Here is a 49,464-nt window from a genome sequence, read left to right as displayed (position 1 = left end):
CGGGGAGCTGCGCGGCCTGCCACCGGGGGCCGGCGGGGAACAGGCGGCCGGATGCGGAACGGCGGTCAGCCCTGACCCGCGGGGAGCTGCGCGGCCTGCCACCGGGGGCCGGCGGGGAACAGGCGGCCGGATGCGGAACGGCGGTCAGCCCTGACCCGCGGGGAGCTGCGCGGCCAGCCACCGTGAACCCGCGGGGAACACGCGGCCGGAAGCGGAACGGCGGTCAGCCCGCGGCGGTGATCAGCGCCGCCATCACGCGCGGGTCCTCGCCCATCTCCGGATGCCACTGCACGCCCAGCGCCCACCCCCGCTCCGCAGGCAGTTCGACGGCCTCCACCGTGCCGTCCGCCGCATAGGCCGACGGGACGAGGCCCTCGCCGAGCCGTTCCACCGCCTGGTGGTGGTACGTCGGCACCGTCAGCTCCTCCGGCACGATGCCGGCGTACAACGTCCCCGGCACCGGCTTCACCGGGTGCTCGCCGAAGGCGCCCACCACCTCCGCGTGCCCGTCCAGGTGCTGGACGAGCGTGCCGCCGAGGGCCACGTTCAGCAGCTGCATGCCCCGGCACACCCCGAGCAGCGGCACGCCCGCCGCCAGCGCCGCGTCGATCAGCGCCAGCTCCCAGGCGTCCCGCTCCGGCGCGGGCGGCCCCGTGCGCGGCGAGCGCTCGGCGCCGTACCGGGCCGGGTCGACGTCCGGGCCGCCCGCGATGACCAGCCCGTCGAGCCGGGCCACCGCCGCCCCGGCGTGTCCGGGCGCGTCCGGCGGCAGCAGCGCGGCCAGTCCGCCGGCCCGCTGCACCAGCCGCGGATAGCCGGCCGGCAGCAGCACCGCGTCCAACTCCCACACCCCCCAGCGCGCGCCGGACTCCAGATACGTGCTCACGCCGATCAGCGGCCGTACGGTCATGCTGCCCTCCTCGACATCAAAGGTTCATCCGATTACCTTTGCGGAGCGCTCACCCCAGAAATCCCCGCAACAGCGCCGCCGTACCCGCGCAGTGCTCGCGCGTCATCTCCCGCGCCCCGTCCGCGTCCCCGTCCAGCACCGCTTCCACCAGCGCCGCGTGCTGGCGCTGGGAGTGCTCCAGGTTGCGCACCAGCAGCGGGATGCAGTCCAGCAGGTCGTTGACCGTGGCCCGGACCGCCGCGTACTGCGCGGTCAGCGACGGCGAACCGCACAGCTCGGCCAGCGTCAGGTGCAGCAGCGTGTCCGCCCGCCGGTAGTCCGTCAGCGGGGCCTCGTGCGTGCGGTCCAGTGCCTCCCGCAGCCGCCCCGCCTGCTCCGCCGTCAGCCCGTGCGCCGCGCACAGCCCGGCCGCGCCCACCTCCAGCACCTCGCGGAAGCGCAGCACGTCCTCGATGTCGACCTCGGCGATCCGGCGCCGCAGTTCGTCCTCGCCGCCGGCGTCCGGGCGCGGCAGCACAAACGTTCCGCCGTACCGCCCGCGCCGCGCCTCCACCAGGCCCTGGTCCTGGAGCACCTTCAGCACCTCACGCAGCGTCACCCGGCTGATGCCGAGCCGCTCCGCCAGCTCCCGCTCGGCCGGCAGCCGCTCGCCCGCCGGCACCAGACCGAGCCGTACGACCTGGAGGACCTGCTCCAGCGCCTCCTCGAAGCCGTTGCCCGCCCGCACCGGCCGCAGCACCGGAGCGAGCCGGTCCGCCACCGTCCGCGCATCCGTCTCCCGCGACATCCGGGCCCACCCCCTTCCCAAGCATTGGTTCGCGGCAATACCTTATGGCTCCCGGCCCGGCCGAAGAAGCGCGATGGCGCCGAAGGAGGCTCTCCGTGGCAGACCGCACACCCCCGCTCGGCGTCGAGGAACTGCACGCCCTGGTCGCGAGCGGTGAGATCGACACTGTCGTCCTGGCCTTCCCCGACATGCAAGGGCGCCTCCAGGGCAAGCGGTTCGCCGCCCGCTTCTTCCTCGACGAGGTCCTGCACCACGGCACCGAGGGCTGCAACTACCTGCTCGCCGTGGACACCGAGATGAACACCGTCGACGGCTACGCGATGTCCTCCTGGGAGCGCGGCTACGGCGACTTCGCGATGCACCCGGACGTGTCCACCCTGCGCCGCGTCCCCTGGCACCCCGGCACCGCGCTGCTCATCGCCGACCTCGCCTGGAACGACGGCTCCCCGGTCGTCGCCGCCCCCCGCCAGATCCTGCGCCGCCAGCTCGGCCGGCTCGCCGAGCACGGCTACACCGCCCAGGTCGGCACCGAGCTGGAGTTCATCGTCTTCAAGGACAGCTACGAGCAGGCGTGGGACGCGAACTACCGGGGCCTGACCCCCGCCAACCAGTACAACATCGACTACTCCATCCTCGGCACCGGCCGCATCGAGCCCCTGCTGCGCCGCCTGCGCAACGACATGGCCGGCGCCGGCCTCACCGTCGAGTCCGCCAAGGGCGAGTGCAACCCCGGCCAGCACGAGATCGCCTTCCGCTACGACGAGGCCCTGCGCACCTGCGACCAGCACGCCCTCTACAAGACCGGCGCCAAGGAGATCGCCGCCCAGGAGGGCGTCTCGCTCACCTTCATGGCCAAGTACAACGAGCGCGAGGGCAACTCCTGCCACATCCACCTCTCGCTCGCCGACGCCGACAGCGCCAACGCGATGGCCGGACCCGACGGCATGTCCGAGGTGATGCGGCACTTCCTCGCCGGACAGCTCGCCGCGCTGCGCGACTTCTCCCTGCTCTACGCCCCCAACATCAACTCCTACAAGCGGTTCCAGCCCGGCTCCTTCGCCCCCACCGCCGTCGCCTGGGGCCACGACAACCGCACCTGCGCCCTGCGCGTCGTCGGCCACGGCCGCTCCCTGCGCTTCGAGAACCGCCTCCCCGGCGGGGACGTGAACCCCCACCTGGCCGTCGCGGGGCTCGTCGCGGCCGGTCTGTACGGCATCGAGCACAGGCTGGAGCTGCCCGAGCCCTGCCCCGGCAACGCCTACACCGCCGACTACGCGCAGGTGCCGACCACTCTGCGCGAGGCCGCCGAGCTGTGGGGGAACAGCCCGATCGCCCAGGCGGCGTTCGGGGACGAGGTCGTCGCCCACTACCGCAACATGGCGCGCGTCGAGCTGGAGGCCTTCGACGCCGCGGTCACCGACTGGGAGCTGCGCCGCTCCTTCGAACGCCTGTGAGAGGTCACCACGTGTCCGACCCGAACGAGCTGACGGTCCTCGACCCCGCCACCGAGGAGGTCGTCGCCACCGTCCCCGCCGCCACCGCCGAGGACGTCGACGCCGCCGTCGTACGCGCCGCCCGCGCCCAGACCCGGTGGGCCGCCCTGGCCCCCGCCGACCGGGCCCGGCTGCTGCGCCGCTTCGCCGACGTCGTCGACGCCCACACCGAGGAACTCGCCCAGCTGGAGGTCCGCGAGGCCGGCCACACCGTCGGCAACGCCCGCTGGGAGGCCGGCAACGCCCGCGACCTGCTCCTCTACGCGGCCGGCGGCGCCGAGCGCCTGGTCGGCAGACAGATCCCGGTCCCCGGCGGCTGGGACGTCACCTTCCAGGAACCGCTGGGCGTCATCGGCGTCATCGCCCCCTGGAACTTCCCCCTGCCGATCGCCGCCTGGGGCTCCTTCCCGGCGCTCGCGGCCGGGAACGCCGTCCTCCTCAAGCCCGCCGAGACCACCCCGCTCACCGCGCTCCGCCTGGCCGGGCTGGCGCTGGAGGCCGGCCTGCCCGAGCACCTCTTCCAGGTGCTGCCCGGCTACGGCGCCATCGCCGGACGCGCCCTGGTCGACCACCCGGACGTCGCCAAGATCGTGTTCACCGGCTCCACCCGCACCGGCCGCGAGGTCATGGAGCGCTGCGCCCGCCTGGTCAAACCGGTCACCCTCGAACTCGGCGGCAAGAGCCCCAACATCGTCTTCGCCGACGCCGACCTCAAGGCCGCCCTCGACCCCTTCTCCTTCCTGGACAACGCCGGCCAGGACTGCTGCGCCCGCACCCGCGTCCTGGTCCAGGAGACGGTGCTGGACGAGGCCCGCGCCCTGCTCGCCGACGCGCTGGCCGCCGTGGTCGTGGGTGATCCGGCCGACGAGAAGACCCAGATGGGCCCGCTCATCTCCGGCCGGCAGCTGGAGCGCGTACGGTCCTACGTCCCCGACGACGCCCCGGCCCTGCGCGGCACGGCCCCCGACGGCCCCGGCTTCTGGTTCCCGCCGACCGTGCTCACCGGCGAGCGGCACGACAGCCCGGCGGCCCGCGAGGAGATCTTCGGCCCGGTCGCCGTCCTGCTGCCCTTCACCGACGAGCAGGACGCGATCCGCCTCGCCAACGACACCCCCTACGGTCTGTCCGGCTCCATCTGGACCCGGGACGTGGGCCGCGCCCTGCGCGTGTCCCAGTCCGTCCGCGCGGGCAACCTGTCCGTCAACTCCCACTCCAGCGTCCGCTACTGGACCCCGTTCGGCGGCTACAAGCAGTCCGGCCTCGGCCGGGAACTCGGCCCCGACGCCCTGACCGCCTTCACCGAGACCAAGAACGTCTTCCTCAGCACGGAGGTCCCCGCACCGTGACCGACAACAGCGTGACCGACAACAGTGTCTGCCGCCGCCTGGTCGGCCGTACCGCCGTCGTGACCGGAGCCGGCAGCGGCATCGGACTCGCCGGCGCCCGCCGGCTCGCCTCCGAAGGCGCCCACGTCGTCTGCGCGGACGTCGACGAGACGCGCGGCAAGGCCGCCGCCGACGAGGTCGGCGGGCTCTTCGTGAGGACCGACGTCACCGACCCCGAGCAGGTCGAGGCGCTGTTCCGGGCCGCGTACGACACCTACGGCAGTGTCGACGTCGCCTTCAACAACGCCGGTATCTCCCCGCCCGACGACGACTCCATCCTGGAGACCGGGCTGGAGGCGTGGAAGCGCGTCCAGGAGGTCAACCTCACCTCCGTCTACCTGTGCTGCAAGGCCGCCCTCCCCTACATGCGCCGCCAGGGCAAGGGCTCCATCATCAACACCGCGTCCTTCGTGGCGCGGATGGGCGCGGCCACGTCCCAGATCTCCTACACGGCCTCCAAGGGCGGCGTCCTCGCCATGTCCCGCGAGCTGGGCGTGCAGTTCGCCCGGGAGGGCATCAGGGTCAACGCGCTGTGCCCCGGCCCGGTCAACACCCCGCTGCTCCAGGAGCTGTTCGCCAAGGACCCGGAGCGGGCCGCGCGCCGGCTCGTCCACATCCCGGTCGGGCGGTTCGCCGAGGCGGAGGAGATCGCCGCCGCCGTCGCCTTCCTGGCCAGCGACGACTCCTCCTTCGTCAACGCCACCGACTTCCTGGTGGACGGCGGGATCGCCGGCGCCTACGTCACGCCGCTGTAGGGCGGCCCAGCGGACTCAGAGGAACGTACGCCCCTCACCCCGGTAGGTGGGCACGGCGGCCGTCACCGTGTCCCCCTCGATCAGGTGCAGGGTGTCGAACCGCTCGCACAGCTCGCCCGCCTTCGCGTGGCGGAACCACACCTTGTCGCCGATGAGCAGATCGTCGGCGGGCGAGCCGAGCAGCGGGGTCTGCACCTCGCCGGGGCCCTCCTGCGGGTCGTACCTCAAGCCCTCCGGCAGGTAGGGCACCGGCAGCCGGTCGGGGCCGGCCGCGCCGGAGGCCGGGTAGCCGCCGCCGAGCACGGTGACGACGCCCACCCCGGGCCGCCGGACCACCGGCTGGGCGAAGAGGGCGGCCGGACGGCCCGTGAAGGACGTGTAGTTGTCGAACAGACGCGGCACGTACAGCCCCGAGCCGGCCGCGATCTCGGTCACCGCGTCCTCGGCGGCGGTGTGCTGCACACTGCCGGTGCCGCCGCCGTTGACGAACTCCAGGTCCGGGGCGACCGCCCGGACCGCCCGGACGACCGCGGCCCGCCGCTCGGCCAGCTCCCGCCGGGCGGTGGCCTGCATCAGCCGGACCGCCCGCGAGCGCAGGGGCCGCCCGGCGACCGCGTCCCCGACTCCGGCGATGTGCCCCTCGTACGCCATGATCCCCACCAGCCGGAAGCCCGGCCGCCGGGCCACGGACCGTGCCAGGTCGGCGAGTTGGGCGGGGGAGTGCAGCGGCGAACGCCGTGCCCCGACCCGGACCCGGCCGCCGAGCAGCTTCAGCGAGGTGTCCAACTCCAGGCAGACCCGCACGACTTCACGTCCGCCGTCGCGGGCCGCGTCGATGAGGTCCAGCTGCGCCGGATCGTCGATCATCACCGTGACGGCACCGGCCGGCTTCGGATCGGCGGCCAGTTCCGCGAACCCGGCCCGGTCCGCCGACGGATAGGCCAGCAGGATGTCCTCGAACCCCGAACGCGCGAGCCAGAGCGACTCGTCCAGGGTGAACGACATGATGCCCTGGAAGCCGTCCCTGGCCAGGACGCGTTCCAGCAGGGCCCGGCAGCGGACCGACTTGCTGGCGACCCGCACGGGCTTGTCCCCGGCGCGGCGGACCAGGTCGTCCGCGTTGGCGTCGAAGGCGTCCAGGTCCACGATCGCGAGAGGGGCGTCGAGATGGGCGGTGGCCCGGTCGTAACGGGCCCGGTCGGCGGCGCGCGCAGTCATGACGGAAGCCTGCCAGACAGGATTACCGCAGGGTAGGGGGACGTTCCGGGCAGATGCCGCCCGGCGCGTGGACTGGTTCTCCCTCTCTCCCGGACAACCCGTAGAGTGACGCGCACGTACGGCGGAACCCGCCCGGCCACCACATGAACCGGGATGCCGGTCCGGCCGTACGGGTATGCGTGCCCGGAAGGAGTTTCCGCACCGGGCGCGGCCGAGCAGCGACAGCGGCCCGCGTACGAGGAGACGGCCCGGGCACGAGGAAACGGGGGGTGCATGAGCACGGGAGCCCGCCACGCCCCGGTCCCGCGTCGCCCGTCGACCCCCCCGGGGCCCCCGGCCCAGCGCCCGCCCACGCCGTCCACGCCGCCACGACCGGACGACGACCCCGACGAGGAGCCGTCGGTCTTCACCCCGCGTGGTGCACGGCCCGCACCCGACGCGGTCCCGCGCGCCCACCGCCCGCGCCCGTCGGCCGTACCCGAGGCCCCCGCGGCCGTGAGCCCGCCCCCGCCGCCCGCCTCGGCCCGGTTCCCCGACGCCCCGCCGAGCACGGGCTCCATCGGCGCACCGGCCCGGACGCCTTCGGCGACCCCCGCTGGGCCGGCCGCGGAGACCGGCACGTCCCGGCTCCGCCCGGGCAGGGAGCCCGGGGGACAGGGCACCTTCGCCGAAAACCCGTCGGAGACGACGGCACGACTGCGTCCGATCCGCCCGTCGACCTCGCCTGCGCCGACGTCCCCGACTCCGCCGGTGTCCTCGCGTACGCCGGATTCCCCCCGCTCTCCGGCACCCGCTCCCCGACACCCCGACTCGGTACCCACCGGCCCCGCTTCGGCCGCTTCCCCGGGAGCCCCGACGGGCCGCCGCACCGGTGACGCACCGGCGTCCGGGCAGCCGGCGAATCACCGTGCGGGTGGGGTGTCCGCGTCCGGGCAGCCGGCGAATCACCGTGCGGGTGGAGTGTCCGCGTCCGGGCCGGCAGCGAATCACCGTGCGGGTGGTGTGTCCGCGTCCGGGCCGGCAGCGGATCCCGGTACGGGTGGCGTGCCGCTGCCGGGCCAGATGGGAAACCCCCGCTTGGGTGGCGTGTCCGCGCCTGGCCAGGCAGGCAGTCCCCGTGCCGGTGACGCGTCCGCGTCCGGGCGGGCAGAGGCTTCTCGCATGGGTGGGGTGTCCGCGTCCGGGCGGGCAGAGGCTCCTCGCATGGGTGGGGTGTCCGCGTCCGGGCAGGCAGCGGAACCCCGTGGGGGTGTCGTCCCGCCGCCTGGGCCGGTGAGCGATCAGGCCGTGGCCGGGGCCTGGTCCCCCATGGCTCCCGCTCACCCCGTGCGCCCCGCGCCCGACCCCGCCCACTCCTGGGGGGCCGGAACCGACGGGCGGCCGCGCGTGTCGTTCGGGGAGCCCGAGGGGTTCGGGGGGTCCGGGAGGCGGGCGCGTCCCCGGGTCGGGGCGCGCACCGTCGCCGCCGCTGCCTGTCTGGTGCTCGGGCTCGGGCTCATCGGCGGTGCAGCGACCGGCACCTGGCTCACCGGCGACGGCGGGGCGGACGGCGCCGGGAACGCCTTCGGCACGGCCCGGACCCTCTGGCACAGCGTGCCCGTGGACGAACTGTTCCCGCCCACCGTCGAGGGCACGGGCGCCGGCCCGGGCGGCGCCGACCGCACCTGGACCAGGATCGCCGTCGCCCGGGACAGCGGCTGCGCCCACGCCTTCGACCCGCTGCTGCACAAGGCCCTCGCCCCGGTCGGCTGCCAGCGGCTGCTGCGCGCCACCTACACCGACGCCACCCAGACCTACGTCACCACCGTCGGCCTGCTGTTCACCAAGGCCGACCCCGCCGCCATGTCCGCGCTCGCCGCCCGCTTCCGCGAAGAACACCTAGACAGCCGCGCCGACCTGATGCCCCGGCCGTACGCCGCCGCCGGCACGGCCGCCGCCGGCTTCGGCGACCGGCAGCGGGCCTCGTGGACCGTCTCCGTCCTCACCGACGCCCCCGTCGTCGCCTACGCCGTCTCCGGCTGGGCCGACGGCCGTACCGTCGACACCCCCCAACCCGCCGCCGACGCCGTCCGCTCCGGTGCCACCACGGCACCGGCCCAGGCCGGCCTCGGCAACGAGGCCCAGGGCCTGGCCGACCGCATCGAACGGCGCCTGCGCAAGACCGTCGGCACGGCCACGGAGAAGCCTTCATGAAGCACCCGGCCCAGCACGCCGCCAAGGCGGCGGTGAGCCTGCTGCTCGCCGTCCCCCTCGCCCTGCTGCCGTCCGCCGCCGCCCACGCCGACGGCATCCGCGCCCAGCAGTGGGGCCTCACCGCCCTGCACCTGGACGATGCCTGGCGGACCACCAAGGGCCGGGGCGTCACCGTCGCCGTCCTCGACACCGGCGTCGAGGCCGGCCATCCGGACCTCGACGGCAACGTCCTGCCCGACAAGGACATGATCGGCTTCGGCGCCGGACCCGGCGACCGCACCTGGGCCCGGCACGGCACCGCCATGGCCGGCATCATCGCCGGGCACGGCCACGGTCCCGGCGGCACCGACGGCGTCATGGGCGTCGCCCCCGAGGCGAAGATCCTGCCGGTCCGGGTGATCCTGGAGGACGGCGACCCCGCCCGCGCCAAGGCCCGCACCACCCGCGGCGGCGCCCTCGCCGACGGCATCCGCTGGGCCGCCGACCACGGCGCCGACGTCATCAACCTCTCCCTCGGCGACGACTCGAACTCGGCGCATCCCGAACCCGGCGAGGACGAGGCGGTGCAGTACGCACTGAAGAAGGGCGTGGTCGTCGTCGCCTCCGCGGGCAACGGCGGCGACAAGGGCGACCACGTCTCCTACCCGGCCGCCTACCCGGGCGTCATCGCCGCGACCGCCGTGGACAAGTACGGCACCCGCGCCGCCTTCTCCACCCGCCGCTGGTACGCGGCCGTGAGCGCGCCCGGTGTCGACGTCGTCATCGCCGACCCCGACCACAAGTACTACGCGGGCTGGGGCACGAGCGCCGCCTCGGCCTTCGTCTCCGGCGCGGCGGCCCTGGTCAAGGCCGCCCACCCCGGCCTTTCCCCCGCCCAGATCAAGAAGCTCCTGGAGGACACCGCGCGGGACGCCCCGGTCGGCGGCCGGGACGACTCGCGGGGCTTCGGCATGATCGACCCGGCGGCGGCCCTGAGGGCGGCCGCCCGGGTCGAACCCCGGGGCCTGAAGGCCGCGTCCTACGGCGAGAAGTACTTCGGCGCCGGCCCGGACACCCCCAGGGCCACGAGCGGCCCCTCCGACTGGGCGGCACCGCTCGCGGGAGGCGCGGGCGGGGTCCTGCTGGTGGCCGGGGTGATGCTGTGTCGGGGTCGCCGACACGCGGCCTGAGCCGCTATCCGGCGATGTACCCGATCTCCGGGTAGCGCGGTGCGGCGCCGTCCAGCAGGTGCCTGGTGTCGGGGCGGCCTCGCAACTGGAGGTCGAAGAAGGCCCGCACCGTGGCCCGTACGGCCGCCACCGCCCGGTCGGCGGGGATCGTGCCGGCCTGCAACTGCTGCCGCACCACCTCCGGGACCTGGGGCGCGATGGCCACGAGGTCCGTGTAGGAGTTGTGGTCGGCGTCCGCGAGCCGCAGGCAGCGGCGCCAGCCGCGCAGTCGCTCCCAGAACGGGTGCCAGGTCGGGTCCTGGTCCATGCCGTCGTGCACGGCTGTGTCCATCAGCAGGAACGGCCGGTCGAGACCGTGCTCGACCACCGGCCCGTACAGCGCGCCGTCCAGGTCGATGCCGGCCCGCACCCGCTCGTCCCGGTACATGACGGCCGCCGACGCGGCACCGCCCCGGGAGTGCCCGAAGGCGCCGGTCCGCGTGAGGTCCAGGCTCCCGCACAGACCGCGGGGCAGCGGGCGCCGCTGTGCGTCGGGATTGCCGCCCCGGTTCACCACGGCCAGCTGGTCGAGCACGAACCGCAGGTCGTCGGCGCGCACCGCGACCGCCTCCGCCCGGCCGGCCGGATCCGGCTCGGGGCGGGTCACGACGCGGCCGTCGGGGAACTCCACCTCCCCCGAGTCGTACGGGTGGTCCACCGTGACCACCACGTACCCCCAGGACACCAGGTCCTCGACGACGAGGGTGTTGAACGTGCGGTCCGAGGTGTAGCCCGGCGAGTACAGCAGCACCGGCCGGCGGCCCGGCCTGGCCGGCGCCCGGTCCGCGCTGTGCGTCCACGGCAGCGCGTAGCCGTCCACCGCGCCGCCGAAGCGGGCCTTCACCGCCCGCTCGGCACCGGGCGGCAGCCACGGCAGCGGCGCGTGACCACGTACGGCGGCGGCCGGGTAGTGCACGGTCACCATCAGCTCACGCGGCTCTCCCGTGTCCGACCGGGGTTCGGCCCGCGACCGGTCGACCAGGTGCAGCTCCACGGCGCCCACCGGCGCGGGCCCGGTCGGTCCGGCCAGCCGGATGGGGATGAGGCCGGCCGCCGAGGCGTGTCCGGGAGCCGACAGGGGAACGGCGACGGCTGCGACGGCTCCGAGGCCACCGGCTATGAGGGATCGGCGAGTGGGGCGTACGGGAGGCACTGGGCTCCTTCCGCGGCCGGACGCCGGCTCGGCAAAGAATCAGCCGGCGTCCGCCCTGCTCATCGTCAAGTCCCTTGCAGGCTAGATCATTTGCTTGCCGGCCACTGGATCCTTCACGGCCGAAAGCGATGGATCATTTGTCGCCGAACGCCCTTACCGCAGCCTTCGCCGCCTCCTCCACCAGGGAGATCCCCCGTGCCTGGCTCGCCGTGCCGTCCGACAGCACCGCCACCAGGTAGTCGGTCCCGTCCACCGTCACCCGGCCGATGCTGTTGACGTCCCACAACCCGGTCGTGCTGCGCGGCAGCCACCCGTTCTTCAGCGCCCAGGAGTTGCCCTCGGCGGCGGCCGACACGCCCCACTGCTGATCGGGCTCGACGGACTTCATCAGCCCCTGCAGATACGTCCGCGAGGCCGCGCTCAGCTTCGAGTCGTCCTCGAACACCTGCTGGAGGAGGACCAGTTGGTCCGACGCGGTGGTCCGGGTCAGCCCCCACAGCTCACCCTCCCCGCCGGAGGTGTCCGTCAGCCCGAAGCGCTCGTTCGCCGCGTCCAGCCCGGCCGCCCGCCCGATCGTGTGCCACAGCGCCGTCGCCGAGGCGTTGTCGCTGTTCTCGATCATCCTGGTGGCGTACGCCCGCTCCTGCGCCGTCAGCCGCCGGCCCGCGTCCTGCGCCTGGAGCAGCAGCGCGGCCAGGATGTCGACCTTGACGATGCTCGCCGTGTCGAAGGAGGCGTCGCCGTACACGGCGCTCTCCCCGGACCCGGCTGCCAGCACCGCCGCCGACACCCGCGCGCCCGACGGCACCTCGACCCGCGCCATCGCGGCACTCAGAACCGCTTTCCGGTCCACCGCGGCCGGCTCCCTCACGGACGCCTCCTCTCCGGCCCCGGCCGAGGCGGTGACCGAGGGCGCCGCCGCCGACGATACGGCCACGGCTCCGGCCCGTGCCCGGCCCTTCACGTAGACCGTGCCGCCGGCGGTGACCCCGCCCACGGCGACGACGGCGAGCGCGGTGCACAGCAAGGCACGGCGCCGGGACGGGCGCGCACGACGGCCACGGCGGGCTCTGGAGGACACCATGCCGCGATGCTCGGGGCCGGGGCTGTGCGCTCTGTTGGGCGCAGATCAGAACCGGGTCAGGAAACCCGAGATTCCTGTGAACGCGGTGACGCCGGGGTTTCCGGCCCCGCACAAGCCCGGCAGCTTCCCCCCTATAGGGTCGGGGACCGTGGCGAACAAGAACATTCCCGACCCCGGCTTCTCCGACGACGACGGCTCCGCCGACCCCCGGCTGAGCGCGGCGCTGGCCGCCTGGGCCGAGGACCGCAGCGCCCTCGGGCCCGTCCTGGAGGCGCTCAGGGGAGCCCGTCTGCTGGTCCCCGTCGTCGCCGTGCTCGGCGAGGTCGAGGAGGACGAGAACGGGCTGCGCCGCGAGAAGACCAGCGACATGGCCGTACCCACCCTGAAGGCCGGCGACCGCACCGCGCTGCCCGCCTTCACCTCCACCAACTCCCTCGCCCGCTGGGACCCCGCGGCCCGCCCGGTCGCCGTACCCCTGCACCAGGCACTCCAGGCCGCGGCGCACGAGAAGGCCGACACGGTCGTGCTCGACCTCGCCGGACCGGTGCCCTTCGAGCTGACCGGCCCGGCGCTGCTCGCCCTCGCCGAGGGCCGTACCAGCATCGACCCGCTCGCCGACCCCGCCGTGGTGGGGGCCGTGCGTACGGCGGTGGCGGCGGAGCCGGCCGTGCTGCGCGCCCACCTCGGGCCCGGGCAGGCCGACGGCACCCTCGCCCTCGTCCTCGACCCGGCCGCGCCGCCCGCCGAGGCCGCCCGCGCGGTCGCCGAGCGGCTGGCGGCCGACGAAACACTGCGGGCCCGCCTGGTGCGCGGTCTCGACCTGGCACTGCTGCCGGCCGGGACCACGCCTCCGGGCGAGCCCTTGTACGTGAAGGATCAGGTCGGTCGTGAGGGAGCGGGTCAGCCGTAGACCGGGCCGGTGTACTTCTCGCCCGGCCCCTGGCCCGGCTCGTCCGGGACGATCGACGCCTCGCGGAAGGCGAGCTGGAGCGACTTCAGGCCGTCACGCAGCGGAGCCGCGTGGAAGGAGCTGATCTCGGTCGCGCTCGCGTCCAGCAGACCGGCGAGCGCGGTGATCAGCTTGCGGGCCTCGTCCAGGTCCTTGTACTTCTCGCCCTCCTCGCTCAGCCCGAGCTTCACGGCGGCGGCGCTCATCAGGTTGACGGCGACCGTCACGATCACCTCGACGGCGGGGACCTCGGCGATGTCCCGGGTCATCGCGTCGAAGTCGGGGACCTCTGAAGACTCAGCAGACTCGGCAGGGGTGTCACTCATGCCCCACACCATAGGTGGTCGCGCCCGGCGCCCCTGAATTCGCCCTTGTCAAGCGACCCTGCTAATCTGAAGGACGACCGGCTGGACATGATTGAGTCCGGCCCACAAGTGGAGGCTCCGATCTCCCACCTGACCGTCCCCCGGGACGGCGGGTCATCCGGTCAGGCGGCCCCCATCGTTCCGTACGGACGATGGAGTCGCCCGAAAGCGCGCCCCGCGACATCGCGGCGGTGCTCCGGTTGTTTGGAGCCCCGCCTGTGATCGTCCGGGGCATTTTTTGTGCTTCGGCGCGGTTAGGTCTAACGAAAAGAGACGTTACGCGGCTGTCCGCCAGACCGCCGTGTGGTGCTACCGAGGAGGATCCATCAGCGCCGAGCCCCGCATCAACGACCGGATTCGCGTTCCCGAGGTGCGACTTGTCGGTCCCAGTGGCGAGCAGGTCGGCATCGTGCCGCTCGCGAAGGCACTGGAGCTTGCGCAGGAGTACGACCTGGACCTGGTCGAGGTCGCGGCGAACGCCCGTCCGCCCGTGTGCAAGCTCATGGACTACGGGAAGTTCAAGTACGAGTCGGCCATGAAGGCCCGTGAGGCGCGCAAGAACCAGGCGCACACGGTCATCAAGGAGATGAAGCTCCGGCCGAAGATCGACCCGCACGACTATGACACCAAGAAGGGTCACGTCGTCCGGTTCCTCAAGCAGGGCGACAAGGTCAAGATCACGATCATGTTCCGTGGTCGCGAGCAGTCCCGCCCCGAGCTGGGCTACCGACTGCTGCAGCGGCTCGCGGAGGACGTCCAGGACCTCGGTTTCGTGGAGTCGAACCCGAAGCAGGACGGCCGAAACATGATCATGGTCCTCGGTCCGCACAAGAAGAAGACCGAGGCGATGGCCGAGGCCCGCCAGGCGCAGGAGGCCCGCAAGGCCGAGGCGAAGGCGAATCCCGGCAAGTCGCAGAACCCTGCCGAGGCCGCGGCACCGTCCGAGGAGCCGGCCGAGGCGTGATCCCGGGGGATGTACGTCCCCGTACGTCCCCGAGGATGTAACCGAAAGAAGAGAGCGACGCTCCATCGTGCCCGGTTTCACGACCGGGCACCGGAGCGCCACCGACGAGGAGATAACGGCGCTATGCCGAAGAACAAGTCGCACAGCGGTGCCAGCAAGCGCTTCAAGGTCACCGGCTCCGGCAAGGTGCTCCGTGAGCGCGCCGGCAAGCGCCACCTGCTTGAGCACAAGTCGTCCCGCGTCACGCGTCGCCTCACCGGCAACGCCGAGATGGCCCCGGGCGACGCCGCGAAGATCAAGAAGCTTCTCGGCAAGTGACGCGGCGGCGCTCTGAGCGCCGTGCGTCGGGACCGGGACCGAATCGATTCCGGGTCGTGTGAGTACCACCACGACCCCGCTACAAGGAGTTAACAAGTGGCACGCGTCAAGCGGGCAGTCAACGCCCACAAGAAGCGCCGGGCGATCCTGGAGCAGGCTTCCGGCTACCGCGGTCAGCGTTCGCGCCTGTACCGCAAGGCCAAGGAGCAGGTCACCCACTCGCTGGTCTACAACTACAACGACCGCAAGAAGCGCAAGGGCGACTTCCGTCAGCTGTGGATCCAGCGCATCAACGCCGCTGCCCGCGCCAACGGCATCACCTACAACCGCTTCATCCAGGGTCTGAAGGCCGCGAACGTCGAGGTCGACCGCAAGATCCTGGCCGAGCTGGCCGTGAACGACGCGAGCGCCTTCGCGGCGCTCGTCGAGGTCGCGCAGAAGGCGCTGCCGTCGGACGTGAACGCCCCCAAGGCCGCGTGACGCTGCGCTGGCTCTGAGCCGACGCTCACTGTAGGACCCGCAGGCTGTATGGCTTGCGGGTCCTGTCGTTGCCGGGTCGGCCGTCGTTCGAGTGCGGGTCCGTCGTGGCCGCTCGCGCAGTTCCCCGCGCCCCTGCGGGGCGCCTGACCCGCTGCACGCTGAAATTCGCTGAAGGTGACCTAGAGGATGCCCACCCCTGAGCTCATCTCCCCCCGTTCCACCCGTGTCTCCGCCGCGCGGCGGCTGGCCAAGCGGAACTTCCGGGGGAAGGACCGGCTGTTCCTGGCGGAGGGGCCGCAGGCCGTTCGGGAGGCGGCCGGGCACCGGGTCGACGGCGTCCCGACCCTCGTCGAGCTGTTCGCGACCGTGGAGGCCGCGGAGCGGTACGCCGACATCATCGGCGCGGCCCGTGACGCCGGCGCCCGGGTGCACCTCGCGACCGAAGAGGTCATCGCCGACATCTCCACCACCGTCACCCCGCAGGGCCTGGTCGGCGTCTGCCGGTTCCTGGACACCCCGTTCGAGGACATCCTCGCCGCCCGGCCGAAACTGGTCGCCGTCCTCGCCCATGTGCGGGACCCCGGCAACGCCGGTACCGTGCTGCGCTGCGCCGACGCCGCCGGCGCCGAGGCCGTGGTCCTCACCGACGCCTCCGTGGACCTGTACAACCCCAAGGCCGTCCGGGCCTCCGTCGGCTCGCACTTCCACCTGCCCGTCGCCGTCGGCGTTCCCGTCGAGCGGGCCGTGGCCGCGCTGAAGGAGGCCGGGGTGCGCGTCCTGGCCGCCGACGGGGCCGGCGACCGCGACCTGGACGAGGAGCTGGACAAGGGCACGATGGGCGGCCCCACCGCCTGGGTGTTCGGGAACGAGGCCTGGGGCCTGCCCGAGGAGACCCGCGCCCTCGCCGACGCCGTCGTACGCGTCCCCATCCACGGGAAGGCCGAGAGCCTGAACCTCGCCACCGCCGCCGCCGTATGTCTCTACGCGTCGGCCCGTGCACAGCGCGCCTCCGGAGGGTGCCGCTCCGTCACCGAGAGCTAGTAGGGTGACCAGCGCGGGGCCCTGCGCCGTCTGAGAGGTGGGGTACGGGGATGAGTGTGGCCGGCACGAGCACCGCGCCGGAAGGACGGGACGCGCGGGGCGCGCCCGCGTCCCGGTGCGCCGGCTCCGGCGTCGATCCCGACCAGCTGCCCGACGGCCTCGTCGTCGCCGACGAACACGGCCGCGTGACCTGCTTCAACGCCGCCGCCGCGCGGATCACCGCGGTGCGGCCCGCCGACGCCGTCGGACAGTCCCTGGAGAAGGCGCTGCCCCTGGAGGACCTGGAGGGGCGCCGCTGGTGGCAGCTCACCGACCCGTACGGCGGGCTCGCCATCCGGGTCCGGCAGCCGGAGCGCAATCTGCTGCTGCCCGGCGGCCGCGAGGTACTGGTCTCCGCCCGCTACGTGCGCGACGAACCACTGGGGCCGGTGCGCAGCGTGGTCGTCTCCCTCCGGGACACCGAGGCCCGCCGCCGCACCGAGCGCAGCCACGCCGAGCTGATCGCCACCGTCGCCCACGAGCTGCGCTCCCCGCTCACCTCCGTGAAGGGCTTCACCGCCACCCTGCTCGCCAAGTGGGAACGCTTCACCGACGACCAGAAGCGGCTCATGCTGGAGACCGTCGACGCCGACGCGGACCGGGTCACCCGCCTCATCGCCGAGCTGCTGGACATCTCCAGGATCGACTCCGGGCGGCTGGAGGTGCGCCGCCAGCCCGTCGACATCGGAGCCGCCGTCTCCCGGCACATCCAGGCCTACGTGGCGGCCGGCCAGCGCGCCGACCGCTTCCTGCTCCGCATCGAGCAGCCGCTGCCCGCGCTGTGGGCCGACCCCGACAAGATCGACCAGGTGCTCAGCAACCTCATCGAAAATGCCGTGCGGCACGGCGAGGGAACCGTCACCATTGACGTCACGCCCACGCCGTCCCCGCGCGAGGGCGAGGAGACCGGCACGTCGGTCACCGTGAGCGACGAGGGGCCCGGCATCCCGGAGGAGTCCATGAACCGCGTCTTCACCCGTTTCTGGCGGGGCAGCAAGCGCGGCGGCACGGGCCTCGGGCTGTACATCGTCAAGGGCATCGTGGAGGCCCACGGCGGCACGATCACGGTCGGCCGGGCCGCCGGCGGCGGCGCCGAGTTCCGATTTACGTTGCCCGTGGCGGCCCCGGCGTATCTCGCCTGACGGCCCACGGGCGCATTCGCACACCTCCACCCCGTTAGACTCGGCCTTTGGCACCTTTGTGTCCTTCACAGGCCAGTACGCAGAGTCGGTCACGGGGACCATCCAGCCAATCGGAAGCACGGGAAGAGATGTCGGCACCCAATAAGTCGTACGACCCTGTCGAGGTCGAGGCGTTGAAACCGGAAGAGATCGAGCGCATGCGGGACGAGGCGCTCGCCGCCTTCGCCGCCGCGGACTCCCTGGACGCGCTCCACGAGGCCAAGGTCGCCCACACCGGCCCCGCCTCCCCGCTGGCCCTCGCCAACCGCGAGATCGGCGCCCTGCCCCCGCACGCCAAGGCGGACGCCGGCAAGCGCGTCGGCATGGCCCGGGGCGCCGTGAACAAGGCCCTGGCGGGCCGCCAGGCCGAGCTTGAGGCCGAACGGGACGCCCGCGTGCTGGTCGAGGAGGACGTCGACGTCACGCTGCCGTACGACCGCGTCCCGGCCGGCGCCCGCCACCCGCTGACCACGCTCTCGGAGCGCATCGAGGACATCTTCGTGGCCATGGGCTACGAGGTCGCCGAGGGCCCCCAGGTCGAGGCGGAGTGGTTCAACTTCGACGCCCTGAACATCGGCCCGGACCACCCGGCGCGCGGTGAGGCCGACACCTTCTTCGTCCAGGGGCCCGACGGCGGCGCCGAGTCCGGCGTCGTGCTGCGCACGCACACCTCGCCGGTCCAGATCCGCTCCCTGCTCGACCGTGAGCTGCCGGTCTACGTGATCTGCCCGGGTCGCGTCTACCGCACCGACGAGCTGGACGCCACGCACACGCCCGTCTTCCACCAGGTCGAGCTGCTCGCCGTGGACGAGGGCCTGACCATGGCCGACCTCAAGGGGACCCTGGACCACATGGTCCAGTCGCTGTTCGGCGAGGGCATGAAGACCCGGCTGCGGCCGAACTTCTTCCCCTTCACCGAGCCGAGCGCCGAGATGGACATGCTCTGCTACGTCTGCAAGGGCGAGTCCGTCGGCAACCCCGACCGGCCCTGCCGCACCTGCTCCAGCGAGGGCTGGATCGAGCTGGGCGGCTGCGGCATGGTCAACCCGCGGGTGCTCACCGCCTGCGGCGTCGACCCGGAGAAGTACAGCGGCTTCGCCTTCGGGTTCGGCATCGAGCGGATGCTGATGTTCCGCCACAACGTCGAGGACATGCGAGACATGGTCGAGGGTGACGTCCGGTTCACCCGGCCGTTCGGGATGGAGATCTGATGCGGGTCCCGCTTTCTTGGCTGCGGGAGTACGTCGACCTGCCGGCCACCGAGACCGGCCGTGACGTCCAGGCCAAGCTGATTTCGGCCGGTCTGGAGGTCGAGACGGTCGAGCAGCTCGGCGCCGACCTCAAGGGCCCCCTGGTCGTCGGCCAGGTGCTGACCATCGAGGAGCTGGAGGGCTTCAAGAAGCCGATCCGCTTCTGCACCGTCGACGTCGGCCAGGCCAACGGCACGGGTGAGCCCCAGGAGATCGTCTGCGGCGCCCGCAACTTCCAGGTCGGCGACAAGGTCGTCGTGGTCCTCCCCGGCGCCACGCTGCCCGGCGGCTTCTCCATCTCCGCCCGCAAGACCTACGGCAAGACGTCCCACGGCATGATCTGCTCCAGCGACGAGCTGGGCATGGGCGACGACGGCACGCACGGCATCATCGTGCTGCCGCCGGAGACCGAGGTCGGCAAGGACGCCATCGAGCTGCTGGAACTGGTCGACGAGGTCCTGGACATCGCCGTCACCGCCAACCGCGGCGACTGCCTGTCCATCCGCGGTGTCGCGCGCGAGACCGCCATCGCCTACGGCCTGCCGCTGCGCGACCCCGCCCTGATCGACGTCCCCGCGCCGAACGCCTACGGCTACCCGGTCCAGGTCTCCGACCCGTTCGGCTGCGACCGCTTCACCGCGCGCACGGTCACCGGCCTGCGCCCCGAGGCACGCTCCCCGATCTGGCTCCAGCGCCGGCTCCAGAAGGTCGGCATGCGCCCGATCTCGCTCGCCGTCGACGTCACGAACTACGTGATGATGGAGCTGGGCCAGCCGCTGCATGCCTACGACCGGTCCCTGGTCCAGGGCACCATCGGCGTGCGCCGCGCGCAGGAGGGCGAGAAGCTCGTCACCCTCGACGGCGTCGAGCGCAAGCTGCACGCCGAGGACCTGGTCATCACCGACGAGCGCGGTCCCATCGGCCTCGCCGGGGTGATGGGCGGCGCCAACACGGAGATCGCCGACCACGAGCTGACCGAGGACGGCGTCAACGGCACGACCGACGTCGTCATCGAGGCCGCGCACTTCGACGCCGTCTCCATCGCCCGGACGGCCCGCCGCCACAAGCTGCTCTCCGAGGCGTCCCGCCGGTTCGAGCGGGGCGTCGACCCGCAGGCCGCCGCTGCCGCCGCGCAGCGCACGGTGGACCTGCTGGTCCTCCTCGCGGGCGGCACGGCGGAGGCCGGCGTCACCGAGATCATCGCGCCCTCGGCCCCGCACACCATCACCCTCCCGGCCGGTCACCCGGACAAGGTCGCGGGCGTCGACTACGGCCGGGAGACGGTCGTACGCCGTCTCCAGCAGGTCGGCTGCGACGTGTACGGGCAGGACGAGCTGCTGGTCACCGTGCCGTCCTGGCGTCCAGACCTGGTCGACCCGAACGACCTGGCCGAAGAGGTCATCCGTCTGGAGGGCTACGAGAACCTGCCCTCCACGCTGCCCAAGCCGCCCTCGGGCCGCGGCCTGACCCACCGCCAGCGGCTGCACCGGCGGGTCGGCCGGGCGCTGGCCGGCGCGGGCTACGTCGAGGCGCCGAACTACCCGTTCGTCAGCGAGCAGGTCTTCGACCAGCTCGGGCTGGAGGCCGGCGACCCGGCCCGCCGCGTCGTGAAGCTGGTCAACCCGCTCAGCGACGAGGAGCCGGCGCTGCGCACGACGCTGCTGCCGGGCCTGCTCGGCGCTCTGCGGCGCAACGACGGCCGGGGCTCGCACGACCTCGCCCTGTTCGAGACCGGGCTGGTCTTCCTGCCGCGTGAGGAGTCGCGCGGCGCCACGCACCTGCCCGTCGACCGGCGTCCCACCGACGAGGAGATCGCCGCGCTGAACGCCGCGCTGCCCGAGCAGCCCCGGCACGTGGCCGTCGTCCTCGCCGGCGCCCGTGAGCAGGCCGGCTGGTGGGGCAAGGGCCGTCCGGCCGACTGGGCCGACGCGGTCGAGGCGGGGCGTGCCGTGGCCCGGGAAGCCGGTGCCGAACTGGTCGTCCGCAAGGGCCAGTACGGTCCGTGGCACCCCGGCCGGTGCGCCGAGCTGCTGGTCGTCGCCGACGGCGCGGAGCAGGTCGTGGGTCATGCGGGCGAGCTGCACCCGCGGGTCCTCAAGGCCCTGGGGCTGCCCGAGCGCACGTGCGCGATGGAGCTGAACCTGGACGCCCTGGAGGCGGTGGGCGACGGCGTTCCGCAGGCGCCGGGCATCTCCACGTTCCCGGTCGCCACGCAGGACGTCGCCCTCGTCGTCGACAAGCCGGTCCCGGCCGTGGAGGTCGAGGCGGCGCTGCGTGAGGGTGCCGGTGAGCTGCTGGAGTCCATCCGGCTGTTCGACGTGTACGAGAACGCCGAGCAGCTCGGGGAGGGCCGCAAGTCGCTCGCGTACGCGCTGCGGTTCCGGGCCGCCGACCGCACGCTGACCGTGGACGAGGCCTCGGCCGCGCGGGACGCGGCGGTCGCCCTCGCGGGTGAGCGGACCGGCGCGGTGCTCCGGGGCTGAACGCCTCCGCCAGCCGCATAAATGCGGGTTGACCGGCGGAAGCTCACTCGTTCGGGTGGGAAGTGAGGGTGATCCTCGCCGCCCGGGTCATGCCGTCGACAGAATCGGACCGGCCTTTCGGGGCCGGTCCGATTCCTCTGTCAGGCCCATATGGGGGACCAGAGGCATGATCCGCATCAAGGCACGGGCGCCCACCGGGCGGGTGGCAGTACTGCCCACGGTCTGGGGAGCCGTCGCGGTCGGCTACAAGTTCGGCTGTCCGCTCGCCCAGCAGAACGGGCTCGGGGCCCGCATCGTCACCAGTGCCGTGTTCTTCGCCGTCGGCACCGGCCTCATAGTCCATGTCCGCCGCTCCCTGCTGCGAGAGCTGCGGCTCGCCCGGCGGGCGGCGAACGCCGCGCAGGACGTCGTCCTGCGTCCGCTGCCGCCACGCCTCGACGGGATCGACGTCGCCGCCGCCCAGCTCTCCGCCGACCGGGGTGCGAGCGTCGGCGGCGATCTGTACGAGGCCATCGCCACGGAACACGGGGTCCGGGTGGTGATGGGGGACGTACGGGGGCACGGTCTGGCCGCCCTCGGTACCGTCGCCGCCCTCCTCGGCAGCTTCCGCGAGGCCGCCCACGACGAACCCGGACTCGACCGCGTGCTCCGCAGACTGGACCGCGCCCTCGCCCGCCACCTGCGCGAACGCGCCCGCGCCGAGCACCCCGCGAACGGCTCCGCCGACCTCGACCACCCGGTCGCCGAGGAGTTCGTCACCGTGCTCCTGATGGAGATCGGCGGGGACGGCGACCTGCGTGTCCTCAACTGCGGCCATCCGTGGCCGTATGCGCTGAGGGGAACCGCGGTCGAGCAGCTCACCGGCGGGGACCCCCTTCCGCCGCTGGGTCCGTTCCCGCTGCCGACGGAGCTGGAGGTGCTGTCCTGCGGCCGACTGGATCCGGGGGAGTCGCTGGTCCTCTTCACGGACGGTGCCGAGGACGCGCGGGACGGCCAGGGACGGTTCTTCCCGCTGCCGGAAGCCCTGCGCGAGGCCGTACGTGACCATCCGGTCTCGCCCCAGGCGGTCCTGCGCACCGTCTTCACGGGCCTCCTGCGCCACACGGTCGGCAGGACCACGGACGACGTCGCGGTACTGGTGCTGCGCAACGGCCGGAGAGGGGCGCCCTGCAACTCCTCGGGAGCCGCGCGCCCGGCCGCCACGCACCCGCAGCCGACGACGTACCGCTAGGGTCTTTCGTCTGGATCAGGCCGGATCAGGGAGCGATGCCAGGGCCCGCGAGCCCGGCGTGAGCCGAACGAGAGGCCCCAGGCCCTGTCGGCCCCGGCCAAGCCGCCGTCGTTCGAGGGGGAGCCGGCGGCTTGGCCGGCCTCTTGCGAGGCATCTCAGTCAACCGGATGGACACGCTCCGCAACAGCGCGCGTACGCCCCGGATACGGGCACTCCGTTCACACCCCGTGTGAACGGAGTGCCACTACGCTGACCGCACCAGGCCACTCGGGGGGCATCCCATGCAGCCCAACACCCTGCTCGACGCCATCCTGGACGAGGCGGGCATCTCGCACGCCGGTCTCGCCGCCCACGTCAACCAGGCGGGCCGCAGACGCGGACTCGCGCTGCGGTACGAACACACCGCCGTGGCGCGCTGGTTGAAGGGCCAGCGGCCCCGCGGCCAGGTCCCGGACCTGATCTGCGAGGTGCTCGCGGCACGGCTGCAACGCCCCGTCACGCTCGACGACATCGGGCTCGGCGTGCCCGGTGAGCCCAGCACCCCGCACGCCGGTTCGCTGGGCGGGTTCGTGGAGCGGGCCACCGCCCTGTGGCGCTCGGACGAACAGCAGCGGCCCCATGTGCTCGGCGCCCCGGCCGTCACCGGGACCCCCGCGGTGATGCCGGTGTGGGAGTGGGAGAACCCGCCCGAGGACGTCGACGTCTCCCGGGGCGGCCGGCACCCGGTCACCACGGCCGACATCGAGATGCTGCGCGCCGCCCGGACGCACTACGAGCAGATGTACCGCAAGGCCGGCGGCATCGCGACCCGGACGCGGATCGTCGGGTTCCTCAACGCCGAGGCCGCGCCGCTGCTGCGCGGCAGCTACACCGATGCCACCGGCCGTCAACTGCACCGGGCCACGGGCGGGCTGGTGGCGATCGCGGGCATCTGCGCGTACGACTCCGACGCGCACGGACTCGCCCAGCGCTACTTCCACCAGGCGCTGCGGCTGGCCAAGGCCAGCGGCGACCGGGGCCTCGGTGCGTACGTCATCGCACTGCTGGTCAACCAGTCGTTGTTCATGCGGGAGTACCGGCAGGCCGTCGCCTTCGCCGAGGCCGCGCTGCGTGCCGCCGGCCGGCACATCACCCCGGCGCTCGCCTCCGACCTGTACGCGATGCAGGCCAAGGCGTACGCGCACCTCGGGGACAGCGGCAGCGCGCTGTCCTGCATCCGGCGGGCGGAGACGGCAGCCGACCGGATCCGGCGGGGCTACGAGCCCGACGAGACCGGTTACGTACAGCCGGGCCTGGTCAATGTGCAGGTGGCCGAGGCGCTGCTGAGCCTCGGGGAACTCGCCGCCGCCCGGGAACACGCGGCGGCGGCCGTCGACAACCCGGCCCACGACCGGGGACGGGTGCACCGGCTGGCCATGCTCAGCACCATCGAACTGCGCCAGGGCAACGCCGACAAGGCCGTCGCCACCGCCGTGCAGATGGCGGAGCAGGCACGGGGAATGGAGTCCCAGCGGCTGCGCGACCGACTGCGCGCGGTGCGCGAGCACCTGGTGCGTTGCGGCTCGGCCGGCACCGCCGAAGCCGCCGAACTCATCGACGGGGCACTGCGCGTACCGCTGTAGGCCCCCTGTGGGCACACCGTCCCTGCTGCGATATTGCCACTTACTCGGCGGAAGGTGGCAGAACCGTGCAGTGGACGAAACAAAGCGAACAAACCGTGTATGAAAACCGCTGGTTCAGCGTCAATCTCGCGGATGTCGAGCTGCCGGACGGCCGGCATCTCGACCACTTCCTGATCCGGCTGCGCCCCGTGGCCGTGGCCACGGTGGTCAACGAGGCGAACGAGGTGCTGCTGCTGTGGCGGCACCGCTTCATCACCGACAGCTGGGGCTGGGAACTGGCCGCGGGCGTCGTCGAGGACGGCGAGGACATCGCGAGCGCGGCGGCCCGGGAGCTGGAGGAGGAGACCGGCTGGCGGCCGGGGCCCCTGCACCACCTGATGAGCGTGGAGCCGTCCAACGGCCTCACCGACGCCCGGCACCACGTCTACTGGTCCGACCGGGGTGAGTACGTCGGGCACCCCGTGGACGACTTCGAGTCGGACCGGCGGGAATGGGTCCCCCTGAAAGTCGTCCCCGACCTGATCGCCCGTGGGGAGGTCCCGGCCGCCAACATGGCGGCCGCGTTACTCCTGCTGCACCACCTCAGGCTCGCCGAAGGCCGGTGAGCCGGCGGCTAGTGGGTCGCCAGCGCCTGCCAGACCGTCACCACCAGCGCACCGAGCGCGGTCAGCGCGGCGAGCGAGGGCAGCGGCCAGCGTGCGTGTTCCAGCGAGGCCATCCGGGTGTTCAGCTCGTCCAGCTCCTTGGCGGTCTCCTCGGTACGGTGACGCAGCAGCGCCAGTCCTCCCTCGACGCGGGCGTAGGCCACGTCGAGGCGGCGCCGTAACTCTGCGAGTTCTCCATGGACCACGGGATGCTCCGGTTCGGCGGTCACAGGTCCGCTCCTTTCGGTGGTCGAAATGGATGGTTCCGCATCCCTTGCATGCGCATGATGAGTCAACTCGCCTGGTGGGCACGTGGGGAGCGTGTGTGGCGGGCATATGCGTGCCCGGCGCGCACACGGTGTGTGAAACAGACGGGCCCGGCACCGAAATCCGGTGCCGGGCCCGCGGGCGTCGCTCTTCGTAATCAGCCGTACGTGTAGAAGCCGGAGCCGGTCTTCCGGCCGAGCCGGCCCGCCTCCACCATGCGCTGGAGCAGCGGGGGAGCGGCGTACAGCGGCTCCTTGTACTCGGCGTACATCGAGTTGGCGATGGAGACGATGGTGTCCAGGCCGATCAGGTCGGACAGCTTCAGCGGACCCATCGGGTGGGCGCAGCCCATCTCCATGCCGTTGTCGATGTCCTCGCGGCTCGCGATGCCCGACTCGAACATCCGGATCGCGGACAGCAGGTACGGCACGAGCAGCGCGTTCACCACGAAGCCCGAGCGGTCCTGGGCGCGGATGGCGTGCTTGCCGAGCACCTTCTCGGTGAAGACCTGGGCGCGGCTGAGCGTGCCCTCCGAGGTGGTGAGCGCCGGGATCAGCTCGACCAGCTTCTGCACCGGGGCCGGGTTGAAGAAGTGGACGCCGACCACGTGGTCCGGGCGGGAGGTGGCGACCGCCAGCTTCACCAGCGGGATCGAGGAGGTGTTGGAGGCCAGGATCGCGTCCGGCCGGGTGACCACCTGGTCGAGCACCTGGAAGATCTCGGTCTTCACCTGCTCGTTCTCGACGACGGCCTCGATCACCAGGTCCCGGTCGGCGAACTCGCCGAGGTCGGTGGTGAAGCTCAGCCGCGCCTGGGTGGCGTCCCGCTCCTCCTCGGTGATCTTGCCGCGCTCGGCGGCCTTGGCCAGGGAGTTGTACAGCCGGGTACGGCCGATCTCCAGGGCTTCGCCGGTGGTCTCGGCGACCTTCACGTCCAGTCCCGCGCGGGCGCACACCTCGGCGATGCCCGCGCCCATCTGGCCGCAGCCCACGACTCCGACGCGCTCGATGTCGGTCACATCGTTCCCTTCGCTGAGTTCTCCGGCTCGCTGGCAGACCTCCGGGTTCGGCGCCTGCTCCGATCGTGCACGTTACCGCCAAGTATCGATGATCGATCGCCGGGGTGGGGGCATTCTGAACCGCGGAACGATCCGTGACGGAGCGGATCCGGAGCGTATGGGGGTGTGCCGATGGGGCGCATGTCGCGGCGGACCTTCGCCCTGGGCGCGCTGTCCACGCTGGCGACGGCACCGGCCGTGCCGACGAGGACTCCGGCGGTCCCGGAGCCGGGCCGGGCCGGTCCGGTGCCGCACCCCACCGGCCGCGCCGCGCGCGCGAGCACCGCGATGCGGGGCGTCTGGATCGCGACCGTGGTCAACCGGGACTGGCCCTCGCGGACCGGCCTCACGGCGAGCGCGCAGCGCAAGGAGCTCATCGCCCACCTCGACCGCGCGGTCCGCGACCGGCTCAACACGGTGATCCTCCAGGTGCGGCCCACGGCCGACGCGCTGTGGCCGTCGCCGTACGAACCCTGGTCCGAGTACCTCACCGGCACCCAGGGCAGGCACCCGGGCTGGGACCCGCTCGGCACGGCCGTGAAGGAGGCGCACGCCCGGGGCCTGGAGCTGCACGCCTGGTTCAACCCGTACCGGATCGCCCAGCACACCGAGCCCGGCCGGCTGGCCGCCTCGCACCCGGCCCGCAGGCACCCCGACTGGGTGGTGCCCTACGGCGGCCGGCTCTACTACAACCCCGGCCTGCCCGAGGTCCGCGCCTTCGTGCGGCAGGCGATGCTCGACGCGGTCGCCCGCTACCCGGTCGACGCCGTCCACTTCGACGACTACTTCTACCCCTATCCGGTCGACGGGCAGACCTTCGACGACGACGACGCGTACGACCGCCACGGCGGCGCCTTCTCCTCCCGGGCCGCCTGGCGCCGGGACAACACCGACACCCTGGTACGGGAGATGGCCGCCGCCGTCAAGCGGGTCCGGCCCGGCACCCGGTTCGGGGTCAGCCCCTTCGGGGTGTGGCGCAACGCGTCGACCGACCCGCGCGGCTCCGACACCCGGGCGGGCGTGGAGACGTACGACGACCTGTACGCGGACACCCGCGCCTGGGTCCGCAACCACTGGATCGACTACATCGTCCCGCAGCTCTACTGGCAGATCGGGTACTCCGCCGCCGACTACGCCCGGCTCCTGGCGTGGTGGGCGGAGGCCGTGAACGGCACCGGGACCCATCTGTACATCGGCGAGGCCCTGTACCGGGCGGGCGCCGCCGGGGAGTCGTCGGCCTGGCAGGACCCGGTCGAGCTGTCCCGGCACCTGACCCTCGCCGCCCGGTACCCGCAGGTGCGCGGGCACGTGTTCTTCGCCGCGGCGGACCTGGCGGCCGATCCGATCGGGGCGATGGCACGGGTGGTCGCCGACCACTACCCGGGGCCGGCGGAGCCACCGCGCTGACTAGTGCTGTTGCTCGTCCTTGTGCTTGACCTGGCAGTCGGGCCCAGGGGACATGATCGCCTCGTGCCCGTCCTCGAAACGGACGCGGTACGGCGGGTTGCCCTCCTGCCCGAGCACTTCTACGACTTCCGAGACGTGGTCGTGCTGACCCACCACCCGGCCGTGCTGGACCAGCTTGTCGCCCTTGGATGCGCGCATCTACAGGCCCTCCTCACGATCACGACCGCTGAGTGACGGCGATGCACACGAGCACGGCGAGGGCGGTCAGGGGAGCGGCCACCGTGAAGTGCTCGCCCAGCAGCAGCGCCGACCACACCAGTGTGAGCAGGGGCTGAGCCAACTGCAACTGGCTGGCCCGGGGGATGCCGATGGCCGCCATCCCCCGGTACCAGACGACCAGGCCGAGGAACTGCGAACCCAGCGCCACCCACACCAGGCCGGCGACGCCGTGCACGCCCAGGTGCACCGGCTCGTACGACAGCGCCAGCGCCGCGGCCGGCACGGTCAGCGGCAGGCACAGCACCAGCGCCCAGCCGATGACCTGCCAGCCCGGCATGACCCGGGCCAGCCGGCCGCCCTCCGTGTACCCGGCCGCGCACACCAGCAGCGCGCCGAAGAGGTAGGCGTCGGCCGTGGTGAGCGCCCCACCGCTCTGGCCGACGGTGAAGGCGAGCACCGCCGCCGCGCCCGCCACGGCCGCGAGCCAGAACCGGCGGGAGGGCCGGGCGCCGGTGCGCAGGGCCGAGAACACCGCGGTGGTCAGCGGCAGCAGACCCACCACGACGGCCGCGTGGGCGGTGGTGGACGTCTGGAGCGCGAGCGTGGTCAGCATCGGGAAGCCGAGCACCACTCCGGCGGCGACCACGGCGAGCCCGGCCAGATGCCGCCGCGCCGGAAGCCGTACCCGCAGGGCCAGCAGGCAGCCACCGGCGACGAGCGCGGCGAGGACACCGCGCACCGCCACCAGCGACCACGGGCCGAAGCTCTCCAGACCCCAGGCGGTCGCGGGGAAGGTCAGGGAGAAGGCGACCACGCCCAGGGCGGCCTGCACGGTGCCGAGTCCCCGGGCCTCCCGTGGAGCGCTGACTGCTATCGGACTGAGGGTAGTAGCGCTACTCTGTGTTCTCATGCAGCAGCGTAGCAGTGTGGGTGAACTGGCGGAACAGCTCCGGAGGGAGCTCGACCGCTACTCGCCTGGTGGAAAGCTCCCGTCGAGCCGGGCGCTGATCGAACGGTTCCGGGTGAGCCCCGTGACCGTCTCCCGGGCGCTCGCCCAGCTCGCCGCCGAGGGCCTGGTGGTCACCCGGCCGGGCGCGGGCGCCTTCCGGGCCCGGCCGCAGCGGAGCGAGACCCCGGCTGGGGACACCTCCTGGCAGGAGGTCGCGCTGAGTGCCGACGGCGCCGCCGACCTCGTACCCCGCACGGTGGACGCCTCCGGCGTCACGGTCTCGCTGGCCGCGCCGCCCCCCGGGGTCCTGGAGCTCAGCGGCGGCTATCTGCACCCCTCGCTCCAGCCGGAGCGCGCCATGGCGGCGGCCCTGGCCCGGGCCGGGCGGCGGCCCGGCGCCTGGGGGAGGCCGCCGCTGGAGGGGCTGCCGGAGCTGCGGGAGTGGTTCGCGCGCGGGATCGGCGGCGCCGTGACCGCCGCCGAGGTGCTGATCGCGGCGGGCGGGCAGGCCGCGCTGGCCACCGCTCTGCGGGCGCTCGCCCCGCCCGGCGCCCCGGTGCTGGTGGAGTCGCCCACGTACCCCGGCATGCTGGCCCTCGCCCGCGCGGCCGGACTGCGGCCCGTCCCGGTACCCGTCGACCCCGACGGGGTCCGCCCGGACCTGCTCGCGGACGCCTTCCACGCCACCGGGGCCCGAGTCTTCGTCTGCCAGCCGCTCTTCCAGAACCCCACCGGCGCCGTGCTGGCTCCCGCCCGGCGCACCGAGGTGCTGCGCATCGCCCGCGAGGCCGGCGCGTTCGTCATCGAGGACGACTACGTCCGCCGGCTCGTGCACGCCGACGCCGCTCCGCTGCCCCGCCCCCTGGCCGCCGACGACCCGGACGGTGTGGTCGTCCACGTCGGCTCGCTGACCAAGGCGACCTCGCCCAGCTTCCGGGTGAGCGCCCTGGCCGCGCACGGCCCGGTCCTGGAACGGCTGCGTGCCATCCAGGTCGTGGACAGCTTCTTCGTGCCCCGGCCGCTCCAGGAGGCCGCCCTGGAACTCGTCGGCTCCCCGGCCTGGCCCCGCCATCTGCGGGCGTTGTCGGCCGAGCTGAAGACCCGCCGTGACGCCATGACCAGCGCCCTCGCCCGGCGGCTTCCCGAGTTCGCCCTGCCGCACATCCCGTCCGGCGGTTACCACCTGTGGGTGCGCCTGCCCGACGGTGCCGTCGGCTCCGGGGGAGAGGCCGCGCTGACCGCGGCGGCCCTGCGCGCCGGCGTCGCCGTCACCCCGGGCCGCCCCTACTTCAGCGCCGAACCACCCGCGGCCCACCTCCGCCTGAGCTTCGCGGCGGTCGCCGGCACCGGGGAGATCGCGGAGGGGGTGCGGCGGCTGCGGGCGGCGTACGACGAGACCGTGCGAAATCCGCTCGTCACCGAGCAGCCGGGCCTGTGAGGATCGCCGCATGAGCGATGCACCTGACCTTCCCGAGGGGTACGAGTTCTCCGCCGACTCCGGCCGGGTCGACGTGGAGCGCGTGCACGGCTGGCTGTCGTCCGACGCGTACTGGGCGATCGGCCGCCCGCGCGAGAAGCACGAGCGGGCGATGGCGTCCTCGCTGAACTTCGGGGTGTACGACACGGCCTCGGGGGACCAGGTGGCATATGCGCGCGTGGTCACGGATCAGGCGCTCTTCGCCTGGCTCGCCGATGTGTACGTCGACCCCTCGGTGCGCGGCAAGGGCGTCGGCACGGCGTTCGTCGCCCGGATCCGCGCCCACCTGGAGCCGCTCGGCCTGCGCCGGCTGCTGCTGGCGACGCAGGACGCGCACGGGGTCTACGAGAAGCTGGGCTTCCGGCCGCTGGACCGTCCCGAGCTGTACATGGTGCACACCTTCGGGCAGTCGGCCGACGCCTGACCGCGCACCCTCTCTTGACCTGCTGCTCGCCGGGGCCCACCATCACCGCATGCCACTGAGGGTGACGTTCGTCGCCGCCGCGCGCGGTGCCGCGCTGCTCGCGGAGCGCTTCGAGGACGACCGGCCGCTGGACCAGGGCGGCTGGGACGAGGTGCAGCGCGTCGCCGGGGACCTGCTGCCGCTGGCCGCGGCCGAGTTGCGCTACTGCTCGCCGACGCCGCGCAGCCGGGCCACCGGCGACGCCCTGGGGTACGCCCCGCTGGTCCAGCTGGCGCTGCGGGACTGCGACATGGGCCGCTGGCGGGGGCTGACGCTGGGCGAGGCGATGGCCCGGGAGCCGGAGGCGGTGGACGCCTGGCTCGCCGACCCGCGGTCCACCCCGCACGGCGGCGAGTCGCTGCTGGCGTTCATCTCCCGGGTCGGCGGCTGGCTGGACACCCGGCCGGCGGACGACGGCGGCCGGATCGTCGCGGTGGCCGAGCCGTCCGTGATCCGGGCGGCCCTGGTCTACGCCCTGAAGGCGCCTCCCTCGACGTACTGGAACATCGACGTCCGCCCGCTGTCCACGACGACGGTCACGGGCCGCGCCGGCCGCTGGAACCTGCGCTTCGACGGGGTCCCGGCCCAGGCGCGCCGCTAAGTCCTGTCGTTCGGGTCATCCAGGCGCCGCGGCGCCCGGCACGCGCATCCGCCGCGTTGTCGTCGGTTGCCGACGCGCCGAGTCACCGGCCTCCCCGGAGAGCGCAACCAGCCGGTCACTCCTTCGCACACCTGGCCGGTCGCTCCTTCGCGCACGTAGTCGGTGGTGAGGACCAGGTCCTTCGCCGGCCCGCCCACCCGCCACACCGTGCGCCAGTGGTCGGCGTCCCGGACGGTGAACTCGCCGCGGTAGAGGTCGGCCGCGCAGGGGTGGTCGGCGACGTACCGGCCCGTGGTCAGGTCCAGTTCGTGGAAGGGCCGCCCGTCCGCGAACCGCACGTCGGCCCGGCCCGGCCCGGTCCCCGGCAGGAAACGCAGGGTCCGGGTGGCGGGCCGCGCCACCCCCTGCCAGGTGAAGGTGCCGGACTCCTCGTGCAGCAGGCCGCCGCCGTCCAGCGCGGTGAAGACGGTCGTCCCCGTGAAGTGCCCCTCGTCCCCGCCCGCCAGGTCCCGCACGTCGCGCTCGACGTGCCACCGCCCGGCCAGATGGGCCAGCACGTCGGGCACCGGCCAGAACTCACGCATGCCCGGAGCTTACGCGGCCCCGCCCCGCGCCATTGACGCGCTCATGCCCCTTCCTTCGCGTCGAAGGCGAAGGTGACGACACTCGTGCCGCGCCGGACGCGGTGAACATCCGGACGTGCACGGCGGTCGCCCCGCGGACGTCCACCTTCACGGGGGCCGCCGACCGGTTCACGTACACCTTCCCGGCGAACTCCGTCACCTTCCTGAGGATCAGGCAGAGGTAGCCGCGGGCGCGGGCCGCTGTCCCACGGGCAGCAGCCCGCGCTCGGCGAAGACCTTCTTCGCGGCGAAGGTGGCGTTGAGCGCCTTCGGCATGCCGCAGTACACGGCGGAGTGCAGCAGCGCCTCCGTGATCTCCTCGGGCGTGAGCCCGACGTTCAGGGCCGCGTTCACGTGCACGTCCAGCTGGGCCTCGCAGCCGCCGAGCGCGGTGAGCATGCCCAGCGTGACCAGCTGGCGGTCGCGCGGGGCGAGGCCGGGCCGGTCGTAGATCTCCCCGAAGGCCCAGGCGACGACCTGGTGCCCCAGCTCCGGGCTGATGTCGGCGAGCGAGTCCACGACCCGCTGCCCGGCCTCGCCGTCGACCTTCCGCAGGACCTCCAGGCCGTGGGTGAAACGCTCGTCACGGGTGCTGCTGTGTTCGTTGCTCATGACCGCAACCGTAGGAGTTGGAGCACACTCCAGCGCAAGCGCGCCGCCGGTCACCCCCCGAAGTACTGCTGCGCCGCTCGGACGCCGTCCACCAAGGCGTCCACCTCCTCCAGCGTGTTGTAGACGTAGAAGCTCGCCCGGGTGGTCGCCGGGATGCCGTAGCGGCGGACGACCGGGCGGGCGCAGTGGTGGCCGACACGGACGGCGACGCCCCGCTCGTCCAGCACCTGGCCGACGTCGTGCGGGTGGATGCCGTCGACCGTGAAGGAGACGGCCGAGCCGCGGTCGGTGAGGTCGGCGGGACCGACCACCCGGACCCCGGGCACCTCGGCGAGCAGCTGAAGGGCGCGGGCGGTCAGCGCCTCCTCGTGCGCCGCCACCTCGGCCATGCCCAGCCGCTCCAGGTACTCCACCGCCGCCGCGAGCCCCACCGCCTGCGCGGTCATCGGCACACCCGCCTCGAAGCGCTGCGGCGGCGGCAGGAAGGTGGTGCGGTCCATCTCCACGATCTCGATCATCGAGCCGCCGGTCAGGAACGGCGGCAGCCCGGCGAGGAGCTCGGCACGGCCCCACAGCACGCCGACGCCGTTCGGGCCGAGCATCTTGTGCCCGGAGAAGGCGAGGAAGTCCGCGCCCAGCTCACCCACGTCGACCGGGCGGTGCGGGACCGACTGGGCGCCGTCCACGACCACCAGGGCGCCGTGCGCGTGCGCGCGGTCGGCGAGCGCGCGCACCGGGTTGAGCGTGCCGAGGACGTTGGACTGGTGGGTGAGCGCGAGCACCCTGGTGCGCTCGTCGAGCAGCTCGTCCGCCCGGGACAGATCGAGGCGGCCGTCGTCGGTGAGGCCGAACCAGTCGAGCGTCGCGCCGGTCCGCTCGGCGAGCTGCTGCCAGGGGACCAGGTTCGCGTGGTGCTCCATCTCGGTCACCACGATCCGGTCGCCGGGGCCGAGCCGGCCGGCGTTGCCCAGCGCGTAGGCGACCAGGTTGATGCCCTCGGTGGTGTTCTTGGTGAAGACCACCTCGTCGTCGGCCGCGCCGATGAACCGGGCGACCGTGTGCCGGGCCCGCTCGTACGCCTCCGTCGCCTCGCCCGCCAGCTGGTGCGCCCCGCGGTGCACGGCCGCGTTGTGCGTGAGGTAGAAGTCCCGCTCGGCGTCCAGCACCTGGAGCGGCTTCTGGGTGGTCGCCCCGGAGTCCAGGTAGACGAGCGGCGCGCCGCTCGCCACTGTCCGCCGAAGGATCGGGAAGTCCTTGCGCAGCGCGTCCACGTCGAAGCCCACGACGGCTCACCTCTCACGGTTTTGTACTCGGTTCTCCGTGAGACACGCTAAGGCCTCCTCACGGAGAACCGCAAGGATTACCATGAGAGCCGTGGATCACGAGGCCCCCGTCTACCTGCACCAGCTCCCCGTCCCCGGCGAGGACCGGTACGCCGCGCTGGCGCTGGTCAACACGCGGTTCACGGTCAGCCACGGCCAGGTCGACCTGCTCGACGACACCGAGGCCGCGCATCTGTGGCTGGTCCGGCACGCGCTGTTGCCCGACCGGGTGAGCCTCAACGGCAGGCAGTCCGGCCGGCTGAGGGCCCTGCGCGAGGCGCTGCGGGCCCTCTTCGCCGCCCGGGCCACCGGGACGCGACCGCCCGCCGACGCCCTCGACACCCTCAACGCCACCCTCGCCGCCGCCCCCGCCACCCCACGGCTGGCGTGGACCGCCGACGGCCCCCGCCGTGCCGACGTCCCCGACTCCGGCAACCCGGCCGCCGCCGCGCTCTCCCAGCTCGCCGAGGACGCCACCGACCTGCTCACCGGCGCCGACGCGGACCTGCTCACCGAGTGCGCCGCCCAGGGGTGCGCCCGCTGGTTCCTGCGCTCCCACGGCGCCCGTCGCTGGTGCACCACCAAGTGCGGCAACCGGGTCCGGGCGGCCCGGGCCTACGCGGCCCGCAAAGCCGGTTCACCTTGAGAACACCTCCCGGAAAGCGAATGTTTTCCGAGAGGACATGTAATTCACGCGGTGTTTCCCGTATTCGGAAGATGTCGCCTCACTTTTCGATGAGCGCACAACCATCCGGAATCACGCTCCGTCTAAGTCGGCGAATCGATGGGGCACACATTCTGTGAGGACCGCCGAAAATGCACCGCAATACAACGCCCGGCGAAAATGACACGGCGCACGGGAACCCGCCGCGACACCCGGACAGGAACAGGGTGTGAAAGCGATCCCCCGGCCGCGGCAGGCCGCCGCCCTGCTCGCCGCCGCCGTCACGGTCACCGCGTTCTGCGCCGGTGACGCACTCGCGCGCAGTCATCCCTTCGGCCCCCGCACCCGCAGCGTCAACGACCTCGGCAACCAGTACGTGCCCTTCCACGCCCACCTGTGGGACCTGCTGCACGGCAGGGCCCACGGCGGTCTCCTCGTCAACTGGCAGTCCGGCTACGGCACGAGCTTCCTGCCCGACCTCGGCACCTACCTCGGCAGCCCCTACGCCCTGCTCGTCGCCCTCTTCCCGCGCGACGAGATCGACCTCGCCGTCTACACCGTCACCCTCCTGAAGACCGCCACCGCCGCGGCGGCCATGGCCTGGCTGCTGCTCACCCTGCGCCCGGGCCGCTGGTGGGCGGCGGGCCTGCTCGGCGCCGCGTACGCGCTGTGCGGCTGGAGCACGGCCGACGCCTCCTACAACCCGATGTGGCTCGACGGCCTGATCGCCCTGCCGCTGCTGTGCCTGGTCGGCGAGTGGACGCTCACCGGACGCCGGCGCCTGAGCGGCGTCCTGATCGTCGCCCTCGCCTGGACCGCCAACTTCTACACCGCCTACATGGCCACCCTCGGCGCCGCCCTGGTCCTGCTGCTGCGCCTGCTGCTCGCCCGGCCGCCGCGCCGGCAGGCGCTCGCCGCGGCCGGCCGCGCCGCCCTCACCACCGCCCTCGGCATCGGCCTCGCCGCCCCGCTGGTGACGGTCGTCTACTTCGGCACGAAGCACGCCTACCCCGGACGCGTACGCCAGTTCGCCCCCGTACCCACCGAGGACGTGGCCGCCCGGCTGCTGCCCACGACCTACGACTTCGGCTCCCCGGCCCTCTACGTCGGCATCACCGCCCTGCTCCTCGCGCTCGCCCTGCCCTTCCACCGCGCGGTCCCGGTCCCGGTACGCGCCGGCTGGACGGCGCTGGCGCTCCTGGTGGGCCTCTCCCTCCAGTGGGGCCCCACCCACCTGCTGTGGCACGCCTTCGCCACCCCGCAGGGCAGCCCCTACCGGCAGACGTTCGTGCTGTGCGGCCTGCTCGTCGTCGCCGCCTGGCACGCCGTGGCGTACGGCCTGCCGGACCGGCGCGCCCTCGCTGCCGCGACCGCCCTGCTCCTGCTGATCGTCGCCGTCGCGAGCCGCAGCGCGCTGGTGCGGCCGTACACCTGGCCGGTGCTGCTGCTCGCCCTCGCGGGCACCGTCGGCGGCCTGGTCCTGCTGGGCCGCGCCGGGCACCGCACCCGGCTCGCCGGGCTGGCCGTCGTCCTGCTCCTCGGCGCCCAGGTGGGCGAGACGGCCGCCACCTCGGCCGTGGCCACCCGGCTGCGCCTGGGGCACCTGGACGACTACGAGCCCTGGGGCGAGCGGCAGGAGACGCAGGCGGCGGCGATCGCCGGGGCCGACGACTGGCCGCGGTACCGCACCGACCCCGGCCGCGAGCAGACCGTCGGCAACGACCCGCTGCTGGTGGGCGGCGAGGGCGCCCAGTACTACAGCAGCCTGACCTCGGACGTCCTCAGCCGCACCCTCACCGCCCTCGGCGACGGCTGGACCTCGCGCGGCCGCAACCTGCAGAGCCTGGACAACGCCGTCACGGACGTCGTCTTCTCCGTCGGCGCCCGGGTGCACTCCCCGCCCGACCCGCACCAGAAGTACCTCCCCCCGCAGGCCGGCCCGGTGACCGTCACCCGCCGGGACGTACCGCCCCTGGTCACCGTCCGGGCCGCGCCCGACAGGACACCGTTCGGACCGTCGCCGTACCGCAACCAGGAACTGCTGCTCGGCAGCCGCGTCTACACCGTGCCCCGCGTCACCGTGCACGACGACGACGGGCGGCCGGTACCGTCCCGCCGGGTCGGCACCGGGAACGCCCTGGCCCGGCCGGTGATCACCGCCCGGTGCCCGGCCGGCACCCAGGTCCACCTGTGGGCCCCGCACTTCTCCGGCACCGCGCGGCTCGCCGGCGCCGGGGAGTCCGCCCGGTTCCGGTTCGAGTTCCCGCGCAACCGCGCCGCCATGGAGCCGCTCGGCACCGCCCCCGCCTCGGGGTCGCTGCGGATCGAGCTGACCCCGGACCGGCCCGGCCGCATCCCGTCCGCCGCCGTCGGCTGCCTGGACACGGCCCGGCTGGCCACCGCCGCCGCCCGTCTGAAGGCGACCGGCGCCACCGAGGTGACCGTCTCCGGCGCCACGGTGCGGGCCCGGCTGCGCGCCGGGAGCAAGGGCATCGCGGTCGTCGCGGCCCCCCGGATCGCCGGCTGGCGCTGCGCCACCGGCGACGGACCCGAGCGGCCCGCCGATGCCTTCCACGGTCTGATCGCCGTGCCCCTCGACGGCACCGCCACCAGCCTGACCTGCACCTTCCACCCACCCGGCCTACGGCTGGGCACGACCGTGGGCGCCGCCTCGCTGCTGACGCTCGTCCTGCTCACCGCCCTCACCGCCGTCCGCCGCCGGCGCGCCCCGGCGCCGCCCACGACCACATCACCGCGCGAGCGCGTGACCACCGCTTCCTGACCGCGCCCAGGGGGGATCCCGCATGCTGATATCGATCGTCGCGCCCTGCTACAACGAGGAAGACGTCCTCGCCCGCTTCCACCAGGAGGTCCAGAAGGTCGCCGAGGAACTGCTGCCCCTCGGCCACGACATGGAGTTCGTGTACGTCGACGACGGCAGCCGGGACCGTACGCTCCCGGTCCTCAAGGAGCTGGCGGACCTCGACTCCCGGGTGCGCTACGTCTCCTTCAGCCGCAACTTCGGCAAGGAGGCGGCCCTGCTCGCCGGCCTGCGGCACGCCTCGGGCGACTCGGTGATCGTCATGGACGCCGACCTCCAGCACCCGCCCGCGCTGGTCAAACGCATGATCGAACTACGCGAACAGGGCTACGACCAGGTCATCGCCAAGCGCACTCGCACGGGCGACCGGCTCACCCGGACCCTCACCGCCCGGCTGTACTACCGGCTCGTCAACCGCCTGGTCGACGTGGAACTCGTCGACGGCGTGGGGGACTTCCGGCTGCTGTCACGCCGCGTGGTGGACGCGGTGCTGGCCCTCACCGAGACCAACCGGTTCTCCAAGGGCCTGTTCGCCTGGGTGGGCTTCCCGAGCACCACCTTCGAGTACCAGAACGCCGCGCGCGAGGCCGGGCGCAGCTCCTGGAACCTGCGCGGCCTGCTCAACTACGGCCTCGACGGACTGCTGTCCTTCAACAACCGCCCGCTGCGCGCCGCGCTGTGGCTGGGTGTCGGCCTGCTGCTGTGCGCGGGCCTCTACACCGCCTGGATCGTGGGCGCCGCGCTCGTCAACGGGGTGCAGACCCCCGGCTATGTGACCATCATCACCGCCGTCACCGCCCTCGCGGGCGTCCAGATGGTCATGCTGGGAGTCATCGGGGAGTACACCGGCCGCATCTACTACGAGGTGAAGGGGCGCCCGCACTTCCTGGTGAAGGCGACCAACGTGGAACGGACGAAAGATCTCATCCCCTGATGCGGCAGATTCTGACCTTCGCGGCGGTCGGCGTCGTGAACACGGCGGCCTACTACTGTCTCTACTTGTTGTTCCTGACCGCCCTTCCTTATCTGGCCGCGCACATCCTGGCATTTCTGCTCAGCATGATCGGTTCCTTTTTCCTGAACGCCCGCTTCACCTACCGGACGCGGCCCACCTGGCGGAAATTCCTGCTGTTCCCGCTGACGAACGTGACCAATTTCCTGATCACCACGGCGGGCGTCTACGTGATCGTCGACCTCCTGCACGCCGGCAGCCGCTTCGCCCCCCTGCTCGCCTCCGCGGCGGCGATCCCGGTCACCTTCGTCGTCTCCCGCTGGGTGATGCTGCCCCGATCGATTGCATAAACGTGCAGCGATACGTATAGTCATGCCATCCAGGAGGAGGATGGACATGGCGGTACGTGCGGCGGTGGCCGGAGCGAGCGGATACGCGGGCGGAGAGGTCCTGCGCCTGCTCCTCGCGCACCCCGGGGTCGAGGTCGGTGCCCTGACCGGGAACTCCAACGCCGGACAGCGGCTCGGCGCGCTCCAGCCGCATCTGCTGCCGCTGGCCGACCGCGTGCTCTCCGAGACCACCCCCGAGGCCCTCGCCGGGCACGACGTGGTCTTCCTCGCGCTGCCGCACGGGCAGTCCGCCGCCGTCGCCGAGCAGCTCGGCCCCGAGGTCCTCGTGATCGACATGGGCGCCGACTTCCGGCTCAAGGACCCGGCCGACTGGGAGAGGTTCTACGGCTCCCCGCACGCCGGCACCTGGCCCTACGGCCTCCCCGAACTTCCGGGTGCCCGCGCCGCGCTGGAGGGGTCCAAGCGCATCGCGGTGCCCGGTTGCTACCCGACCGCCGTCTCCCTCGCCCTGTACCCGGCCTACGCCGCCGGACTCGCCGAGCCCGAGGCGGTGATCGTCGCCGCGTCCGGCACCTCCGGCGCGGGCAAGGCACCCAAGCCGCACCTGCTCGGCAGCGAGGTCATGGGCTCCATGTCGCCGTACGGCGTCGGCGGCGGCCACCGGCACACCCCCGAGATGATCCAGAACCTCAGCGGGGTGGCCGGGGAACCCGTGAAGGTCTCCTTCACGCCGACCCTCGCGCCGATGCCGCGCGGGATCCTCGCCACGTGCAGCGCGTCCGCCGTCGAGGGGGTCACGGCCGAGGCGGTGCGCGCCGCCTACGAGAAGGCCTACGCCGACGAGCCCTTCGTCCACCTGCTCCCCGAGGGCCAGTGGCCCGCGACGGCGTCCGTCCACGGTTCGAACGCCGTTCAGGTGCAGGTCACGTACGACGAGTCCGTGGGCCGCATCATCGCGATCAGCGCCATCGACAACCTGACCAAGGGCACCGCGGGCGGTGCCGTCCAGAGCATGAACATCGCCCTGGGTCTCGACGAGACCACCGGCCTTTCCATGATCGGAGTCGCACCGTGAGCTGGGGGCACCTCCCAGCGGTGGCTGGGGGAGTGCGGGCAGCCGCCGGGCCGCAGACGACGACGATGGCCGCACCGCTGCGCTGCACGGGCGGAGAAGCGAACAAGGAGATGCAATGAGCGTCACGGCAGCCAAGGGATTCACGGCGGCGGGCATCGCCGCCGGGATCAAGGAGAACGGCAACCCCGACCTGGCCCTCGTGGTCAACAACGGGCCCCGCCGTGCCGCCGCGGGCGTCTTCACCTCCAACCGTGTGAAGGCCGCGCCGGTGCTCTGGTCCGAGCAGGTCCTCAAGGGCGGCCAGGTCTCGGCGGTCGTCCTCAACTCCGGCGGCGCCAACGCCTGTACCGGCCCCCAGGGCTTCCAGGACACCCACGCCACCGCCGAGAAGACCGCCGAGGTGCTCGGCCGAGGGGCCATCGAGGTCGCCGTCTGCTCCACCGGCCTGATCGGCGTGCTGCTCCCCATGGACAAGGTCCTCCAGGGCGTGGAGACGGCCGCCGCCTCCCTGAGCGAGCACGGCGGCGAGAAGGCCGCCATCGCCATCAAGACCACCGACACCGTCCACAAGACGTCGGTGGTGACCAAGGACGGCTGGACCGTCGGCGGCATGGCCAAGGGCGCCGGCATGCTCGCGCCGGGCCTCGCCACCATGCTCGTCGTCCTCACCACCGACGCCGACCTGGGCGACGAGACCCTGGACAAGGCCCTGCGCGCGGCCACCAGGGTCACCTTCGACCGCGTCGACTCCGACGGCTGCATGTCCACCAACGACACCGTCCTGCTGCTCGCCTCCGGCGCCTCCGGCGTCGCCCCGGAGTACGAGGAGTTCGCCGAGGCCGTCCGGCAGGTCTGCGCCGACCTCGGCCGGCAGCTCATCGGCGACGCCGAGGGCGCCAGCAAGGACATCAAGGTCGAGGTGGTCAACGCGGCGAGCGAGGAGGACGCCGTCGAGGTGGGCCGCTCCATCGCCCGCAACAACCTCCTCAAGTGCGCGATCCACGGCGAGGACCCCAACTGGGGCCGCGTGCTCTCCGCGATCGGCACCACGAAGGCCGCCTTCGAGCCGGACCAGCTCAACGTCGCCATCAACGGCGTCTGGGTCTGCAAGAACGGCAGCGTCGGCGAGGACCGCGACCTGGTCGACATGCGCTACCGCGAGGTCCACATCGTGGCCGACCTCGCCGCGGGCACCGAGACCGCGACCATCTGGACCAACGACCTGACCGCCGACTACGTCCACGAGAACAGCGCCTACTCCTCATGACCACGACGCGGAAACACACGGCACTGCCGAAAGCCCGGATCCTCATCGAGGCGCTGCCCTGGCTGACCCGGCACCACGGCAAGATCGTCGTCATCAAGTTCGGCGGCAACGCCATGGTGAACGAGGAACTGAAGGCCGCCTTCGCCCAGGACGTCGTCTTCCTGCGGCACGCCGGCCTCAAGCCGGTCGTCGTGCACGGCGGCGGCCCGCAGATCAGCGCCGCCCTCGACCGGCACGGCATCGTCAGCGAGTTCAAGGCGGGCCTGCGCGTCACCACCGAGGACGCCATGGACGTCGTACGGATGGTGCTCGCCGGACAGGTGCAGCGCGAGCTGGTCGGCCTGCTCAACCAGCACGGTCCGTTCGCCGTCGGCCTGACCGGCGAGGACGCGCACACCATCACCGCCACCAGGCACCAGCCGGAGATCGACGGCGAGCTGGTCGACATCGGCCGGGTCGGCGAGATCACCGAGATCGACACCGGCGCGATCGAGGCGCTGCTGGCCGACGGCCGCATCCCGGTCGTCTCCTCGATCGCCCGCTCCCAGGACGACGGACATGTCTACAACGTCAATGCTGATACGGCGGCTGCGGCACTCGCTGCGGCACTGGGCGCCGAGACCCTCATGGTCCTCACCGACGTCGAGGGCCTCTACGAGGACTGGCCGGACTCGGACGAGGTGATCAGCCGGCTCACCGCTTCCCAGCTGGAGAAGCTGCTGCCGGAGCTGAGTTCCGGCATGGTGCCGAAGATGGAGGGCTGCCTGCACGCCGTGCGCAACGGCGTGACGACAGCCCGCGTCATCGACGGCCGGGTCCAGCACTCGATCCTGCTGGAGATCTTCACCGACGAGGGCATCGGCACCATGGTCGTGCCCGACGAGCTTGAGGGGGACGCGCAGTGACGGGCCACCAGGGCAACCAGGAGCTGACCGAGCGCTGGCAGAGCGCGCTCATGAACAACTACGGCACCCCCCGGCTGCCCCTCGTCCGCGGCGAGGGCACCCGGGTGTGGGACGCCGAGGGCCGGCAGTACCTCGACTTCGTCGGCGGCATCGCCACCAACGCGCTCGGCCACGCCCACCCCGCGATCGTCGAGGCCGTGACCCGGCAGATCGGCTCCCTCGGCCACATCTCCAACTTCTTCATGGCCGAGCCCACCGTCGCCCTCGCCGAACGGCTCCTGACGCTGTTCGGCCGGGAGGGCCGGGTCTTCTTCTGCAACTCCGGCGCCGAGGCCAACGAGGCCGCCTTCAAGATCGGCCGGCTCACCGGGCGCACCCACATGGTCGCCACCGACGGCGGCTTCCACGGCCGCACGATGGGCGCCCTCGCGCTCACCGGCCAGCCCGCCAAGCAGGACCCCTTCCGGCCGATGCCCGGCGAGGTCACTCACGTCCCCTACGGCGACGCCCAGGCGCTGGCCGCCGCGGTCACCGAGGACACCGCCCTGGTGGTCATCGAGCCGATCCAGGGGGAGAACGGCGTGGTCGTGCCCCCGGCCGGCTACCTCAAGGCGGCCCGCGCGATCACCGCCGCCACGGGCGCGCTGCTCGTCCTGGACGAGGTGCAGACCGGCATCGGGCGGACCGGCACCTGGTTCGAGTACCAGGCCCACGAGGGCGTCCTGCCCGACGTCGTCACCCTCGCCAAGCAGCTCGGCGGCGGGCTGCCGCTCGGCGCGACCGTGGCCTTCGGCCGGGCCGCCGAACTGCTGCGGCCCGGCCAGCACGGGACCACCTTCGGCGGCAACCCGGTCGCCTGCGCCGCCGGACTCGCCGTGCTCGACACCATCGAGGGCGAGGGCCTGCTCGACAACGTCAAGCGGCAGAGCGAGAGGTTGCGGGACGGCGTCGAGGCCCTGAACCACCCGTTGATCGATCATGTCCGGGGTGCGGGCCTGCTCCTGGGTATCGTGCTCACCGGGCCGCGCGCACCGCAGGTGCAGCAGGCGGCCCAGGAGGCCGGGTTCCTGGTGAACGCGCCCGCCCCCGACGTCGTACGGCTCATGCCGCCGCTGAATCTCCGCGACGACGAGGCGGGTGCGCTGCTCCGGGCGCTGCCCGGCATCCTCGACGCGGCGAACCCCGTGGACGGGGACGGACGATCCGGAGAATGAGACGACGATGAGCGAGGCGCAGGACCACGAGGCGGGAAACGGTGCCGGGCCCGCCGTGCCGCAGACCCGCACCGCACGGCACCGCCGGATCGTGGACATCCTCAACCGGCAGCCGGTGCGGTCGCAGAGCCAGCTGGCGAAGCTGCTCGCCGACGACGGGCTGAGCGTGACACAGGCGACGCTCAGCCGGGATCTCGACGAGCTGAACGCGGTGAAGATCCGCAACACCGACGGCGACCTGATCTACGCGGTGCCGAGCGAGGGCGGCTTCCGTACGCCGCGGGCTCCGCTGGGGGAGTCGGCCAAGGAGGAGCGGATGCGGCGGCTCTCCCAGGAGCTGCTGATCTCCGCGGAGGCCTCGGCGAACCTGGTGGTCCTGCGGACTCCTCCGGGGGCCGCGCAGTTCCTCGCCTCCGCCATCGACCAGGCGGAGCTGCACGACATCCTGGGGACGATCGCCGGCGACGACACGTTGCTGCTGATCAGCAGGGACCCCAGCGGGGGCCAGGCCCTGGCGGACCATCTGCTGCGGCTGGCGCAGAACGGGCACTGACCGTGCGGGGCGCGGCCGGCCGACGGAGAATGGGCATGTGATCTTCCGCGGCGAGCGGCCGGGGAGACGGGCAATCCCCTGGCGGCCGTCGAACGTATACAGAGGTGTGGCGGGATATCGGTTCCCCGTCGGCCGCCTCCCGGACGAGGCTCTGCTGTCCGGGCTGGCCGCCGGCGATCCGGAGCTGGCCGTGATCTTCGTACGGAGGTTCCAGCACCGGGTGTTCGGTGTGGCCATGGCCGTCACCGGGGACCAGCAGCTCGCCGAGGACGTCGCCCAGCAGACGTTCGAGCGCGCGTGGCGTCATGCGCAGATCTACGACTCGCGCCGGGGCTCGGTCATGACCTGGCTGACGACCATCGCGCACAACCTGGCCGTCGACGCGATCCGGGCCCGGCGGACGGAACCGCTGGCACCCGAGGACCTCGAAGACCTGCTGGACGCCGTCACGGAGACCCCCGAGCGGTGGGCGCTGGCCGACGAGGCCTCCGCCCTGGTCCGCTCGGCCCTGGCACGGCTGCCACGGGAACAGGCACGGGCGCTGATGATGGCCGGCATCTACGGCATGACGGCCCAGCAGGTCGCCGACGCGGAGAGGATCCCGCTGGGTACCGCCAAGACGCGGATCAGGACGGCGATGGCACGGCTGCGCACCACCGTCGCTTCTCCGGAACGAGGCGACCATGTCCAGTGAAGCGAACTGCGAGAAGCTGCGGGAGATCGGTCCCGAGCTGGCGCTGGGCGTGCTGCCCGGCCGGGAGCGGGCCGAGGCGGTCGCCCATCTGGACCGGTGCGCGGACTGCCGGGAGTACATCCGGCAACTGACCCTGGTCGGCGACCGGCTGGTCGGACTGCTGCCGGACCGCGAGCCGCCGCCCGGCTTCGAGACCCGCGTGGCGCGCGGCCTCGCCCAGTCGACGCCGGCCCCCGGGGGACAGCGACCGGCGGGCGTCTTCGGGCGCTCGCGGCGGGGCCTGCGCCACGGCGCCCGGCGGGCCCGGGTACGGGTCGCCGCGGTCGGTGCCGCGTGCGCCGTCGCCGTCGGATTCGCCGGCTGGGCGGTCGGCACCGCCGTCGAGGAGGTCACCGCCTCGCCGCCGCCCGCCGTCGAGTCGGAGCCGGTGCTGGTCGGGGACATGACCCCGGCCGGGCGCGGCGGGCAGCCCGTCGGCGAGGTCTACGCCCACCCCGGCAGCCCCGGCTGGATCTTCGTGTCCGTCGGCATGACCCGCCCCGGCACCCGGTACACCGGAACGGTCAGCTGTTTCCTGGATCGCGCCGACGGCACCAGCGTCCGCGTCGGCGACTTCCCCGTGCGCGACGGCCACGGCAGCTGGGGCGTGGTGGTTCCCGTCGACCTCACCCGGTACGCCGGAGCCCGTCTGACGTCGCCCGACGGCACCGTCCTCGCCACCGCGCAGCTACGGAAGGGGCAGGTCCTCGCCCCGGAGGCGTGAACCGTCCGCTCAGCCGCCGCGGGGCGGGACGGGCAGCGCCGCCTCCAGTGCGGCGGCCAGCGCGGCGACAGTGGGCCGCGCCGCCGGATCGGCGCGCAGACAGCCGTCGACGGCGGCGGCGACAGGGGCCGGCAGGCGCCGCCGGGACGCGACCGGCGGCGCCCCGCGCTCCAGCCGCGGCCACCGGCCGGCCGGGCCACCGGTGCCGGTCCCGTCGTCCGTCTCGTCCCCGGGGCGGGGCCCGGACGCCGTCCCGCCGGCCGTGCGGCACTCGAAGGGCAGGTCACCGCACGCGACCTCGTACAGGGTGACGCCGATGCCCCAAACATCGGCGGCGGCCGTGAGCATCCCGCCGCGGGCCTGCTCCGGGGCGCGGTAGCAGCAGGTGCCGAGCCCCGCCGGGGCGGGCCCCGCAGGCCGGGCGACGCTCAGGTCCAGCACCTTCGCGAGACCGCGGTCCACCACCACGTTCGACGGCTTGAGGTCCAGGTGCAGCAGGCCCCGGCCGTGCAGGTAGTGGACGGCGGAGCACAGCTGCGCCCCGAGGAGCGCCACGTCGGCCGCGGACGGCCGGCGCCGCAGCCGGTGCAGCAGGTGGGACAGCGTCTCACCGGTCAGCGTCTCCAGGACGACGAGCGGCTCGGGCTCGGTGAAGACGTCGTAGGCGCGGACCAGATGGGGGTGGGTGAAGTCCCGCAGCCACCGTCCCTCGCGCAGCAGCCGCTCACCCAGCCGCCGTTCGTCCCGTCGGTCGGGGCGCACGGTCTTGAGCACGCACCGGCAGTGCCGTTCCTCGCTCCAGGCGTCGTACACGTCGAGCCAGCCGGTGCGTGTGAGCCCCGCCAGCACCCGGTAGCCCGGCACCGGCCGCGTGCCGGGGGCCAGGGGCGGGGCGTCCGCCCCGGCGGGGACGCTCATGACCGCACCGCTCCCGTGTGCAGCCGGTGCAGCCGGGCGTAGGTGCCGTCGTGCCCGAGCAGGTCGTCGTGGGTGCCGTGCTCGATGATCCGGCCGCGGTCGAGCACCAGGATGCGCGTGGCGTCGCGGACGGTCAGCAGGTTGTGGGAGATGACGACGGTCGTGCGCCCGGCCATGAGCCGGCGCAGCGGGTCCATGATCCGCCGGCCGGACCGGACGTCGAGCCCGGCCGTCGGTTCGTCCAGGAGCAGGACGGGCGCGTCCCGGATCATCGCGCGGGCGATCGCCAGGCGCTGGCACTGTCCGCCGGAGAGGGTCCGGCCGCGCTGGCCGACCAGCGTGTCGTAGCCCTCCGGGAGCAGTTCGATGAACGCGTGGGCGTCCGCCGCCCGCGCCGCCTCGACGATGTCCGCGTCCGTGGCGCCCGGCCGCCCGTAGGCGATGTTGTCCCGCACGGTGCCGTGGAAGACGAGCGTCTCCTGGAGCACCACCGCCACGCTGTCCCGCACGGCGGACAGGCTGAGCCGGCGCAGATCGGTCCCGTCGAGGCGGACCGCGCCGCGGTCGGGGTCGTAGAAGCGCAGCTGGAGCCTGGCGATCGTCGACTTGCCCGCCCCGCTGTCCCCGACCAGCGCCAGCGTCTCCCCGGGCGCCACGTGGAAGGACACGTCCGACAGCGCCCAGGACGAGCCGCCCGGATAGCGGAACCACACCCCGTCGAACTCCACGTCCCCCCGGGCGCGGCCGGTCCGCCGGGCGTCCGGGGCCTCGGTCACCTGGGGCCGCTGGTCCAGCAGCTCGATGATCCGTTCCGCCGAGGCGGAGGCCGCGTAGAAGGTGGTGCCGAGGCGGGACAGGCCGCGGACCGGGCCGTACAGCTTGCCGATCAGCGCGAGGAAGACCAGCAGTCCGCCGAGCGTGAGCTGCCCCTGGGCCAGCTTCCAGGTGCCCAGGCCCATCACCGCGAGACCGCCGGCCACCTCGATGACCTCCACGACGGGTCCGTACACGGCACGGATCCGCGCCGAGGCCATCGCCGCCCGGAACCGGCCCAGGTTCTCCCGTTCGAACCGGTGCGCCTCCCAGCCCTGCCGGTTGTACGCCTGCACCAGGACGACGTTGCCCAGCGACTCCTCGGCGATCGCGCTGAGCGAACCGCTGCGGCGCCTGCGCTCCCGCGACGCCTCCTTGAGCAGCCGCGAGAAGTGCCGGGCGGCGCCCCAGAACAGGGGCACGATGACGAGGGCGAGCACGGTCAGGTCCCAGCGCAGGTAGAGCAGCAGGCCGAGGAAGACGGCGAGGCGGACGACGTAGTAGAGGGCGTCCGCCACGCCCGAGAGCAGGAACGTCTCCACCGCGTCGACGTCGCCCGTGACCCGGGACAGCACGTCCCCGAGCCTGCGCCGCTCGAAGAAGCCGAGCGACAGCCCCTGGACGTGCCGGAACACGTCGGAGCGCAGGGCGAGCAGGAAGCGCTCGCCGACCCAGGTGGACGTCACGTCGTCGGCGAAGCCGAGGACGCCGGAGCACAGGACCAGGCCCAGGAAGGCCGGCGCGATCCACACGAAGGGGCGCAGGTCCCGGGGGACGAGCACGTCGTCCACCAGGATCTTGAAGAGCCACAGCTCCGCGGCGTCGACGGCGGGACCGGTCAGGCTGAACAGGACGACGGGCACGAGCCAGCGCCGGCCGCCGCGGGTGTACGGCCAGAACCGCCGGAACACCTCGCGCGGGGGCACCGGGGGCGCGGCCGCCACCACGGCATCGGAGGTCTCGCCCGCCGGGAGCAGTCGTCGCAGGACATGCGCCATGGCATGCGTCCCTCGTCGCGTTCCTCGGGCATCGGCCGAGCGGACCGGGTCCTTGGGCCTCCGGTCCGCTCAGCGTCGTACGCGATCAGTAGTTGTCGTGGCCGTGGCGGTCGCCGTGGCCGTGGCGCTCGTCGTGGTCGCGGCGGTCGCCGTGGTCGTGGTCGTGGTCATGGTCGTGGTCGTGACCATGCCGCGAGCTGTCGTCCCTGTCGCGGTCCCGCATCGCGGGCAGCAGACTGCTGAAGATGGCCATGTCGTTTCCTCCTGGAACTTGCCTCACAGGGGATACGTCCCAGGGCGGAAGTCGGATGGCGTCACGGAGGAAGAAATTTCCGGAGGGTGAACCGGGAGCCGCGTGAACTCCCGTCCGGTGGACCGGAAGCCGCGTGACCCGGGAGCCGGCTGCTCTCAGCCCAGCCGCGCCGCCAGCCCCCCGGTGCACCGCACCTCGTCACCGGCGGTGATCAGCAGGGCCTCCACGTCCGGCAGGGACTCCAGCCAGGCCAGTGCGGCCCGCGAACCCATCGCGAACGCGGCCGTGGCCCAGCAGTCGACGAACGTCAGGCGCGGCCCCACCACCGTCACCGCCACCAGGTCCGTCACCGCCGACCGACCGGTGCGCGGATCGACGATGTGCGCCCCCCGCTCCGCCGTGCCGGACGTCGCCACCGCCAGCTCCTGCGTGCCCGCCGCCGAGACGACCGCCGCCAGCCCGCCGGGCCGGAGCGGATCGGCCACCCCCACCCGCCAGGGACGCTGCGGCTCCGGCGCGCCCAGCAACTGCACGTCCCCGCCCCCGTTGACGCTCACCCCCCGCACCCCGGCCACCGCGGCCAGCATCCGCGCCGCCCGCTCGGCCGCCCAGCCCTTGACGATGCCGGTGGGGTCCAGCGGGCCCCGGTAACGCGTGCTGAACCACCCCTCGCTCACCCGCTCCGCCTCGGTCGCCAGCTCCAGCACCTCGGCCACCTCGGGAGCGCACCCCGAGGCGTCGAGCTCCCCCCGGGCCAGCCGTGACACCTCGCTGTCCTCGCGGTAGGTGCTGAAGAGCGCGTCCGCCCGGTGCAGCCCGGCGACGGCCTCGGCGAGCGCCGCCCGTACCACCTCCGGATCCCCGCCGCGGACGTCGAAGGAGAAGACCGTCCCCATGACCTCCTCCGCGTGACGCACCGCGGCGGGTGCCTTCGCCGGCTCTGCCACCGTGTCAGCCACCGGCCTGGTCCAGGGCCGACTGGAGGGACTGCCGGTAGCCGGTGCTGGTGTAGGTGGCTCCCGAGACGGCGTCGATGTCCGCCGTTCCCGCCGCCACGGCTTCCTGGTTGAGCCTGGGGACGGCGAGCTGCGTCTTCTGGTCGCTGAGGCCGCCCTTGGGGGCCTGTACCGCCTCGGCCTCGGTGATCTTCCCGCCGCTGACCGTGATCCGGACCTGGACCGGCCCGTACTGGGTCCGCACGGCCTTCCCGGTGACGGTCCGCGCCCGCGCCGCGCCGGCCGCACCGGAGGTACCCGGCGACGCCGGCTTGATCTTGTCCAGCGCGGACTGCAACGACTTCCTGTAGCCCTCGCTCGTGTACGTCGCCCCGGAGACGGCGTCGATGTCCGCCGTTCCCGCCGCCACGGCTTCCTGGTTGAGCCTGGGGACGGCGAGCTGCGTCTTCTGGTCGCTGAGGCCGCCCTTGGGGGCCTGTACCGCCTCGGCCTTGGTGATCTTCCCGCCGCTGACGGTC

At 73.1% G+C, this 49,464-nt stretch carries 48 protein-coding genes and 1 pseudogene (1 of these 49 running past the window's edge); 31 read left to right on the top strand and 18 right to left on the bottom strand.

Annotated features, from left to right (window positions below; translation table 11 throughout):
• Positions 1-223 precede the first annotated feature (223 nt).
• Together ACH4LD_RS13485 and ACH4LD_RS13480 are read right to left on the bottom strand one after the other, a co-directional pair.
• Positions 224-910 carry a gamma-glutamyl-gamma-aminobutyrate hydrolase family protein gene (locus tag ACH4LD_RS13485; protein WP_398055795.1) on the bottom strand — a complete coding sequence of 229 codons (687 nt, stop codon included), beginning with the start codon at positions 908-910 and terminating at the stop codon, positions 224-226.
• A 49-nt stretch (positions 911-959) separates the two neighbouring features.
• Entirely contained in the window at positions 960-1,697 is a 738-nt protein-coding gene (locus ACH4LD_RS13480) for a FadR/GntR family transcriptional regulator (protein WP_398055796.1), read from the bottom strand.
• A gap of 95 nt (positions 1,698-1,792) precedes the next feature.
• Here ACH4LD_RS13480 and ACH4LD_RS13475 point away from each other — a divergent pair, with 95 nt between their 5' ends.
• The 3 genes from ACH4LD_RS13475 to ACH4LD_RS13465 are packed head-to-tail and all read left to right on the top strand — an operon-like array spanning position 1,793 to position 5,330.
• Complete coding sequence (locus ACH4LD_RS13475; protein ID WP_398055797.1) at positions 1,793-3,151, top strand: glutamine synthetase family protein; 1,359 nt, start codon at positions 1,793-1,795, stop codon at positions 3,149-3,151.
• Positions 3,152-3,162: 11 nt separating this feature from the next.
• Positions 3,163-4,536 carry an aldehyde dehydrogenase family protein gene (locus tag ACH4LD_RS13470; RefSeq protein ID WP_398055798.1) on the top strand — a complete coding sequence of 458 codons (1,374 nt, stop codon included), beginning with the start codon at positions 3,163-3,165 and terminating at the stop codon, positions 4,534-4,536.
• An 11-nt stretch (positions 4,537-4,547) separates the two neighbouring features.
• The gene (locus ACH4LD_RS13465; RefSeq protein WP_398055965.1) at positions 4,548-5,330 is read left to right on the top strand and encodes a 3-oxoacyl-ACP reductase; all 783 of its coding nucleotides are present in this window, start codon (positions 4,548-4,550) and stop codon (positions 5,328-5,330) included.
• Positions 5,331-5,345: 15 nt separating this feature from the next.
• Here the strand turns inward: ACH4LD_RS13465 and ACH4LD_RS13460 are convergent, their stop codons facing one another.
• A complete protein-coding gene (locus ACH4LD_RS13460; RefSeq protein ID WP_398055799.1) occupies positions 5,346-6,548 on the bottom strand; it encodes an amino acid deaminase/aldolase in 1,203 nt (400 codons plus the stop codon).
• Positions 6,549-7,820: 1,272 nt separating this feature from the next.
• On the opposite strand from ACH4LD_RS13460, the gene ACH4LD_RS13455 reads away from it, so the two are divergent.
• Both ACH4LD_RS13455 and mycP read left to right on the top strand, forming a co-directional pair.
• The gene (locus ACH4LD_RS13455) at positions 7,821-8,741 is read left to right on the top strand and encodes a hypothetical protein (RefSeq protein WP_398055800.1); all 921 of its coding nucleotides are present in this window, start codon (positions 7,821-7,823) and stop codon (positions 8,739-8,741) included.
• Positions 8,738-9,910, top strand: coding sequence for a type VII secretion-associated serine protease mycosin (gene mycP, locus ACH4LD_RS13450; RefSeq protein ID WP_398055801.1), 1,173 nt, complete (start codon positions 8,738-8,740; stop codon positions 9,908-9,910). The genes ACH4LD_RS13455 and mycP overlap by 4 nt, the downstream gene beginning before the upstream one ends.
• Positions 9,911-9,914: 4 nt before the next feature.
• Here the strand turns inward: mycP and ACH4LD_RS13445 are convergent, their stop codons facing one another.
• Together ACH4LD_RS13445 and ACH4LD_RS13440 are read right to left on the bottom strand one after the other, a co-directional pair.
• Complete coding sequence (locus ACH4LD_RS13445) at positions 9,915-11,102, bottom strand: alpha/beta hydrolase family protein (protein WP_398055802.1); 1,188 nt, start codon at positions 11,100-11,102, stop codon at positions 9,915-9,917.
• A 133-nt stretch (positions 11,103-11,235) separates the two neighbouring features.
• Entirely contained in the window at positions 11,236-12,186 is a 951-nt protein-coding gene (locus ACH4LD_RS13440) for a serine hydrolase (RefSeq protein WP_398055803.1), read from the bottom strand.
• A 148-nt stretch (positions 12,187-12,334) separates the two neighbouring features.
• Here ACH4LD_RS13440 and ACH4LD_RS13435 point away from each other — a divergent pair, with 148 nt between their 5' ends.
• A complete protein-coding gene (locus ACH4LD_RS13435) occupies positions 12,335-13,096 on the top strand; it encodes an SseB family protein (protein WP_398055804.1) in 762 nt (253 codons plus the stop codon).
• On the opposite strand, the gene ACH4LD_RS13430 is transcribed toward ACH4LD_RS13435, so the two are convergent.
• Complete coding sequence (locus ACH4LD_RS13430; RefSeq protein WP_132786481.1) at positions 13,087-13,461, bottom strand: DUF1844 domain-containing protein; 375 nt, start codon at positions 13,459-13,461, stop codon at positions 13,087-13,089. The genes ACH4LD_RS13435 and ACH4LD_RS13430 overlap by 10 nt on opposite strands.
• Before the next feature lie 340 nt (positions 13,462-13,801).
• On the opposite strand from ACH4LD_RS13430, the gene infC reads away from it, so the two are divergent.
• The 10 genes from infC to ACH4LD_RS13380 all read left to right on the top strand — a co-directional run bounded on the left by infC (position 13,802) and on the right by ACH4LD_RS13380 (position 24,714).
• The gene (gene infC, locus ACH4LD_RS13425) at positions 13,802-14,464 is read left to right on the top strand and encodes a translation initiation factor IF-3 (protein WP_132786483.1); all 663 of its coding nucleotides are present in this window, start codon (positions 13,802-13,804) and stop codon (positions 14,462-14,464) included.
• 123 nt (positions 14,465-14,587) lie between these two features.
• Entirely contained in the window at positions 14,588-14,782 is a 195-nt protein-coding gene (gene rpmI / locus ACH4LD_RS13420; RefSeq protein WP_004933563.1) for a 50S ribosomal protein L35, read from the top strand.
• A gap of 96 nt (positions 14,783-14,878) precedes the next feature.
• Positions 14,879-15,262: a 50S ribosomal protein L20 gene (gene rplT / locus ACH4LD_RS13415; protein WP_014671645.1), complete on the top strand. Its 384-nt coding sequence runs from the start codon at positions 14,879-14,881 to the stop codon at positions 15,260-15,262.
• 186 nt (positions 15,263-15,448) lie between these two features.
• A complete protein-coding gene (locus ACH4LD_RS13410; RefSeq protein WP_398055805.1) occupies positions 15,449-16,303 on the top strand; it encodes a TrmH family RNA methyltransferase in 855 nt (284 codons plus the stop codon).
• A gap of 50 nt (positions 16,304-16,353) precedes the next feature.
• Positions 16,354-17,484 (top strand): ATP-binding protein, encoded by a 1,131-nt coding sequence (locus ACH4LD_RS13405; RefSeq protein WP_132786485.1) that lies wholly within the window; start codon positions 16,354-16,356, stop codon positions 17,482-17,484.
• Between the two features lie 128 nt (positions 17,485-17,612).
• Positions 17,613-18,734, top strand: coding sequence for a phenylalanine--tRNA ligase subunit alpha (gene pheS, locus ACH4LD_RS13400; protein WP_103812429.1), 1,122 nt, complete (start codon positions 17,613-17,615; stop codon positions 18,732-18,734).
• Positions 18,734-21,256 (top strand): phenylalanine--tRNA ligase subunit beta, encoded by a 2,523-nt coding sequence (gene pheT, locus ACH4LD_RS13395; protein WP_398055806.1) that lies wholly within the window; start codon positions 18,734-18,736, stop codon positions 21,254-21,256. Before pheS ends, pheT begins: the two co-directional genes overlap by 1 nt.
• A gap of 166 nt (positions 21,257-21,422) precedes the next feature.
• Positions 21,423-22,487, top strand: coding sequence for a PP2C family protein-serine/threonine phosphatase (locus ACH4LD_RS13390; RefSeq protein WP_132786487.1), 1,065 nt, complete (start codon positions 21,423-21,425; stop codon positions 22,485-22,487).
• Positions 22,488-22,768: 281 nt separating this feature from the next.
• Complete coding sequence (locus tag ACH4LD_RS13385) at positions 22,769-24,109, top strand: transcriptional regulator (protein ID WP_132786488.1); 1,341 nt, start codon at positions 22,769-22,771, stop codon at positions 24,107-24,109.
• A gap of 65 nt (positions 24,110-24,174) precedes the next feature.
• Complete coding sequence (locus tag ACH4LD_RS13380; RefSeq protein ID WP_103812433.1) at positions 24,175-24,714, top strand: NUDIX hydrolase; 540 nt, start codon at positions 24,175-24,177, stop codon at positions 24,712-24,714.
• 8 nt (positions 24,715-24,722) lie between these two features.
• Here the strand turns inward: ACH4LD_RS13380 and ACH4LD_RS13375 are convergent, their stop codons facing one another.
• Both ACH4LD_RS13375 and ACH4LD_RS13370 read right to left on the bottom strand, forming a co-directional pair.
• Positions 24,723-24,983, bottom strand: a complete 261-nt coding sequence (locus tag ACH4LD_RS13375) for a hypothetical protein (protein ID WP_103812434.1) — start codon at positions 24,981-24,983, stop codon at positions 24,723-24,725.
• 194 nt (positions 24,984-25,177) lie between these two features.
• Positions 25,178-26,038, bottom strand: a complete 861-nt coding sequence (locus ACH4LD_RS13370; RefSeq protein WP_398055807.1) for a 3-hydroxybutyryl-CoA dehydrogenase — start codon at positions 26,036-26,038, stop codon at positions 25,178-25,180.
• A 171-nt stretch (positions 26,039-26,209) separates the two neighbouring features.
• Here ACH4LD_RS13370 and ACH4LD_RS13365 point away from each other — a divergent pair, with 171 nt between their 5' ends.
• Positions 26,210-27,484: a glycoside hydrolase family 10 protein gene (locus ACH4LD_RS13365; RefSeq protein ID WP_398055808.1), complete on the top strand. Its 1,275-nt coding sequence runs from the start codon at positions 26,210-26,212 to the stop codon at positions 27,482-27,484.
• On the opposite strand, the gene ACH4LD_RS13360 is transcribed toward ACH4LD_RS13365, so the two are convergent.
• Entirely contained in the window at positions 27,485-27,682 is a 198-nt protein-coding gene (locus tag ACH4LD_RS13360) for a DUF1918 domain-containing protein (protein WP_132786491.1), read from the bottom strand.
• A gap of 19 nt (positions 27,683-27,701) precedes the next feature.
• Positions 27,702-28,613: a DMT family transporter gene (locus ACH4LD_RS13355; protein ID WP_398055809.1), complete on the bottom strand. Its 912-nt coding sequence runs from the start codon at positions 28,611-28,613 to the stop codon at positions 27,702-27,704.
• Here ACH4LD_RS13355 and ACH4LD_RS13350 point away from each other — a divergent pair.
• From ACH4LD_RS13350 to ACH4LD_RS13340, 3 genes are read left to right on the top strand one after another with little or no spacing between them, the layout of a single operon-like run.
• Positions 28,612-30,090 (top strand): PLP-dependent aminotransferase family protein, encoded by a 1,479-nt coding sequence (locus ACH4LD_RS13350; protein ID WP_398055810.1) that lies wholly within the window; start codon positions 28,612-28,614, stop codon positions 30,088-30,090. The genes ACH4LD_RS13355 and ACH4LD_RS13350 overlap by 2 nt on opposite strands.
• Positions 30,091-30,100: 10 nt before the next feature.
• On the top strand, positions 30,101-30,553 hold the full coding sequence (locus ACH4LD_RS13345; protein WP_398055811.1) for a GNAT family N-acetyltransferase: 453 nt from the start codon (positions 30,101-30,103) through the stop codon (positions 30,551-30,553).
• Between the two features lie 49 nt (positions 30,554-30,602).
• Complete coding sequence (locus ACH4LD_RS13340; RefSeq protein ID WP_103812440.1) at positions 30,603-31,193, top strand: histidine phosphatase family protein; 591 nt, start codon at positions 30,603-30,605, stop codon at positions 31,191-31,193.
• A gap of 143 nt (positions 31,194-31,336) precedes the next feature.
• On the opposite strand, the pseudogene ACH4LD_RS13335 reads toward ACH4LD_RS13340, so the two are convergent.
• The 3 genes and pseudogenes from ACH4LD_RS13335 to ACH4LD_RS13325 form a co-directional block, all read right to left on the bottom strand.
• Positions 31,337-31,777 (bottom strand): annotated as a pseudogene (locus tag ACH4LD_RS13335) (DUF6314 family protein); the annotation flags it as partial.
• A gap of 210 nt (positions 31,778-31,987) precedes the next feature.
• On the bottom strand, positions 31,988-32,428 hold the full coding sequence (locus ACH4LD_RS13330) for a carboxymuconolactone decarboxylase family protein (protein ID WP_398055812.1): 441 nt from the start codon (positions 32,426-32,428) through the stop codon (positions 31,988-31,990).
• 50 nt (positions 32,429-32,478) lie between these two features.
• On the bottom strand, positions 32,479-33,711 hold the full coding sequence (locus ACH4LD_RS13325; RefSeq protein WP_398055813.1) for a cysteine desulfurase: 1,233 nt from the start codon (positions 33,709-33,711) through the stop codon (positions 32,479-32,481).
• Positions 33,712-33,793: 82 nt separating this feature from the next.
• Here ACH4LD_RS13325 and ACH4LD_RS13320 point away from each other — a divergent pair, with 82 nt between their 5' ends.
• The 11 genes from ACH4LD_RS13320 (at position 33,794) to ACH4LD_RS13270 (ending at position 45,008) form a co-directional block, all read left to right on the top strand.
• The gene (locus tag ACH4LD_RS13320; protein WP_398055814.1) at positions 33,794-34,396 is read left to right on the top strand and encodes an ABATE domain-containing protein; all 603 of its coding nucleotides are present in this window, start codon (positions 33,794-33,796) and stop codon (positions 34,394-34,396) included.
• Between the two features lie 247 nt (positions 34,397-34,643).
• Complete coding sequence (locus ACH4LD_RS13315) at positions 34,644-37,196, top strand: YfhO family protein (protein ID WP_398055815.1); 2,553 nt, start codon at positions 34,644-34,646, stop codon at positions 37,194-37,196.
• A 22-nt stretch (positions 37,197-37,218) separates the two neighbouring features.
• A complete protein-coding gene (locus ACH4LD_RS13310; RefSeq protein WP_398055816.1) occupies positions 37,219-38,169 on the top strand; it encodes a glycosyltransferase family 2 protein in 951 nt (316 codons plus the stop codon).
• Complete coding sequence (locus ACH4LD_RS13305; protein ID WP_398055817.1) at positions 38,169-38,537, top strand: GtrA family protein; 369 nt, start codon at positions 38,169-38,171, stop codon at positions 38,535-38,537. The genes ACH4LD_RS13310 and ACH4LD_RS13305 overlap by 1 nt, the downstream gene beginning before the upstream one ends.
• A gap of 46 nt (positions 38,538-38,583) precedes the next feature.
• A complete protein-coding gene (gene argC / locus ACH4LD_RS13300; protein WP_398055818.1) occupies positions 38,584-39,612 on the top strand; it encodes an N-acetyl-gamma-glutamyl-phosphate reductase in 1,029 nt (342 codons plus the stop codon).
• A gap of 115 nt (positions 39,613-39,727) precedes the next feature.
• Entirely contained in the window at positions 39,728-40,879 is a 1,152-nt protein-coding gene (argJ, locus tag ACH4LD_RS13295; RefSeq protein WP_398055819.1) for a bifunctional glutamate N-acetyltransferase/amino-acid acetyltransferase ArgJ, read from the top strand.
• Complete coding sequence (gene argB / locus ACH4LD_RS13290; RefSeq protein WP_398055820.1) at positions 40,876-41,784, top strand: acetylglutamate kinase; 909 nt, start codon at positions 40,876-40,878, stop codon at positions 41,782-41,784. The genes argJ and argB overlap by 4 nt, the downstream gene beginning before the upstream one ends.
• Positions 41,781-42,998: an acetylornithine transaminase gene (locus tag ACH4LD_RS13285; RefSeq protein ID WP_398055821.1), complete on the top strand. Its 1,218-nt coding sequence runs from the start codon at positions 41,781-41,783 to the stop codon at positions 42,996-42,998. The genes argB and ACH4LD_RS13285 overlap by 4 nt, the downstream gene beginning before the upstream one ends.
• Positions 42,999-43,005: 7 nt before the next feature.
• Entirely contained in the window at positions 43,006-43,551 is a 546-nt protein-coding gene (locus tag ACH4LD_RS13280; RefSeq protein ID WP_103812451.1) for an arginine repressor, read from the top strand.
• Between the two features lie 106 nt (positions 43,552-43,657).
• A complete protein-coding gene (locus ACH4LD_RS13275) occupies positions 43,658-44,245 on the top strand; it encodes a sigma-70 family RNA polymerase sigma factor (protein ID WP_132786506.1) in 588 nt (195 codons plus the stop codon).
• Entirely contained in the window at positions 44,235-45,008 is a 774-nt protein-coding gene (locus ACH4LD_RS13270) for a hypothetical protein (protein ID WP_398055822.1), read from the top strand. The genes ACH4LD_RS13275 and ACH4LD_RS13270 overlap by 11 nt, the downstream gene beginning before the upstream one ends.
• Before the next feature lie 9 nt (positions 45,009-45,017).
• Here the strand turns inward: ACH4LD_RS13270 and ACH4LD_RS13265 are convergent, their stop codons facing one another.
• The 5 genes from ACH4LD_RS13265 to ACH4LD_RS13245 all read right to left on the bottom strand — a co-directional run.
• Positions 45,018-45,926 carry a serine/threonine-protein kinase gene (locus tag ACH4LD_RS13265; protein ID WP_398055823.1) on the bottom strand — a complete coding sequence of 303 codons (909 nt, stop codon included), beginning with the start codon at positions 45,924-45,926 and terminating at the stop codon, positions 45,018-45,020.
• Positions 45,923-47,737 carry an ABC transporter ATP-binding protein gene (locus tag ACH4LD_RS13260; protein ID WP_398055824.1) on the bottom strand — a complete coding sequence of 605 codons (1,815 nt, stop codon included), beginning with the start codon at positions 47,735-47,737 and terminating at the stop codon, positions 45,923-45,925. The genes ACH4LD_RS13265 and ACH4LD_RS13260 overlap by 4 nt, the downstream gene beginning before the upstream one ends.
• 85 nt (positions 47,738-47,822) lie before the next feature.
• Complete coding sequence (locus tag ACH4LD_RS13255; protein WP_398055825.1) at positions 47,823-47,990, bottom strand: hypothetical protein; 168 nt, start codon at positions 47,988-47,990, stop codon at positions 47,823-47,825.
• 155 nt (positions 47,991-48,145) lie between these two features.
• Positions 48,146-48,937 carry an FAD:protein FMN transferase gene (locus ACH4LD_RS13250; protein WP_398055966.1) on the bottom strand — a complete coding sequence of 264 codons (792 nt, stop codon included), beginning with the start codon at positions 48,935-48,937 and terminating at the stop codon, positions 48,146-48,148.
• 4 nt (positions 48,938-48,941) lie between these two features.
• Positions 48,942-49,464, bottom strand: partial view of an FMN-binding protein gene (locus tag ACH4LD_RS13245; RefSeq protein WP_398055826.1) — the 3' portion only. 251 nt of this gene lie beyond the right edge of the window; the window shows 523 of its 774 coding nt (coding positions 252-774); the start codon falls outside the window, past its right edge; its stop codon occupies positions 48,942-48,944.

The sequence above is a fragment of the Streptomyces sp. NPDC017676 genome, assembly GCF_044329325.1.
Taxonomy (GTDB): Bacteria; Actinomycetota; Actinomycetes; order Streptomycetales; family Streptomycetaceae; genus Streptomyces.
This window is presented reverse-complemented; position numbering and strand designations above follow the sequence as displayed.

Coding starts and splice junctions, on each gene's coding strand:
- ACH4LD_RS13485 (WP_398055795.1), bottom strand. CDS start 910: ATGACCGTACGGCCGCTGATCGGCGTGAGCACGTATCTGGAGTCCGGC.
- ACH4LD_RS13480 (WP_398055796.1), bottom strand. CDS start 1,697: ATGTCGCGGGAGACGGATGCGCGGACGGTGGCGGACCGGCTCGCTCCG.
- ACH4LD_RS13460 (WP_398055799.1), bottom strand. CDS start 6,548: ATGACTGCGCGCGCCGCCGACCGGGCCCGTTACGACCGGGCCACCGCC.
- mycP (WP_398055801.1), top strand. CDS start 8,738: ATGAAGCACCCGGCCCAGCACGCCGCCAAGGCGGCGGTGAGCCTGCTG.
- ACH4LD_RS13440 (WP_398055803.1), bottom strand. CDS start 12,186: ATGGTGTCCTCCAGAGCCCGCCGTGGCCGTCGTGCGCGCCCGTCCCGG.
- ACH4LD_RS13430 (WP_132786481.1), bottom strand. CDS start 13,461: ATGAGTGACACCCCTGCCGAGTCTGCTGAGTCTTCAGAGGTCCCCGAC.
- rpmI (WP_004933563.1), top strand. CDS start 14,588: ATGCCGAAGAACAAGTCGCACAGCGGTGCCAGCAAGCGCTTCAAGGTC.
- ACH4LD_RS13410 (WP_398055805.1), top strand. CDS start 15,449: ATGCCCACCCCTGAGCTCATCTCCCCCCGTTCCACCCGTGTCTCCGCC.
- ACH4LD_RS13405 (WP_132786485.1), top strand. CDS start 16,354: ATGAGTGTGGCCGGCACGAGCACCGCGCCGGAAGGACGGGACGCGCGG.
- pheS (WP_103812429.1), top strand. CDS start 17,613: ATGTCGGCACCCAATAAGTCGTACGACCCTGTCGAGGTCGAGGCGTTG.
- pheT (WP_398055806.1), top strand. CDS start 18,734: ATGCGGGTCCCGCTTTCTTGGCTGCGGGAGTACGTCGACCTGCCGGCC.
- ACH4LD_RS13390 (WP_132786487.1), top strand. CDS start 21,423: ATGATCCGCATCAAGGCACGGGCGCCCACCGGGCGGGTGGCAGTACTG.
- ACH4LD_RS13385 (WP_132786488.1), top strand. CDS start 22,769: ATGCAGCCCAACACCCTGCTCGACGCCATCCTGGACGAGGCGGGCATC.
- ACH4LD_RS13365 (WP_398055808.1), top strand. CDS start 26,210: ATGGGGCGCATGTCGCGGCGGACCTTCGCCCTGGGCGCGCTGTCCACG.
- ACH4LD_RS13360 (WP_132786491.1), bottom strand. CDS start 27,682: ATGCGCGCATCCAAGGGCGACAAGCTGGTCCAGCACGGCCGGGTGGTG.
- ACH4LD_RS13350 (WP_398055810.1), top strand. CDS start 28,612: ATGCAGCAGCGTAGCAGTGTGGGTGAACTGGCGGAACAGCTCCGGAGG.
- ACH4LD_RS13355 (WP_398055809.1), bottom strand. CDS start 28,613: ATGAGAACACAGAGTAGCGCTACTACCCTCAGTCCGATAGCAGTCAGC.
- ACH4LD_RS13345 (WP_398055811.1), top strand. CDS start 30,101: ATGAGCGATGCACCTGACCTTCCCGAGGGGTACGAGTTCTCCGCCGAC.
- ACH4LD_RS13340 (WP_103812440.1), top strand. CDS start 30,603: ATGCCACTGAGGGTGACGTTCGTCGCCGCCGCGCGCGGTGCCGCGCTG.
- ACH4LD_RS13330 (WP_398055812.1), bottom strand. CDS start 32,428: ATGAGCAACGAACACAGCAGCACCCGTGACGAGCGTTTCACCCACGGC.
- ACH4LD_RS13320 (WP_398055814.1), top strand. CDS start 33,794: ATGAGAGCCGTGGATCACGAGGCCCCCGTCTACCTGCACCAGCTCCCC.
- ACH4LD_RS13310 (WP_398055816.1), top strand. CDS start 37,219: ATGCTGATATCGATCGTCGCGCCCTGCTACAACGAGGAAGACGTCCTC.
- ACH4LD_RS13305 (WP_398055817.1), top strand. CDS start 38,169: ATGCGGCAGATTCTGACCTTCGCGGCGGTCGGCGTCGTGAACACGGCG.
- argC (WP_398055818.1), top strand. CDS start 38,584: ATGGCGGTACGTGCGGCGGTGGCCGGAGCGAGCGGATACGCGGGCGGA.
- argJ (WP_398055819.1), top strand. CDS start 39,728: ATGAGCGTCACGGCAGCCAAGGGATTCACGGCGGCGGGCATCGCCGCC.
- argB (WP_398055820.1), top strand. CDS start 40,876: ATGACCACGACGCGGAAACACACGGCACTGCCGAAAGCCCGGATCCTC.
- ACH4LD_RS13280 (WP_103812451.1), top strand. CDS start 43,006: ATGAGCGAGGCGCAGGACCACGAGGCGGGAAACGGTGCCGGGCCCGCC.
- ACH4LD_RS13270 (WP_398055822.1), top strand. CDS start 44,235: ATGTCCAGTGAAGCGAACTGCGAGAAGCTGCGGGAGATCGGTCCCGAG.
- ACH4LD_RS13265 (WP_398055823.1), bottom strand. CDS start 45,926: ATGAGCGTCCCCGCCGGGGCGGACGCCCCGCCCCTGGCCCCCGGCACG.
- ACH4LD_RS13260 (WP_398055824.1), bottom strand. CDS start 47,737: ATGGCGCATGTCCTGCGACGACTGCTCCCGGCGGGCGAGACCTCCGAT.
- ACH4LD_RS13255 (WP_398055825.1), bottom strand. CDS start 47,990: ATGGCCATCTTCAGCAGTCTGCTGCCCGCGATGCGGGACCGCGACAGG.